Below are 55111 nucleotides of genomic sequence, written 5' to 3' on the forward strand. Positions count from 1 at the left end.
GGTCGATCCCTGAAAGCGGTGGCAGAACGGCTGCGTATCTTCGTGTGCGGATGGAAAGCCTACTTCCGGCTGGCGCAAACATCTCGGGTCTGGCAAAGGCTGGACGAATGGATGCGTCACCGTTTGAGGGCTATCCAGCTCAAGCAATGGAAGCACAGCAGGACTATCTTCCGGGAACTGACGGTTCGGGGGGCAAAACCCGATGTGGCCCTACAGGTGGCGGCAAACGCCCGCCGCTGGTGGCGCAACAGCGGCAAGCTCATCAACGCCGTTCTCACCATCAGATGGGCCGACCAACTCGGAATGCCCAGACTCGCATAACCTCAATCCCTCGAACCGCCCGGTGCGGACCCGCATGCCGGGTGGTGTGGCAGGGGAGCGATCAAATATGATCGCCCCCTATGCCGATTTCGCGCCGCTACTTCTCCAGCGTCGCCACGACCTCGACGTGCGATGTCCACAGGAACTGGTCGATCGGGGTCACACCGGTGATGCGATAGCCACCCTCGACGAGCAGGGCGAGATCCCGGGCGAGCGTCACCGGATTGCAGCTGACGGCGGCGATTTTCTTGACCGTCGAGCGCGCGAGTTCCTTGCACTGAAACTCGGCGCCGGCGCGCGGCGGATCGAAGACCACGGCGTCGTAGACCTTCAGCTCGGATGTCATCAGCGGCCGGCGGAAGAGGTCTCGCCTTTCGACGCTGACCGGCTTCAGACCCTGCGTGTTGCGAGCAGCGTGATCGAGCGCCGCCAGCGGCTTGTCCTCGCTCTCGACCGCATGAACCCGGCCGACGCGGGCAAGGCGAAGCGAGAAGGTGCCGGCGCCTGCGAAAAGATCGGCGATGCGTTTCGCCTTGCCGACATGCGCCAGAACCAATTCCGCCATTGCGTCTTCCGCCTGCTTGGTCGCCTGCGTGAAGCTGCCGGGCGGCGGAACGACATTGACGCCGCCGAAATCGACGATCGGCTTCGATGGTTCGACGAGGATTTCGTCGTTGAGCGAGACGCGGGCGATGCCGCGAAGGGAAAGCACCGTCTCGATCGCCTTGCGGCGCTGCTGATCCGAGAGTTTCTTGATGCCGTCGACCGCGAGATCAAGACCCGACAGGGTCTCCAACACGGTGATGCGGAACGCTTCGGCGCTATTGGCAAGTGCTGCACCAATCGCCTTGATCGCCGGCAGCCTGGCCATGATGCCCGCCGACGAGATGGGACATTCCTCGATGGCGACGATGTGGTGGCTTTCGGCCTGATTGAAGCCGATAAGCATGTCCTTCTCGGTCCGCCGTGCGGCGAAGACGACACGCCGCCGTTCGCCGGGATGAGCGACGACGAGGTCGGCAACGTCAGCCGTCAGTCCCTTCGATTTCAGCGCGTCGACGACAAGCTGACGCTTGAAGCTGCGATAGGCAGGATCGTTCATGTGCTGGAGGCTGCAGCCGCCGCAGGTGCCGTTCACTCCGTCCGGTCCGAAATGCCGGCAAGGAGGAGCCTGGCGATCGGCCGATGGATCGGAGATCGACATCACCGTGCCGTGGTTCTTGACGCGCGCGATGGCGACGGTTTCGCCGGGCAGGGTGAAGGGCACATAGACCGGCCCGCCATCCGCGTGCACGATGCCATCGCCCTGGGCGCCCAGCTTTTCGATCGTAACAGTTTGCGTGCTCACGGCTTTGTCCCTGCGAGTAGAAATTCCTGATTACCGTCGCCGCCGGCAATGGGTGAGGGGATGAGGCCAAGGCTCTTCCAGCCCATATCCTCGACGAACCAGCGCTCGAGTTCGGCCGCGACATCGGGCGCCGATGACGGGTCCTTGAGAAGCCCCCCCTTGCCGATCGCCTCGCGCCCGGCCTCGAACTGCGGCTTGACGAGGAGAGCCGCGCAAGCCCCAGCTTCCGCGATCTCAAGAGCAGGGGCAAGCGCCAGCTTCAGCGAGATGAAGGAGACGTCCGACACGATAAAGGTGAGCGGATGGCCGATATTCTCCGCCGTCAGGTTGCGGGCGTTGAGGCCTTCGATGTTCGTCACGCGGGGATCACTCGAGATGCGCGGATGCATCTGGCCATGGCCGACGTCGATCGCGGTGACATGGGTTGCCCCTTGGGCCAGCAGCACTTCGGTGAAGCCACCGGTTGATGCGCCGACATCGAGACAGTGATGTCCTGACGGGTCGAGCTTGAAGTGATCGAGCGCTGCGGCGAGCTTCAGCGCCGCACGGGACACATAGTCCTGCGCCGGATCGTCGATTTCGATTGGGGCATCCTCGCCAAACAGCGCACCTGCTTTCGTCACGATCTTGCCTCCGACCTTCACGGTGCCGCGTTGCACCGCATCCCGCGCTCGGGAACGGCTGGCGAAAAGACCAAGGCTGACGAGCAACTGGTCGAGGCGTTGTGTGTTTTGATCGGACATCGGCTGTCCATGACCGGCAAAGCCGTTAGTTGCAAGCCTTTTGTTGGAGAGGCGTCGCTGGCAGCCGGATGGCAGCGGTTCATCGACACTTCCGTCGGCCTTTCGCCAAACAAAAAAGACGGCCCCGTCTCCAGGGCCGTCTCCATCTAACGCGATGAGATTGAACTATCCGGCAGCGCCGACGCCAAATGCGGCGGGCCGGCCAAGCGCCTTGAACACGGTCGAAACGATGCCCGCGCGATCGAGGCCGGCATGGGCGTTCATCACTTCCGGCTTTGCCTGTTCCACCCAGATATCGGGCATGACAAGCGAGCGGATCTTCAGGCCATTGTCGAGCAGGCCGTCCATGGCCAGGAACTGCATGACTTGGCTGCCGAAGCCGCCGACCGCTCCCTCTTCGACGGTGATCAGGATTTCGTGGTGGCGTGCCAACTGGCGGATCAGATCATGATCCAGCGGCTTGGCGAATCGCGCATCGGCAACCGTCGTCGAAAGCCCGGCTGCGTCAAGGTCCTCGGCAGCAAGCAGACAGTCAGCGAGGCGGGTGCCGAACGAGAGCAGCGCCACTTTCGCGCCTTCCTTGACGACGCGGCCCTTGCCGATCTGCAGGATTTCACCACGGACGGGCATTTCTATGCCGACGCCTTCGCCGCGCGGATATCGGAAGGAGATCGGACCGGCATCATAGGCTGCCGCCGTTCGCACCATATGCTTCAGCTCAGCCTCATCGGCGGCCGCCATCACCACGAAGCCGGGGAGGGTGGCGAGGAACGTCGTATCGAACGAGCCTGCATGCGTCGGGCCGTCGGCGCCGACGAAACCGGCGCGATCGATCGGGAAGCGAACCGGAAGGCCCTGGATCGCGACGTCGTGCACCACCTGGTCATAGGCGCGCTGCAGGAACGTCGAGTAAAGCGCGGCAAACGGCTTGAAGCCCTCGGCGGCTAGACCGGCGGCAAATGTCACCGCATGCTGCTCGGCAATCCCGACATCGAAACATCGCGACGGGAAGACGCTTGCGAGCTTGTCAAGGCCAGTCCCGTTCGGCATGGCGGCGGTAATGCCGACGATCTTGTCGTCGTGCTCCGCTTCCTGCACCAGCGCTTCGGCGAATACGCTCGTGTAGCTCGGCGCATTCGGCTTCACCTTCGCCTGCGCGCCGGTGATGACGTCGAACTTGTTGACGCCGTGATACTTGTCGGCTGCCGCCTCGGCGGGCGCGTAGCCCTTGCCCTTCTGCGTCACCACATGGATCAGCACGGGGCCGTTGGCATTGTCGCGCACATTGCGCAACACCGGCAGCAGGTGCTCGAACGAGTGACCGTCGATCGGCCCGATATGATAGAAACCCATCTCCTCGAACATTGTCCCCCCGGTCACATAGCCCCGGGCATGCTCCACGGCGCGAGTGATGGCGCGGTCGACATTCTTGCCGAGATAGGCCGTCAGCTTCTTGCCGAAATCGCGGAAGCCCATGTAGGTGCGGCCGGAAGCAAGGCGCGCGAGATAGGCGCTCATCGCGCCGGTCGGCGGCGCAATCGACATGTCGTTGTCGTTGAGGATGACGATCAGGCGGGCGTCGAGCGCGCCAGCATTGTTCAATGCTTCGTAGGCCATGCCGGCCGACAACGCGCCGTCGCCGATCACGGCAATCACCCGGCGGTCGGTCTTGTCGAGGTCGGAGGCAACCGCCATGCCGAGGCCGGCGGAGATGGACGTGGAGGAGTGAGCAGCACCGAAGGGATCGTATTCGCTTTCCGCGCGGCGCGTGAAACCGGAGAGGCCGCCTTCTTGGCGCAACGTCCGGATACGGTCACGGCGACCGGTGAGGATCTTGTGCGGATAGCACTGGTGCCCGACGTCGAAGATCAGCCGATCTTCAGGCGTGTTGAAGACGCTGTGGATCGCAATCGTCAGTTCCACCACGCCGAGTCCTGCACCGAGATGACCGCCGGTGCGCGACACCGCATCGATCATTTCATCGCGAACCTCGCGCGCAAGCTGCGGCAGGTCGCGATCGTCAAGCTTTCGGAGGTCGGCCGGATAGGGAACCTTATCCAGCAGCGGCGTCTTCGGCGATTGTGTCACGGGCGGGCGCTCTTTCTTGTCTTTCTTGGGCAGGATGCCTTTAAGCCATAAATTGCGGTGAAAAAAGTCGATTTCAAGAATGGCCGAAACTCCTTTCTAAAGGAGATCAGCCTTCCGGCAAAGGTATGAATTCTTCTTCGTCCCCCGGTACGATGTCGAACTTGCCGGTCCGCCACTCTTCCTTGGCCTTTTCGATGCGCTCTTTCGACGAGGAAACGAAGTTCCACCAGATATACCGCTTCGAGTTCAGCGCCGCTCCGCCGAACAGCATCAGGTGACAGCCCTCTCTGCCAGCTTCGAGAGTGATCGCATCGCCGGGGCGGAAGACGAGCAGCTGATCGGCTGCAAACCTATCGCCCGATATCACGACTTCGCCTGACAGTACGTATGCCGCCCGCTCCTCGTGTCCCGCCGCGAAGGGAAACTTCACACCCGGTTCAAGGCTGATATCGGCATAGAGCGTGTCGGAAAACACCTTCACCGGTGAAGACATCCCCTCGAACGATCCGATGACGACACGCCCGCGCACGCCGCGTTCGTCGATCACAGGCATGTCGCTCTTTTCGGTATGCGCAAAGGAGGGATCGATCTCCTCCCTGTCATCCGGCAGTGCGAGCCAGGTCTGCAGGCCCGACATCAGCAGCGGATGGCCGCGCAAATTATCGGGCGTGCGCTCCGAATGGACGATGCCGCGCCCTGCCGTCATCAGGTTGATGTCCCCGGGGCGAATGACCTTCTCGGTGCCGAGGCTGTCCCGATGCCGGATCTCGCCGTCGAAGAGATAGGTCACCGTCGAAAGCCCGATATGCGGATGCGGCCGCACATCCAGCGCCTCGTTCGGCTTCAGGATCGCCGGCCCCATGCGGTCGAAGAAGATGAACGGCCCTACCAGCCGCCGCTGCCGCGTCGGCAGCGCTCGCCGCACCTCGAAGCCGCCAATATCGCTGGTGCGGGGGATTATGAGGTTCTCGATCGCATCGCAGGCGAAAGCATCGCCGGGCAGGGGATCTTTACCGGGGAAAAAGGACATCAAAGCGTCTCCGATGAGCGTTGTGCCTAGGCTAGACCGATTACCGATGGCGGACTAGGAAAACTTGATCGCCAGGAGGCGACGCTCTGTTCATCACGACGACGATTTCGGCAAAACTCTTGCTTATGCCCCGTCCAGCGGCTCGACGCCCTGCGGCCTGCCAGATCGGTCAAGGCGGATCTTTTCGATGCGGTTTTCGGCGGCCGAAAGCAGCGTTTCGCAGTGCTTCTTCAGCGCTTCGCCGCGCTCGTAGATCTCGATGGATTCGTCCAGCGCCACGTCGCCGCGTTCGAGCCGGGCCACGATGCTTTCGAGCTCGGCAACCGCCTTCTCGAAGGAAAGACCGGAAACGTCCGGCTTGGCGCTGTCAGTCATACTCAACCCTTCATCATTCTAAGAATATGCAGGCCAGCCGACTCGGCGAGGCCTTCGAGATCATAGCCGCCTTCCAGCAGGCTGACGACCCGGTTTGCGGCACTTTTGTCGGCGACCTCGAGCAACCGCCCGGTTGCCCAGTCGAAATCCTCGCCGACGAGATTGATCTGCGCCAAGGGATCGCGGTGATGCGCATCGAAGCCGGCGGAGATGATGATCAGGTCTGGGCGAAAATCAACGAGCGCAGGCAACACCCGTGATTTGAACGCTTCGCGGAAGTGATCGCTGCCGACATTCGGAGACAGCGGCGCGTTGACGATGGTACCGTGCTTGCCGCTTTCCTCCTTCGCGCCGGTGCCGGGGTAAAGCGGCATCTGGTGCGTCGAGCAGAAGAGCACGGAGGGATCGTCCCAGAAGATGTCCTGCGTGCCGTTGCCGTGATGCACGTCCCAGTCGACGATCGCCACACGCTCCGCACCGTGCGCTTTCTGGGCATGGCGGGCGGCGATCGCGGCATTGTTGAAGAAGCAGAAGCCCATTGCCGTTGATTTTTCGGCATGATGGCCCGGCGGGCGGGCCGCAACGAAGACGTTATCGGCCTTGCCGGTAAACACATCATCGACCGCGGCCATCGCGCCGCCGATCCCCGTCAGTGCCGCTTCGAAGCTCTTTCGGCTGGCGTAAGTATCGGCCTCGAGCTGATTGATCTCGCCATCCTCTTCGGGCACCTGGCGCAGCACTGACAGCAGGTGCTCTTCGGGATGGGCGAGCAGAACGGCTTCTTCGGCGGCCTGCGGTGCGCGCTTGCGGTCAAGACCTGCGAAGTTCGGATGTTCCAGCGCCACGTTGATCGCCCGCAGACGGTCGGACCGTTCGGGATGGCCGGCGGGCGTGACGTGTTCCAGGAAGATCGGGTGCTCGTAAAGGCGGGTGCTCATGGTGTCACTCTATCTTTCCGTCCCGTCATGATCCACAGCAGATGGGGCTCGGCGCGGCAATTTCAACAACCGCGCGCCTTGGTCATGGGGCCAGTCCTGCGTTTACTTCGTCCGGCCCCGCGGCTAGTCTTTAGGGAGGGGAGAATTGGCAGAAAGATCAATGAACGAGGTCACGCGTACCGTTGAGATGAATGTGCCGTTCCGCGACGTCGACATGAACGGCCAGGTTTTCTTGGGCTCCTACATTTCCTATGCCGAGTCGGTGCTGGCGACCTTCTGGTCGTCGAGGCCGCAACTGGCGAATGAGCCGCTTTATATCGCCAGCAAGGTGACCTGTATCCTCCATCGGCCGCTGCATTACGATGAGCGGGTCGTGTTCACGGCGTCGGTCGACAAGATCGGCATGCGTTCGGTCGGCTTCATCATTTCGGCCGATATCGGCGACGAGCGCTCCGCCGAGGTCGAAATTATCTGGCAGGCGCGCTCGCGCGACGATCGTTCGCCAGTCCCGCTTCCCGAAGACACGCGTGACTGGCTTTATGGTTTCGTCGATTAGCTGCGCACCGGCAGGAGGGGATAGCCGACCATGACCGCGCGGCCGACAAGTGCCGCAACGAAGGCCTTGACGACGTCGCCGGGGATAAATGCCATTGAGCCGAGGAACGCCTTGGAGAGGCCAAGCTGGGCGGCGAACGCCAGATAGACGATGCCGCAGGCGTAGAGAACCACGATGCCGCCGATCATCGCGGCGAAGAAGAAGCCGACCGTCTGCACCAACGCAGACTGTTCGGATTTGACCAGCCGTTCGCTGAGATAACCGGTGACGAAGGCTGCCAGCACCCAGCCGATGAGAAAGCCGGTGGTCGGTGCGGCAAAGGCAGCAAGTCCGCCACGACCGCCGGAAAGCACAGGAAGGCCGATCGCGACAAGCACGAGAACGATCAGGACCGCGATCGTGCCGCGGCGCGCGCCGAGCACGACACCCGCCATCATGACGCCGAGCGACTGCGCCGTAATCGGCACCGGTATGAAGCCGAGCGTGATCGGCGGCAGAATGCCGAGCGCGACGATGATGGCCGCAAAGAGGGCGGAGAGAACGAGGTCGCGAGTGCTCATGCAGGGCTCCTGTTAGCGAGTTCTCAATTGACATGCCGCCGAACGCCGCGCGCGTCAATTGCCGCAGCAATGTTATCCGCATCCCTCAGCGTCAGAATGATCAATGGCACGAGCACGGTTGTCGGCCGCACCTTGATACCGCGCGCCGCGTGCGCCTCGCGGATGGCACGATAACGATCGAGAATCTCGGGAACAAAGCGGACGACGAGCCCGACAGCCAGCCCGACATCGTCGGCCCGAAGAAGTCCGAGCCGCTCCAGTGGCCTGGACAGCAGGGTAATTTCGTCGATGAATTGCGCAATAGCAGTTGTTGCAGTCACGGCAGCGGCAAACAGCATCAATGCCGTGAGACGGAGCAGGGCGACGACGGCGATATGCCAGGGATTGAAGGCCAGGCTGAACAACGCCACGATGAGGATCGTCAGGAAGACCGGCTTCAGTCGCGCAAGCGCGGATCGCGCCGGAAGGCCGATGCTGAAGTAGATCCCGGCCGTCGCGAGCACTCCAAGGGCAAGCAACAGGAAGTTCGCCGTAAGGAAGAGCATGACGCCGAGGGCCGCAAGAACAAGCAGCTTGGCACGGGCCGAAACCCGATGCATGGCGCTGTTGCCTTCGACGAAAAGCGACTTCATCGGCTTGCGATCTCCCTGTAGCGGCGGATCGCCTCTCCGGCCGGCGCGTCGGCGACGAGAATGCCCTCATGGAAAACCAGTACGCGCTCGTAATCCGCGACCAATTCCAGATCGTGGCTGATGACGATCGCGCTCTCCGGAAGGCTTTCCACCAGCCTTTGCACGAGGCTGCGGTTTTTGAGGTCCAGCTGATTGGTCGGCTCGTCCAGGATGAGAATATCGGGCCCGGTTGCGAGCACGGAGCAAAGGGCGGCAAGTTGCAGCTCTCCGCCCGAGAGCTCGTGCGCTCGGCGGTCGGCAAGACGGGCCGCGCTGAAACGCTGCAGGACCGCCTCCACCTTCGCCGTAATTTCCGCCGGCTTGTAGCCGCGGCACTTCAGACCGAAGGCGATGTCGTCGCGCACGACCGGCAGGATGATCTGGTTTTGCGGCGACTGGAAGATGAAACCGACATCGGTGAGAACGGCCTTGGCGTCGGCCGTGTCGCGACCGTTGACGATCACCCGCCCGATGCTCGGCTTGGTCAGGCCGTTGATGAGGCGCGCAAAGGTCGTCTTGCCCGAGCCGTTGAGGCCGATGATGCCGATGCGCTTTTCTGTGAGCTGCAGCGTCACGGGCGCCAGCGCTACGCGCGCACCATAGCTGACCCCTGCGCCTTCGAAACGGATATCCACCTGGTCCCTCGTGAATTGAGAGGCCGTTCTATAACGAATTTCGCGCTTTGAAAGCTCAAAATCTCGCAATGAATGCCGGCCGCTCCTACCTGATGATCGTCCTAACTTAACGGGTGGCTAGGAACATTTTCCGTTCTATGATGTGCACATGACGAATCTCATTTCGAATTCCGATGCCCGCCGCATATTCCTCGCCAAGCAAGGCCTGAGCGCGCCGCCGAACAAGGCGCTGACGAAGGCCGGCCTGCTGGAGCTCATCCACGAACTCGGCTTCGTGCAGGTGGACAGCATCCAGACGGTGGAGCGAGCCCATCACCAGATCCTGTTTTCCCGCAACCAGACTTACAAACGCGAGCATCTGACGGCGCTACTGGAGAAGGACGGCTCGCTCTTCGAGCACTGGACGCACGACGCCTCGATCCTGCCGAGCGCCTTCTTCCGATACTGGAAACACAAGTTCCGCCACGAGGAAGAGGTAATCGGCGAGCGCTGGCGAAAATGGCAGGGGGAGGGGTTCGAACACGCCTTCGACGAGACATTTGAGCGCGTCACTCGTGACGGCGCCATCATGGCGCGCGAGATCAAGGCGGACGGGCATGTTTCCGGCGGCTGGTGGAATTGGCATCCCAACAAGACGGCGCTGGAATATTTCTGGCGCACCGGCAAGTTCGCCATCGCCGGACGCTCGAACTTCCAGAAAATCTATGATCTCGTCGAACGCGTCATTCCGCCTGAGTTTCACGAGCCGGAAGTCACCTACGAGGAGTTTGTCGACTGGGCCTGCCGCAGCGCGCTGACCCGACTGGGCTTTGCCACGCATGGCGAAATCGCCGCCTTCTGGGATCTGTTGTCGCCCGATGAAGCGAAAGCCTGGGTCAACGCGCATCGCGACGAGTTGATCGAAGTCCTGATCGAGCCGGCGCTTGGCGGAAAGCCGCGCCCCTCCTGGGCCGTCCCCGACCTGCTTACGAGCATGCAGGACTATCCCGGCGCACCGCCGCGCGTGCGCGTGCTCAGCCCCTTCGATCCGATGATCCGCGACCGCAATCGCACCGAACGGCTCTTCGGTTTCTTCTATCGCATCGAGGTTTTCGTGCCCGAGCCGAAGCGGGAATACGGATACTATGTCTTCCCGCTGCTTGAAGGCGACAAGCTGATCGGCCGCATCGACATGAAGGCCGATCGCAAAGGCGGAAGCCTCGACGTCAAGCGTCTGTGGCTGGAACCGGGCGTACGCCCGTCGGCCGGGCGGATCGAAAAGCTTCTCGCCGAACTTGACCGACTGGCCAAATTCACTGGCGTTGAACAGGTCGTCCTAATGGATGGTTGGCAAGGCTGAGCGGCGCTCATCGATAGTCTATATTTTAGGAAATTGCGTCGTAATGACAAAGAATTAATGTTGATGCGCGCTTTACCATGCTTGTCTTGAACTCTTTAAGAGCCGCCTGCGTAGGATGGCTGCATGAAAACACGAGCCATCAAATTCGCCGCATTGGCGGCACTGAACAGCCTTCGCCGTGAAGTGAGGGCCTTACTGCGCAAGCGGCGCGATGCGCGCGCCGCCACGATCGTCACACGGGCCGGACGGCAGGCGAAGATGGAGCCGTTGGCAGTGAAGTCAACGCTGATCGATGCGGTCTATTTCAGCCAGGAGGATGGCCGGCTTCGCGTCTGTCTGAGCAACGGCGAAGAGCGGCAGTTCGAGGGCGTGGCGGAAGCCGAGGTCATCGCGATGGTCACCGCCCAATCGCCGGGAAAGTACTATATCGAGAACGTCAGCGGTCGCTTCAAGCGCATCGCCGCCTGAGCGTGAAGCAGGCGGCCGCCTCTATCGCATCGAGGTTTTCGTGCCGAGCCGAAGCGGGCATGCGGCTACTATGTCTTCCCGCTGCTTGAAGGCGACAAGCTGATCGGCCGCATCGACATGAAAGCAGATGGCAGAGGCGGGAGCCTCGACGTCAAGCGCCTATGGCTGGAGCCGGGCGTGCGCCCCTCGACCGGTCGCCTGGACCGGCTCGACGCCGAGTTGCAACGCATCGCGCGGTTCTCCGGCGTCGAGAAGGTCGCCTATCTCGACGGATGGCGGGCTTAGTAGATCTCTGTCTTCGAAATCTTGATGCCGAAGCCTTCGAGACCGACATAGTGCCGCTCGCGGCTCGTCAGGAGCCGGATCGACGATACGCCGAGGTCCTTGAGGATCTGTGCGCCGAGACCGATTTCCAGCCACTCGCTGTCGCGCACCTGTGCCTCGACGTGTGCCTCGCGTCCCTGGCTGCGTGCCTTGCGACCACTGTCCGAATGACCGACGCCGACGGAGCCTTCCCGCAGGTAGACGATGATCCCGCGACCTTCCTCGGCAATCTTCTTCATGTAGTGGTCGACGGGACGGCGCTTGCCGAAAAGGTCCTCGGCGACATTCTCAGGGTGCAGGCGCACCGGAATGTCGATGCCGTCGCGGATGTCGCCGAAAACGACGGCGAGGTGCTGCATCGTATCCCAAGGCAGCGAATAGGTATGCGCCTTGGCCTTGCCGAAGGGTGTTTCGATGTCGAAGCTCTGGCCGAGTTCGATCAGCGTTTCCTTGCGCTGGCGGTAAGCGATCAGGTCGGCAACGGACACCAGCTTCAGGCTATGCGTTTCAGCGAATTCGACGACCTGCTGCCCGCGCGTGACGGTCCCGTCATCGTTAACGAGTTCGCAGATCACGCCGATCGGCGGAAGGCCGGCGAGCTTGCAGAGATCGACAGCAGCTTCCGTGTGGCCCGAGCGCATAAGCACTCCGCCTTCCCGCGCAACGAGCGGGAAGATGTGACCCGGGCGCACGAAGTCGGCGGCGCCGACATTGGGATTGGCGAGGTTGCGAACGGTCAGCGTCCGGTCGTCGGCGGAAATGCCGGTCGTCGTGCCGTGCTTGAAATCGACAGAAACGGTGAACGCCGTCGTGTGCGCCGAGTCGTTTTCGGCAACCATCGCATTCAGGTTGAGCCGGCGGGCCTCCTCCTTCGGCATCGGTGTGCAGACGATGCCGGAGGTGTGACGGACGATGAACGCCATCTTCTCCGCGGTACAGTGAACGGCCGCGACGATCAGGTCGCCTTCGTTCTCGCGGTCGTTGTCATCCATCACCACGACGATTTCGCCGGCCTCGAAGGCCCGGATCGCATCGACGACGCGCTTCTGATCGTAAGGCATGTCTGTATTTCCTATTTCAGTCGGCCGGTCTGGCCGCGGTCACGGAGGTAATGGTCGGCGATGGCGCAGGCGACCATCGCCTCGCCGATCGGCACGGCGCGGATGCCGACGCACGGATCATGCCGTCCCTTGGTGCGGATATTAACATTGTTGCCGTCGGCATCGATCGACTGGCGCTCGGTCAGGATCGACGAGGTTGGCTTGATGGCGAAGCGCGCGATAACCGGCTGGCCAGTCGAAATGCCGCCGAGGATGCCGCCCGCCTTGTTCGACAGGAACAAGGGCTTGCCGTCATTGCCCATGCGCATCTCGTCGGCGTTTTCCTCGCCGGTAATCTCGGCGGCTTCGAAGCCGTTGCCAATCTCGACACCCTTGACGGCATTGATCGACATCAGCAGCGAGGCGATGTCCTGGTCAAGCTTGCCATAGATGGGGGCGCCGAGGCCCGCCGGCACGCCTTCGGCCACGACTTCGACGACGGCGCCGATCGAGGAGCCGTTCTTGCGGATACCGTCGAGATATTCTTCCCAGACGGGAACGATCGCGGCATCAGGTGCAAAGAACGGATTCTGGTCGACCTGGTCCCAATCCCAGTTCTGGCGGTTGATCTTGTGCTTGCCGATCTGCACCAAGGCGCCGCGCACCTTGACCTCAGGCACAACAAGACGGGCAATGCCGCCAGCCGCCACGCGCGCCGCCGTTTCGCGGGCCGAGGAACGGCCGCCGCCGCGATAGTCGCGGATGCCGTATTTCACATCGTAGGTGTAGTCGGCATGGCCGGGCCGATATTGCCGTGAGATCTCACCGTAATCCTTGGAACGCTGGTCGGTGTTCTCGATCATCATCGAGATCGGCGTACCGGTCGAAATCATCGTCTCGCCGTCGGCGTCCAGCATGACCCCGGACAGAATCTTGACCAGATCGGCCTCGCGACGCTGCGTTACAAAGCGCGACTGGCCGGGCTTTCGCTTGTCGAGCCAGACCTGAATATCCTCGAGCTTGAAGCGCAGACCGGGGGGGCAGCCGTCAACGACGCAGCCGAGCGCCGGGCCGTGGCTTTCGCCCCAGGTGGTTACGCGGAAGAGATGACCGAATGTATTGTGCGACATGTGTCCCGACCGGATCACGCCAACCGATCGTCACCGGCGGCGTCCTTCATCTGAAAATGCGCGACACTCATAGGCCAAAAAAACGCGGCGGCAAAAGCCTTTCTTTGCTCCAAATCGCCAACGAAAGGAAATGGTGTTTCCGCGGATTGTGAACGATGGCCTCAGGAGGCGATGCGCCAGGAGCTTTCGATTGCCATCTCCGTGAAATCCTCGAAGGACAGCGGGCGGGAGAAGGCATAGCCCTGCAGGAGGTCACAGCCGAGTTCGTCAAGGAGGGTGGCATGCGCTGCCGTTTCGACGCCCTCGGCCACCGTTTCGACGCCGAGCGAGCGGGCGATGTCGATGATCGAGCTGACCAGCGCGCGCTCCTGCGGCGAATTCATGATCGGCTGAACCAGCTGCCGGTCGATCTTCAGCCGCTTCGGCTTCAGCTTGAGGAGGCTGACAATCGACGTGTGACCCGTTCCGAAATCGTCGATTTCGATGTCGACCCCGAGCGTCTTGATCCGCTCGAGGTTATGCGCGGCTACATCCTCGCTTTCGTCGAGGAAGATCGACTCGACCAGTTCAAAGGAGAGTTCGCCGGGGCGGATCTGCAGGCCACTCAGCGATTCTGCGAGCATTTCGTCATGCAGCCGTCGCGCTGAAACGTTGACCGAAATCTTCGGAATGGTCACACCCCGTGCCGCCCAACGCATCTTGTCCTTCAGCGCGGTGTCGAGCACGATGCGGTCGAGCGTCTGGACGACGTTGATCTCGTCGGCGACCTTCAGGAACTTGTCCGGCGTCAACAATCCGCGGGAAGGATGCTGCCAGCGAACCAGGGCTTCGACGCCGGTGAGTTGCATCGTGCGCGCCGAGAACTGCGGCTGATACCAGGCGATAAACTCGCCGTTCTCGATGCCGGCAAGGATCTCGTCGGCCAGGCGCTTGTTGTTGATGATGTCGGCCTGGAGATTGTGATTGAAGAACTCGTAGCGGTTCCGGCCCTGGCTCTTGGCGCGGTAAAGGGCGATGTCGGCATTGATCAGCACCTTGCGTGCATCGACGTGCACGCCATTGGCGAGCGCGATGCCGATGGAGACGCCGCAGCGGCAGGCAAAGCCCTCGAAGTCGATCGGCTGGCGCATCTGCTCGATGATCCGGCCTGCAAGGGCAGACATATCCGTATCGCTGGCGTTGTGCGCCAGGATCACGAACTCATCGCCGCCGATACGCGCCACGAGGTCGTCTTGGCGTAGGTTCCTCGACAGTACCCGCGATGCATGGATCAGCATTGCGTCGCCTGCGGCATGGCCAAGCGTGTCGTTGATCTCCTTGAACCTGTCGAGGTCGATGTGGAGGATGGCGAATTTCTGCCGCTCGCTCCGCCCGTCGAGGGTCAGCCTTTCAAGCGCGATATCAAGCTTGCGGCGGTTGGCAAGCGCCGTCAGCGGGTCGTGCAGCGAATTGTGCTCGATGCGGTTCTTGGCGATCTCGAGTTCGATGTTCTTGGCGATCGCCTCGTCCTTGGCGGCCTTGAGCTGCACCGTCATCAGCGCATCCTCGGTGATGTCGAAGGCAACGCCGATAATCTTCAGTTTGCCGCCTGAGGTCTTATGCACCTTGCCAGTGGAGCGGACGTAACGCATCGCGCCGTCCTCGACGGGAACCCGACAGATCAGGGTATGAGTGTCACCAAGGTGCTTGAAATGACGCGCGCTTTCGCGAGCCAGTGCCTGGTCCTCCGGCAGAATGCAGGAAAGCCAGACCGGTTCGGTCATGAAGCCGACCCTTGGCTTCAGGCCATAGAGCTCGTGCATCCGGTCGTCCCAGATCGAGCCTTCATCACCGAGCGTCGCCTCCCATATCCCGCACTGATAGGTGTCGAGGGCCAGGTCCAGCTTACCTGAGAGTTCGGCGAGTTCAGCCTCGCGCCGCGACAGTTCGTCCAGCGCCATCTCCAGTTCGGCATTCTTGACGTCGCTGACATCCTTTGCCTTACGCAGGGTTTCGGCCGCTTCCGCGTCGGTGGTGACGTCCCAGACGATCCCGACCGTTTTGTCGTCGCCGGCCGCGTCCGTGTAGAAGGAGCCGATCGACCGCAGGTGTCGGACGCTGCCGTCCTCGGCGATGACGCGGTATTGTGTCTCGTAGGCTGAACCGGCGACGTGGTAGTTGAAGAAATGGACCTCCGCGAGGTGCCGGTCTTCGGCAACGATCGCGGCAAGCCAGTCTTCCAGCGAGTGACTGCCATCTTCTGCCGGCTTCCCGTGGAGCGCTGCGGCCCGGGCATCCCAGAAGAGCGTTTCGCCGTGGTCGTGCAGCTCCCATATGCCGATGTTCGACGACTCCAATGCCAGATTGAGGCGCTGCGACAGCTTGAGCAGCGTAGCTTCGCGCACCTTGAGTTGGACGATGTTGCGGTTTCGCTCGCCGAGCAGCAAGGTCGCGAAGAAGACTGGGACGATGGTGATGCAGCCTGCGGCAGCGATAATCAGCCGAAGCGTCGACTGGTTTTCCGGAATCGCGTTCCAACCGGTCTTCGGAGCCGCGGCAATTTCCCAGCGCCCGCCGGCAAAGGCGATCTTTCGCGTCATCGGCCGCTTGTCACGCAAATCCGGTGAGCCGAAAAAGGGTAGGGCCGAGTCCGCAAGAGCGAGGTCGCGAACCGCAATCGAGAGATGGTCGAGGTGCGGATATTTCTCCTGATTCTCACTGTTGTGCGCGGGCTTCAATCCGGTGTTCTGATAGAACATGTTCGCGTCGATCATAACCTCGACTGCGCCCCAGATACGGCGTTGCCCATTCTCCTTCACGAAGACGGGAAAGAAGATTCCGAAAGCTTCCTTGCCGTCGCTGGCGGCAATCGGTCCATAGAAACGCGCCTGCTCGGCGCTGGCGCGCGTCACCGCTTGACGGGCGAGGAGGACCTCGCGGACATCCTTGCCGATGCGACCTTTACCCGCTTGCGAGGGAAAGACATTGCCGACGATAAAGTTCGGCGCGATGGCGATATCCAGGAAGTGGGGATTCTGGATGAGCAGCCAGTTGATCTGCCGCTCCATCTCCTCGGCATTTACGCTGGAATTGACCGCAACCATGTTGGCCAAGTCGCGTACGACGGTAATGTCCATGTTGGTCTGCGCGCTGATGCGCGCACGAATCAGACTCACCTCGTTTTCCGTCCGGATCGTCAGTTCGCGCAGATGAGCGGCAGTATTGGCGCGGTCGAGCCCAAAGCCGACGATCACGACGACAATAGCAACGAGGCCGGAGACTAGGAGGGCAAGGCGTGTATTCCTGAAGACGCGCCGCAACGTGTTGCTGTCTTTGTGGCGGAATAGCAAAACCCAGTCTCCCATGTTCGAGGGAGACTTTAGATAGGGGCGGTTAATTTACGATTTCCCGGAAATCCTCTTTGCCAGAAAGGCGGACATACGGGGAAAATAATTAACGAATGCATGCGGTTATTGTTAAAGTACTATTCATTAATTGGACGCGGAAGATCATTCTTCCGGGCAAATTTCGCCATATTCGGGGGGTTATCTGTGCGCAGTTGGGTTATCGAGTCGCGTTTTCGAGGGAAGTCCGCCATGCGCTTCGTAGTAGCTACGCTTTTGGCCACAGCGAGTTTCTTGTCGCCGATCGGCGGATTTGCTGAAAGCGCGGACGTCGAGGCGACGATCAAGAAGGTCGATATGACCAATCTCAGCCTCACTCTGGATGACGGAAAAACCTACCAAGCGCCGGAAGAGTTCAATTTCGAGGGGCTGAAGGCGGGCGTCAAGGTTATCGTCTTCTATACCGAGGTCGACGGCAAGCGCGTCATCAACGATCTCGATGTCGTTCAGTAATCGGAACTAGATCCAGCCGATCGACCCGTTGTCCCGATCAATCTTAAGGATCCGGTCCTGCGGAATCTCGCCCTCTGCCGCTTCGTCCTTCGGTAAGGCCGCAATGGTCCTGAAAAGACTGCGTATGACGCCGCCATGAGTCACGCAAACCGTAGGCTTGTCGACGGAATTCAACCAGGACGCCACGCGCCAGGACATGATTTCGTAGCTCTCCGCGTCGTCTCCTGGCGGAATGAAATCCCATTTGTTGAGATTACGCTCGGTGATGCGGTCCCGGGCCGTTGCCTTTAATTCCTTGATCGTGAAACCTTCCCAAGCGCCGAAGGAAACCTCCACTAGGCGCTCGTCGGTTCGATAATCTTTCGACGGAAGACCCATCGCCTCGCGCATGATCTCCATCGTGGCGCGGGTTCGCGCGAGCGGGCTCGCGACGAAGTCAAAGGGGATTGCCTCGACTTTCAGGATTTCTGCGAGGTCGATACCATTCTGCCACGCCTGCGCTCTGCCGATGGCATTGAGCGGGATGTCCTTCTGCCCTTGCAGGCGGCGTTCGGCGTTCCAGTCTGTCTGGCCGTGTCTGACGACGTAGATAAGCAATGATCGGCTCCGTTTACGGCACGCAACCCCTCAATCGCTGTCGCGAAGAAGGGGTCGCGAGCACGACGCAGCAAAGGAGTGCGATCAGTCCTTTATGACGGAAATGTCCGGTGCGTCTACCGCCTTCATGCCGACGACGTGATAGCCGCTGTCGGCATGGTGGACTTCGCCGGTGACCGAGCGAGAAAGATCCGAAAGCAGATATAGGCCGACATCGCCGACCTCTTCGATCGTCACCGTCCGACGCAGCGGCGCATTGTATTCGTTCCACTTCAGAATGTAGCGGAAGTCGCCGATGCCGGAAGCTGCAAGCGTCTTGATCGGGCCGGCGGAGACGGCGTTGACGCGAATGTTCTTCGGTCCGAGGTCGACCGCCAGGTACTTCACGCTGGCTTCCAGCGCCGCCTTGGCAACGCCCATTACGTTGTAGTTCGGCATGACCTTCTCGGCGCCGTAATAGGTCAGAGTCAGCATGGAGCCGCCATCCGTCATCAGCCTCTCGGCGCGACGCGCCACCGAGGTGAAGGAATAGACGGAGATCTGCATGGTCTTGGCGAAGTTGTCGGCCGAGGTATCGACATAGCGGCCGGTCAACTCGTCCTTGTCCGAAAAGCCGATCGCGTGAACGATGAAGTCGATCTTGCCCCACAGCTTTTCGACGTGGTCGAAGACGGCATCGATGGTCGACTCGTCGCTGACATCGCAATGTCCGGCAAGAACGCCGTTTACCTCTGCAACCAGGGGCTCGACGCGCTTCTTCAGTGCATCACCCTGGTAGGTAAATGCGATTTCGCCGCCCTGTGCATGAATAGCCTTGGCAATACCCCACGCAATCGAACGATTGTTGGCAACGCCCATGATGACGCCGCGCTTGCCTGACATGAGGCCTGTTGCCTGAGCCATATTTTGCCCCCTAAGAAATTCTGATAGGTCCTGCCTATGGCATAGGCTGCTAATCGGTTCAAGATTAGTAGCAATCATCAACTGTTAGGGATCGTAACAAAGGGTGCGCTTGTCACCTAAATTTCACAGAAACAGCCCGTTCTTCATGCTTCGCATCAGATCGGTGACTTTGTCGTCAGGTTTTTCCCACAACATAATGCGCAGTTCGACGACGAGATCTCCCTTGCCGCCATCTGCGTTCGCAAGTCCCTGACCGGAAATTCGGATCGTCTTGTCGGAGCCAGACCAGGCGGGAACCGTGACGTTGATCGGCCCGCGAGGGCCCTCGATGCGCGCATCGGTTCCGAGCACGGCATTTTCGATCGTCACCGGCAGCACGGTGTGCAGGTCGAAGCCACTGACGGTAAACCGCTCATCGGGCGCAATGTGGATATTGATGACCGCATCGCCCCGCTGCATGCCGGTCAGCTTGTGGCCTTGGCCCTTGAGACGTACCTGGTGGCCTTCCGTCGTACCGGCGGCCAGCGCAAATCCGGCCTCCCGGCCTTCGCCGAGATCGACCGTCAGCCAGCTGCCCTTGATGAGATCGTCGATGCTCACGGTCTTCGTTGCGAACTGGTCGGGCACCTTTTCAGGTGCCTGCTGCGTCCCGCTGCCGGTGAAGCGACGCACCAGGGAAGTCAGCAAGCTGAGTGGCTGCATGATCGCAGAGGCCTGAGCGGCCGCGTCCTCGGCAGCCTGCTGCTCAGCCTCGGCCTTGCCGGCCTCCGGCTGTTTGTCTGCGATCGCGGCCTCCGGTTCCGGCCGCCTCGCGGCACCAGCGCTAAAACCCTGGTCGCGACCACCACCGGCTGCGGCGCGTGCCTGCGTGCCGAAGATACGTTCGATCATTTCTTCTGCCGGTTCGGCAGCACCCGTCTTCTGCTGGTTGGCGGCATCGGCCGCGGTCTTCTGGGCGGCGGCGCGCGCGAGTTCTTCCATCACGCGCTCGGCATTGGCTTGCGCTGCCTTGGCACGCATGGCAGCTTCGCGAGCCGCCTGGCGCTGTTGCATGATCGTGTTCTCATTGGCTTTGGCTTCCGCCATGCGCGCGGCATTGTCGAAGAGGCTCCGCTTCTTCGGATCCTTCAACGTCTCATAGGCGCGGCCAATCTCGGCAAAGCGGGCGCTCGCCGTCGGATCACCCTGATTGTGGTCCGGGTGAACCGCCTTGGCCATGTGGCGCCAGGCTGCCTTGATCTCGTCCTGCCCCGCGTCCCGCTTGACGCCCAAAATCTTATAAGGATCGCGCATGTCCCCAAACCGCCGGTGTTCCGATGCGGTGTGCCTGTCCCTTGCCCTAGCACCCCGAAGCCTCTGACTTGGCGCTCGGCCTCATCCCCAGGGAAGCAGCCGTGCGCACGTCAGGCGGATTGTGAGTAGAAGTTGCTAATCAGTTCTTAGCCCGCGTGGCGGACAACTCGCTTTTGCGCCGAATGGTTAGCCTTTTGCTAAACATCATGAGAGGACGGAACCGCGCGCGTTAAGCACGCAACGCGCGGCACTCAGCTTTCCGGCTGGAAACTCATCAGTTGCCAGTTGCCGCCGCCGACCAGGCAGGTCTTGCCGTAAAATTTCGCGATGCCGACATAGGAGTGCCGCGTCGTGCGGAACTGGCGGCAAACCTGGCCGGAATCCGTGTTCTCGACGATCGTGTCGATGACGCCGGCGCTGCCGGTCGAGGCATTCGCCCAGGGGAGGGGGCGTCCCTCCAACCTTTGGATATCGGCCGAGGTCACGGCGTTGCCGACGGTCATTTCGTCGGAAATCGAGTCGCTCGTCGGCGCTGGCTGTGGCACGGTGCCAGTCGCAACCGACCGATCGACCTTCGAGCTGCTGAAGAGGTCCAATCCGCTGGAGACGCAGGCGGAGAGGGAGAGCACCGCCGTACCGACAACGCAGAGGTCCGCGCTGCGACGCAGCAGACCCTTTGTATGGCGATCTGACTTTGCTATGACTTCCACCCTGCGTCCTGTCCAGTAGCTAAAAGCTGGGCAAACTTCGAATAAACCCGGGGCATTTGAGCTAATATGTCGGCAAATGAGTTAACAAGCGGTGACTTCACCGAGCGATACGAACCCTTCGATCTTTTCTCGGAGTGGCTGAAAGAGGCAGAAGCTTCCGAGATCAATGACCCGAATGCGGTAGCGCTTGCGACGGTCGACGAGGACGGCCTTCCCAACGTCCGCATGGTACTCCTTAAGGGATTCGATCACGACGGCTTTGTCTTCTACACGAATTTCGAGAGCCAGAAAGGCCAGGAAATTCTCGGACAGAAGAAGGCGGCCATGTGTTTCCACTGGAAAACGCTGCGCCGCCAGGTTCGGTTGCGCGGGCCTGTCGAAGCTGTGACGGACGAAGAAGCAGACGCTTACTTCAAGACGCGCGCCCGCGGCAGCCGGATTGGCGCCTGGGCGTCGAAGCAGTCGCGGCCGCTGGAGAGCCGGTTCGCGCTTGAGAAAGCTGTTGCCGAATACACCGCCCGCTACGCGATCGGCGAGATCCCGCGTCCTGCGCATTGGTCGGGCTTTCGGATCCGGCCGGTGTCGATCGAGTTCTGGAAGGACCAGAAGTTCCGCCTGCATGATCGTATCGAGTTTCGCCGGGCTTCGCCGGAAGGCGATTGGACGAAGGTTCGCATGTATCCGTGAAGCGTTCAGCTCCTGTTTGGCGCAAACCGAAACGGAATACCGGAGGCAAGGCCGGACACGTACCGCACCTTTTGATAGAGACCGTTGATCGAAAGCCTCGGCAGATAGGTCATGTTGTTGAGCGAGCGCTTCGTGACGACACCCGCCTGTGTCGTCACCGCGAGGTCGAAACCGACTTCGCGCGCGATCTGTGCCTGTCTCTGGGTTACGGCCTCGCGCGTGCCATAAGGGTAGGCGAAGGAGCCCGGCCGGTGTCCGGTGATCGCTGCAACGTAGTCGCGGGACACCTCCATCTCGTCGCGAACCTCCTGATCGGAGAGGCGTGAGATCGCCCGGTGGCTGATTGTATGGGCGCCGAGTGAGGCGAGGGGGCTCGCCTCAAGCAGATTGAATTCCGCCGGTGTCATGACGAGATCGTCGACGATTTCGTCCGGATCGATCTCGTGCTTTCGCGCCATCAGGTCGATGGCCGCGACGGCGGCGCGTTCGTCATGTCGATGAAGATGGCTGGCGATGCGCGCGAAAGCGCGGCCCTTTGCTTCGGTCGTCGTGATGTCAAGCATCTCGTGGCCACTACCGAAATCGAAGCCGAGCCTCTCCTCTCTCCGCAGAAGCGCTGCCAGCGTCTCCCACCAGATCGTATGCGTGCGTTCGGCGAGGCCCTTGGCGACGAATACCGTGAAAGGCGCATCGTACTTTTCGAAGATGGGCAGGGCGTAGACGAGATTGTTGCGGTAGCCGTCATCGAGCGTGAAGGCGGCAAAGGGCTGGCTGGACCCGGTTTGCGAAAGCAGCGCTGGAATCTCGTGGAGCGCCACGAAACGATAGCCGTCGCTCATCAGGCGATCGAGAACGAGATCGAGGAATACCGGCGTGATTTCCAGGTGCGCGTTCGGCGCGAAAGCGGTTTCCTCGCGTGGACGGACATGATGGAGCGTGCAGATGGCCCCAAGTCCGCGCGCGCCGCGCATCACGCCTGCTGCGCGCAGGAGGTTGGCCGTCTCAAGACCGCCTGCAATCGCAATCTGCTTTGCAAGCCCTTTGATACTCGCCGCCATCTCAACTGCTCGCTGGTTTCTGGAGCCGCGAAACTAGCAAGCCTGCGGTTAAGTGTTGCTGAATGAAGATTTTTGAGTGTCCTCTTTACGGGATTTTCACTATGAAAGGTAAAACTTGACAAAAATGGTACCGGTTGCCGCAAAGTCGCGCCATATCGGCGACTGCTGTAGTGGAACGGGACAAATCCGAATGGCGCCGGCTATTCGTTCATTGAGGGGAAATTTCATGAAGAAGCTGTTGGCCGCGATTATGACAGCGACGCTCGTCGTTGCGGCGCCGTTGACCGCGATGGCAGGCAGCGCCTCCCTGATCCTGGATGCCCGAACCGGCAAGGTGCTCAGTGCCGAGAACGCCGATGTGCTGAATCATCCCGCGTCGCTGACGAAGATGATGACCATTTATATGGCCTTCGAGGCGATCAAGCGCGGCAAGATCAGCTGGAACACTCCGCTTGTCATGTCGAGATACGCCGCCTCGCGGCCGCCGACAAAGCTCGGCGTTCGCGCGGGCGATTCCATCACCGTTCAAGAAGCAATCCTCGGCATGATCACCAAGTCGGCCAACGATGCTGCCGCAGCCATGGCCGAGAAGCTCGGCGGTTCCGAAGCCAACTTTGCAGCCATGATGACGCAGAAGGCGCGGCAGCTCGGCATGCGCCGTACGGCCTTCTACAATGCCTCCGGCCTTCCGGATGGTCGGCAGGTCACTACGGCGCGGGACATGTCCACGCTTGCCGTGGCGCTGATGCGGAATTTCCCGAGCGAATACCGCCTGTTCTCGACGGCGAGCTTCACGTTCCGTGGGCGCACGATCCGCGGCCACAACAATCTGATGTACCGCTACCAGGGCATGGACGGCATCAAGACGGGTTATACCAACGCGTCTGGCTTCAATCTGGTCAGCGCTGTCAAGGATGGCGACCGCCGGGTCGTCGGCGTCGTGCTCGGTGGCCGCACTGCCCGCAGCCGCGACGCCAAAATGGCCGGTCTGCTCGACAAGTTTCTTGGCCGCTCGGCGGGCGGCAACCTCGTCGCGAGCACCAACTCGCGCCAGACAGTCGAAGTTGCTTCGGCTGCCGCTGATGCCGATCTGCCGATCCCGGGAACTGCGCCGCGCACCAATGATCTCGCGCCGAAGGCGCTCGGCTTTCTGAGCGATACGACTGTACCGTTGGAGCGCCCGTTCGCCGCCGCCGAACCCGCCAATGCCGGCAAGATCGCCGCCAAGTCCGCAGGCGCGCCGTCGGCATCCGGCGACTGGCAGATCCAGATCTCGGCTGCATCGAGCGACGATGCCGCCCGTGCCCTTCTGGCCCAGGCCAAGGCCGAAGGTGGTGCGGCACTGAAGGCCGCATCGCCTTATACCGAGGCTGTCGGCAATGGCGCGAACAAGGTCTATCGCGCTCGCTTTATCGGCTTTCAGAGCCGCGAGGCCGCTACATCTGCCTGCGACGCGCTGAAGCAGCGTTCCTACGACTGCATGCTGTTGCCCGATCACGGCTGATCCATCTCGACTTTCCGACAGAATCAGGGTTCTCCTTTGTAAACAAAAGGAGAACATGATGCTGAGTGATCTCGCCGAAAAGTTCGAGCGTGCGTCGCGGAACTACGCCGATGCCAACGGCATCGAGCGCGACGCCGACTGGTTTCTGCTGAAGCTTCAGGAGGAAATCGGCGAGCTTACCCAGGCTTGGAACCGTGTCAGCGGGAGAGGGCGCAAAAAGGGCAGGTCGGATGAGGAGCTACGGCTGGACCTTGCCGACGAGGCGGCCGATGTCCTCGGCCACATCCTTCTTTTCGCGCACAGGAACGATCTGGATCTCTCAGCGGCAATCAAGCGCAAATGGCTCTTCCGGCCAGAGCAGCGCTAGGCTGCAGTGATCCTGCGCCGATAGAATTTGCTGTCCACGGCCATCAGTGGGAACGATGGCGGAAGCTCACTTTTCGAAACTTCGGCGAATCCATTCTTCTCGTAGAACCGGTGGGCGGCGAGGAATTTGTCCGTGGTCCCAAGGAAGATGTCTTTGATCCCCTGAGCCTCCGCATGGTCAACCAACCCGGCAAGAAGACGGGCTGCGACTCCATGTTCGCGACCGCGCACATCGGCAGCAACAAACATCTTGCGCAGCGCCGTCTGGCTGTTGCCGATGTCCTTCAGCCCGATCGTGCCGACGATCTGGCCATTGCGCACCGCCACCCAGAACTGACCTTTTCCGGATTGATAGAAATCAGGAATGGCGGCGAGATCAGGCTGGTCGTCGGCTGTGATCGCGATGCCGAATTCCTCGCGCTGGATCGGCAGGATCACCGCGAAAACATCATCGATATCGGAGGCAACGAAAGGTCTGATTTCGATTTCGCTCATCGCCGCTGCTCGTTCTAGACTAGGCTTTCGTGCCGCCGACGGTGATCTGATCCATCCTGAGGTGCGGCTGGCCGACACCAACCGGAACCCATTGCCCAGCCTTGCCGCAATTGCCGATCCCGGTGTCGAGCTTCATGTCATTGCCGACCATTGAAACACGCTTCATGGCGTCCGGCCCGTTGCCGATCAGCATCGCGCCCTTGATCGGGGCGCCAATCTTGCCGTTGTCGATCAGGTAGGCCTCCGTGCAGCCGAACACGAACTTGCCCGATGTGATATCCACCTGGCCGCCGCCGAACGAAACCGCGTAAATGCCCCTCTTGACGGAGGAAATGATTTCCTCCGGCGTCTTGTCGCCACCCAGCATGTAGGTGTTGGTCATGCGGGGCATTGGAACGTGGGCATAGCCCTGCCGACGGCCGTTGCCCGTCGGTGTCATGCCCATCAGGCGGGCGTTCTGTCGGTCCTGCATGTACCCGACCAGCTTGCCGTTTTCGATCAGCACGTTGTAGCCGGACGGCGTGCCCTCGTCATCGATGGTGATCGAGCCGCGGCGGTTGTCGATCGTACCGTCGTCAACGACTGTGACGCCGGGCGCCGCAACCATCTGGCCGAGGAGACCGGCAAAGGCCGACGTCTTTTTCCGGTTGAAATCCCCTTCGAGACCGTGGCCTACCGCTTCGTGCAACATGACACCCGGCCAGCCGGAACCAAGCACGACGTCCATGGTGCCGGCGGGCGCCTCGATCGCCTCCAGGTTCACCAGCGCTTGCCGCAAGGCTTCGTCGGCGCCGTATTGCCAGTTGTCCTCGGCGATGAAATCGCCAAAACCGATGCGGCCGCCGCTGCCGTAGGAACCGCTCTCCTGGCGGTCGCCTTCGCCTGCAATGACCGAGATGTTGATACGCGTCATCGGCCGGATATCGCGAACGCGGTGACCATCGGCGCGCAGAATATCGACAACCTGCCAGCTGGCGGCGATCGATGCGGTCACCTGGCGCACCTTGGCGTCCTTGCCGCGCAGATAGGCGTCGATGTCCTGTAACACCTTGACCTTCTCTTCGAAGGTCGGCGTGCCGATCGGGTTCTCGTCGGAATAGAGCTTCTTGTTGGTCCGCTGGGGAGCCGCCGCATAGCTGCCCGCATGACCGCGGGTGACGGCGCCAACCGCATCGGCGGCGCGCTTCAGGGCCGCGACGGAGAGGTCGCCCGCATGCGCATAGCCGACCGCTTCGCCGGCAACTGCGCGCAGGCCGAAGCCTTGCTCGGTGTTGAAGCTGCCGCCCTTGAGGCGTCCGTTATCGAACATCAGCGATTCCGCCTGGGAATGTTCGATGTAGAGCTCCCCATCATCAGCGCCGGAAAGCGCCTCGGCAACAAGCGAGCGCATCTTCGCTTCGTCGGCATCGAAAAGCGTCAGGAGATCCGTATTCATATCTTTATGCTCCGCTGAAGCAGGAATGCTATCAGCCGATGTAGGTTCGGTGGACGGTTCGAGCAAGCCCCGAAGGCGAGACGATCAGGGGAGGGCGTCGTAGCCTTCAGCGAAACCCTTGAGGTCGACAGGAATGCCGATCCCCTCTTCCGGCGTCTGGAAGACGATGAAGGTGGCGCTCGCGCCGCTGCGGAAGGTCTTCAGCAGCTCGTCCTCGAGAACGACCTCAGCGTAGCAGCCATCGGCGAAGCAACGTACGAAATAGGCGCGGCCGATATCCTTGCCGTCGACGTTAAGGCCGAGGCCGTTCGGCAGCAGGACGCCGAGCGGGGCGAGGACGCGCAGGATTTTTGACTTGCGGTCGGCGGTCTTCAGCACCACGACGGAGAGACCGACCTCAGGCCGATCCTCGGCTATGACGTTCTGCATCAAGGCGCACTGCTCGGTCGAGGCGCCGGCCGGCTTGTCGCAGACGACCGACCATGCGCCGTGGTTCGACTTTACGGTGCCGGGTGCCTGCGGCTGCGTCTGGCCGGGCGTTGCCTGTGTGGCGGGAGCTTGGGGCGCGGGCTGTGCCGGCGCGGGCTGCTGCTGGGCGAAAGCGGGAGCAGTCGCTGCGGCCGCAATGCACGCTGTCAGCACGAACGGCCGTGCGAGGGAACGGAAACCCATGAAAACCTCTGCAATTCGAATCAGTGCCGCTAAATTGGGGCGCGCCACCAAAAATGAAAAGCCCCACCCGCTGAAAAGCCGGGGACTACGGCGGAAATGGGACGTTTATCCGAGAATGTTGGCGTAGTCGGGCGCTGCACAAGCTTTATTTCGTCGGTGATAGCGAAAAGATGGAATGTTTCTTTATGCTTGGATCAAGCTGTTTGAATGCGAAAATGCCGCACGAACAAACGCTTTGGGCGGTTGCGATCAATGACAAACTGTGGTTTGAAGCGCTGAGATGGCAAGGATTCTGTGCGCGATTTTGCACGGACCAGCGCTCGAGGGAGATATTAAGGTGATTAAGAAGGCTTCTGCAGCTCTGACCGCGCTGGTCTGTCTGCTTTTTGCTTCCGGCAGTTATGCCGACCAGCCGCAGCCGTGGCAGGCAACATTGCAGCCGGCAGCCACGCCGATCATGCGAGACATTCATTGGTTTGAGCAATATACCCTGTGGTTTATCGTTCCGATCACGCTTTTCGTGTTGGTCCTTCTTATTGTCGTCTGTCTGAAGTTCCGCTCCGGTGCCAATCCGGTGCCTTCCAAAACGAGCCACAATACGCTGATCGAAGTCGCATGGACCGTGGGACCGGTTCTCGTGCTTCTTTTCCTCGCGGTGCCTTCGTTTAACCTTTTGACCGCCCAGCTGACTTTGCCGGAAAATCCGGATGTCACCATCAAGGCGACGGCCACCCAGTGGCAGTGGAACTATGAATATGAAGGCTCGGGCGAAACCCCGGTCGCTTTCGACTCCTATCTTCTGAAGGATCAGGACCGCGCCGCTGCCGGCAAGGAAGACAAGTCGCGTTATCCGCGCCTCCTGGCCGTGGACAATGAGCTGGTCCTGCCTGTCAACAAGACCGTCCGTGTTCTCGTGACGGCTGCTCCCACCGACGTCATTCACGCTTTTGCAATGCCGTCTTTCGGCGTCAAGATCGACGCCGTACCGGGTCGCCTGAACGAAACCTGGTTCCGTGCCGAGCGGGAAGGCCTGTTCTACGGCCAGTGCTCCGAACTCTGCGGCAAGGACCATGCGTTCATGCCGATCGCTATCCACGTCGTTTCCGAGGACAAGTACAAGCAGTGGCTCGCCGGTGCTGCTACTGATCTGCCTGGGGCGTACAAGACACTCATGGCCGCAACCGATGGTCCCGCAAAGACCGTCGACGTTGCCGAAAACGTCGCACAGTAAGGGAAGAGGGAACGGGACATGGCTGGACCTTCCGCACACGATCATTCGCATGATCACGGTCATGGCGCACACGCCCATGACGACCATCACGATCACTCGCACAAGCCGAGCTTCATCAATCGCTGGTTCTTTTCGACGAACCACAAGGATATCGGCACGCTTTACCTGATCTTCGCGATCATGGCCGGCATCGTCGGCGGCGCGCTCTCCGTTGCCATGCGCATGGAGCTGCAGGAGCCGGGCATCCAGATCTTCCACGGTCTGGCATCGATGGTTTACGGCTATGAAGGCGACGCCGCCATCGACGGCGCCAAGCAGATGTTCAACATGTTCACCACAGCGCACGCGCTGATCATGATCTTCTTCATGGTCATGCCGGCGATGATCGGTGGCTTCGCCAACTGGATGGTGCCGATCATGATCGGTGCGCCTGACATGGCGTTCCCGCGTTTGAACAACATCTCCTTCTGGCTGATCGTTCCGGCCTTCCTTCTGCTGGTCATGTCGATGTTCGTCGAAGGTCCGGCGGGCGCTTACGGCGCAGGCGGCGGCTGGACGATGTATCCGCCGCTGTCGAGCTCCGGCACGCCGGGTCCGGCTGTCGACCTTGCGATCTTCGCGCTCCACATTGCCGGTGCGTCCTCGATCCTCGGTGCGATTAACTTCATCACCACGATCCTGAACATGCGCGCTCCGGGCATGACGCTTCACAAGATGCCGCTCTTTGCCTGGTCGGTTCTGATCACCGCCTTCCTGCTTCTGCTGTCGCTCCCGGTTCTTGCCGGCGCCATCACCATGATGCTGACCGACCGCAATTTCGGTACGTCCTTCTTCGTGCCGGAAGGCGGTGGCGACCCTATCCTCTACCAGCACCTGTTCTGGTTCTTCGGTCACCCCGAAGTATACATCCTGATCCTGCCCGGCTTCGGCATCGTCAGCCACATCATCTCGACCTTCTCGCGCAAGCCGATCTTCGGCTACCTCGGCATGGCCTACGCCATGGTCGCGATCGGTGCCGTCGGCTTCGTCGTCTGGGCGCACCACATGTATACGGTCGGCCTGTCGCTCGACGCGCAGCGCTACTTCGTGTTCGCAACGATGGTCATCGCCGTTCCGACGGGCGTGAAGATCTTCTCCTGGATCGCGACGATGTGGGGTGGCTCGATCAGCTTCCGCACGCCGATGGTCTGGGCGATCGGCTTCATCTTCCTGTTCACCGTCGGTGGCGTGACGGGCGTCCAGCTCGCCAATGCCGGTCTCGACCGCTCCCTGCATGACACCTATTACGTCGTGGCTCACTTCCACTACGTTCTGTCGCTTGGCGCCGTCTTCGCCATCTTCGCTGCTTGGTACTACTGGTTCCCGAAGATGACCGGCTACATGTACAACGAGTTCATTGGCACGCTGCACTTCTGGGTCATGTTCATCGGCGTCAACCTGGTGTTCTTCCCGCAGCACTTCCTTGGCCTCGCGGGCATGCCGCGCCGCTACATCGACTACCCGGATGCGTTTGCCGGCTGGAACTATGTTTCCTCGATCGGTTCCTACATCTCGGCCGTCGGCGTGCTGATCTTCCTCGTCGGTGTCTTCGAAGCCTTCGCCAGGAAGCGCGTTGCCGGTGACAATCCGTGGGGTGAAGGCGCAACGACGCTCGAATGGCAGCTGTCTTCGCCGCCGCCGTATCACCAGTGGGAACAGCTCCCGCGCATCAAGTAAGATGCGAGAAATCGCGACCGCCGCGTGTTACAGTGCGGCGGTCGGCTTACAAGTTTGCAGGACAATAGAATGACAGTTATCGGCAATCGCAAAGCTCTTGCACACGACGGCGAGTTCCGCCTGTCGGAGGCGAGCGCGCGCGATTATTTTGAGCTTCTGAAGCCGCGCGTCATGTCGCTCGTGGTCTTCACGGCATTTGCCGGTCTCGTTCTGGCACCGGGGCACATCAATCCGGTTCTCGGTCTCATTGCCATCCTGTGCATCGCCATTGGCGCAGGCGCTTCAGGCGCGCTCAACATGTGGTACGACGCCGATATCGATGCGATCATGACCCGCACAGCAAAGCGTCCGATACCGGCCGGTCGTGTCGCTCCGCGCGAGGCGCTGGCATTCGGCTTGGTGCTTTCCTGTTTTTCGGTGGTTATCCTGGGGCTCGCCGTCAATTGGCTCGCAGCCTCGATCCTCGCCTTCACGATTTTCTTCTACGCCGTGATTTATACGATGTGGCTGAAGCGCTCGACGCCGCAGAACATCGTTATCGGCGGTGCCGCCGGCGCCTTTCCGCCGATGATCGGCTGGGCCTGCGTGACGGGTACCGTCACGATCGAAAGCTTCGTGCTCTTCATGATCATCTTCCTCTGGACGCCAGCCCATTTCTGGGCGCTGGCTCTGTTCAAGATGAAGGATTATGAGGCCGTCGGTGTTCCGATGCTGCCCAATGTCTCGGGTGAGCGCACCACCAAGCATCAGATTGTTGCCTATGCCGTGCTGACGGCGGTGTGCGGCGTGCTGCCGACTGTCCTAGGCTTTGCGAGCCTCGGCTACGGCCTGGTTGCCGCAGTCCTGGGCGCAATCTTCATCTACTGTTCCATCGCCGTCTGGCGGATGCCGGACGGCGATGAGAAGATGATCCCGGCCAAGAAGCTCTTCGGCTACTCAATCCTGTATCTTTTCGCAATTTTCTCCGCCCTGATGTTCGACCGGCTGGCGGCCGTGCTCGTTTCGCATGCGGGAGGCATTTTCTGATGGACGTCGTCAAGCTTACGGAAGCGCAACGCAAGTCGCGCCGCAATCGCAACGTCGCTCTTGGCCTGGTTCTGGCCGGCCTTGTCGTACTCTTCTACGCGGTCACGATCGTGAAGTTCACATCGGGGCACATGTAAGATGAGCGAGATGCAGAGCACGCCGAGGAAACAGCGCAACAATGGCGCCGTCGTTTTCATGTGCCTTGCCTTCGTCGTCGGCATGGGCGCTGCGAGCTATGCGGCTGTTCCGCTCTATCGGATGTTCTGCCAGCTTACTGGTTACAACGGCACGACACAGCGCGTCGAGCAGGCCTCCAGCGTGATTCTCGACCGCAAGATGCGCGTCACCTTCGACGCCAACATTGCGCCGGGTCTCGACTGGGAGTTCAAGCCGGTCCAGCGCGAGGTCAACCCGCGCATCGGCGAAACCGTTCAGGTGAATTTCACCGCGGTGAACAAGTCGAACGAGCCACAGCGCGGCCAGGCGGTGTTCAACGTCACCCCCGGCGAAGCTGGCGTCTATTTCAACAAGGTGCAGTGCTTCTGCTTCAACGAGACTGTGTTGAGGCCGGGCGAAAAGCTTGAAATGCCGGTCGTATTTTACATTGACCCTGACATTACCAAGGCCGTGGAATCGAAAGATATCCACACTGTTACCTTGTCCTATACGTTCTACCCTAAAGAGGGTCCGAAGCCGGTGGCTTCGAATGAGGGTGGAACGGTAAAGCTTGAAAAGAAACTTTGATTGAGGTTCGTGTCCGGCGATGCCGGAGCGGAGAGGAAGAGATCCGGGGATAGCTTACATGGCTGATGCGCATCAGAAACATCACGACTACCACATCATCGATCCGAGCCCGTGGCCGCTGCTGGCTTCGATCGGCGCGTTGATCATCACCTTCGGCGGCGTTGGCTTCATGCGCTACCTCAACGGTGGCTCGCTGCATCTCTTCGGCGTCGAATGGGCGCATCCGTGGCTGTTCTTCATCGGCCTCGCGCTCATCCTCTACGTCATGTTCGGCTGGTGGTCGGACACGGTGAAGGAAGCGAATGAGGGCGCTCATACGCGCGTCGTCTCGCTGCACCTTCGCTACGGCATGATCATGTTCATCGCTTCCGAAGTGATGTTCTTCGTCGCCTGGTTCTGGGCCTACTTCGACGCCAGCCTGTTCCCGAATGAAGCGATCCAGGCCTCGCGCGTTGCCTTCACCGGTGGCCAGTGGCCGCCGAAGGGCATCGAAGTCCTCGACCCCTGGCACCTGCCGATCTACAACACCGTCATCCTGCTGCTGTCGGGCACGACCGTCACCTGGGCGCATCACGCGCTGCTGCATAACGACCGCAGGGGCCTGATCCAGGGCCTGACGCTGACCGTTCTGCTCGGTGTCCTATTCTCGAGCGTGCAGGCCTACGAATACGCGCACGCTCCGTTCGCCTTCAAGAACTCGATCTACGGCGCGACCTTCTTCATGGCGACCGGTTTCCACGGCTTCCACGTTCTGGTCGGAACGATCTTCCTGCTGGTCTGCCTGCTGCGCGCGATCCGCGGCGACTTCACGCCGAAGCAGCATTTCGGCTTCGAAGCGGCGGCCTGGTACTGGCACTTCGTTGACGTCGTCTGGCTCTTCCTGTTCTTCTGCATCTACGTCTGGGGCGGCTGGGGCGCTCCGTTGGCGGCAGGCTGAGCGGGCTGTCTGGAATTTGAATAGGGCGGGTGCCACGGCACCCGCCCTATTCGTTTTGGGGATTAGCGCATGGCGGCGATGCGCTCGAACGCGGAGGGTTCCGGAATGCCGAGGTCCAGGCGTTGCCGGATCGCCTCGGCGCATTCGAAAGGCGTCAATACAGAGGTATCGACCTCCAGGTCGTAGATGCCGGGGATATGCACCTGCTCCTGCCAGAGCTGGACCGGATGGGGGACGGCGTCGTGTTCGTCGGCGCGCACATACAGCGTATGCCGTCCGGGCGCAGGAATGTTTCGCCTTTTCATGATGACCTTGATTGGACATTTGACGCCGACGAAAAGCACCGGCAATCCCTCAAGCCGACGCGCGCAATCGGAAAGAATACCGAGCGGCCGAGAGTAGCTGTCGTGATGACCGAGGTCAGCCACCACATTGAGCCCGAGGCCGGCATGGATTGCAATCGACTCGTAAAGCGCAGCATAGAAGAACGGCACCATCTCCTCGAGGTCGGGACGTTCCCCACCCGGGCGGAGCCCGATGCCCGGCAGATAGCGTTCCGGGGTCATGTCGTTGTAGGTGTCGACGCCGAGGTTCATCCAGGGACCGTCGAAGTGCTCCTGGATCGTGTTGGCGATCGACGATTTTCCACTGCGCGGGGCGCCGTTCAGAATGACGATCTGTCCGGCCGAGCTGTCGTATGTCATCAGTTTTCTTCTTCTGTTTGGCGCGAATCGCTGAGGCGAAAGAGCGCAGGTATTTCCTTTCCCTCTGCGAATACTTTATGGGTGAGTTAAGGCAGACGCACAGGTTGGCCATAGGCAATTGGAAGGATGGCATGAACGAGGACAGCGCGCATTTTCCACCGGTCGATCCGGTGAAGACAGGCATCAGGGGATGCTGCCCGCGCTGCGGCCAGGGGAAGCTCTTTGATGGCCTGCTCGCGCTGAAGCCCCGCTGCTCGGCCTGTGGTCTGGACTACGCCTTTGCCGATGCTGGCGATGGCCCCGCCGTGTTCGTCATTTTGATCGTCGGCTTCATTATCATCGGCTCGGTGTTGTGGCTGGAAGTCAACTACGCGCCGCCGATCTGGCTGCACATTATGCTGTTCGGCCCCCTGACCGTCATTCTCTCCCTGCTTGCCCTTCGCTGGTGCAAGGGGATTCTGATCGCGATGCAGTATCGCCACAACGCCAGCGAGGGGCGCATTTCCCGTGACTGAATTTCATGTTTCGGCGTCACGCCGAAAGCGACCGGTCCTCACCGGCATCGCGGTGGTCATTGCGCTTGCCATCCTCCTCTCGCTCGGCACCTGGCAGGTCGAACGGCTGCACTGGAAGGAAAAGCTGTTGGCCAATATCACCGAGCGCCGGCAGGCGTCGCCGGCATCGCTTGCTGATATCGAACGAATGGCCGCGACGGGCGAGGATATCGACTATCGCCACATCACGGTCAGCGGCGAATACGTCAACAGCAAGGAGCGGCACTTCTTTGCGACCTGGCATGGCCAGACGGGTTTCTATGTCTACACCCCGCTGCAGTTTGCCGATCGCCGCTATCTCTTCGTCAACAGAGGTTTCGTTCCTTACGACAACAAGGAGCCGGAAATGCGGATGCAGGGCCAGCTCACCGATCAGCAAACGGTGACCGGCCTTGCTCGTGCAAAACTTCCGGGCAAGCCGTCCTGGGTGGTGCCTGATAATGATGTCGCCAAGAATATCTTCTACTGGAAGGACCTCGACGTGATGGCGTCGAGCGTCGGGCTCGACAAGGCCGAGGTGGTTCCGTTCTTCGTGGATGCGGACGATACCCCCAATCCGAAGGGGCTGCCGATCGGCGGGGTCACCGATGTCGATCTGCCCAACAACCATCTGCAATATGCCTTCACATGGTTTGGGCTTGCGGCAACGCTTGTCATCATCGTCGTAGTCGCGCGTTTCCGTAAGCGGGGTCCCGCGCAATAGTATCGCTTCAATTCTTGCCTATATTGGGCTAGAGAGCCCTATCCCTACGAACCGGAACAGACATGAATATTGCGGCGAAACCTCCCTTGACGATCAGGCTCTGCGGACCGCGCGGCTTTTGCGCAGGCGTCGACCGTGCCATCCAGATTGTCGTGCTGGCGCTGAAATCCTACGGTGCGCCTGTTTATGTCCGCCACGAGATCGTCCACAATCGCTATGTGGTCGAAGGCCTGGAAGCCAAGGGTGCCGTCTTCGTCGAGGAGCTCGACGAGATCCCGGAAGAGCACCGCGCTCAGCCGGTCGTCTTCTCCGCGCATGGCGTGCCAAAATCCGTGCCGGAGGATGCAAGCGCCCGCAACCTCTTCTATCTCGACGCCACATGCCCGCTGGTCTCCAAGGTGCACAAGCAGGCGATGCGCCACAACAAGCTCGGTCGCCATGTCGTTCTGATCGGCCACGCGGGCCACCCGGAAGTGATCGGCACGATGGGCCAACTGCCGGAGGGCACGGTCTCTCTCATCGAGACGGTCGAGGACGCCGACGTCTATCAGCCCGCCGATCCCGACAATCTCGGCTACGTGACGCAGACGACCCTGTCTGTGGACGATACGGCCGGCGTGATCGCGCGCCTGCAGGAACGTTTCCCCAATCTGACCGCACCGGCGGCCGACTCGATCTGTTACGCCACGACCAACCGGCAGGAAGTGGTGAAGCAGGCAGCCCCCGGCTGCGATCTCTTCATCATCGTTGGAGCGCCGAATTCCTCGAACTCCAAGCGGCTCGTCGAGGTGGCTCTGCGGGCAGGGGCCAAGAAATCGCTCCTTGTGCAACGCGCCTCGGAACTGGATTGGGACGAGATCGGCCCGATCTCCACGCTTGGTCTGTCAGCCGGTGCATCGGCGCCCGAGGTGATCGTCAACGAGATCATCGAGGCCTTCCGCGCGCGCTTCGACGCCAAGGTCGAGCTTGCCGAGACGGTTCAGGAAAACGAGCATTTCCTCGTCAACCGCGAACTGCGCAGCATAGAGCTGACGCATGAGGATATGGCGTGGGTGAACGGGTGAGCCGCAATCCCGGTTAGGGGAGCAGTCGTCGAGGGGACGATTGCGGTGGCTGCCAACGCTCTGCGGGGCGCTGGCGTTCGATTGATCAAGCTTTCGTGGGACGTAAATTGGCAGTCTATACCGATATTTCCGAAGACGATTTGAAGTGGTTCCTGACGGAGTACGACACCGGAACGCTGCTCTCCTACAAGGGGATCGCGGAAGGCGTCGAGAACTCGAACTTCCTGCTGCACACCACCAAGGATCCGTTGATCCTCACCCTTTACGAGAAGCGCGTCGAGAAGAACGATCTGCCGTTCTTTCTGGGGCTGATGCAGCATCTGGCCGCTCGCGGTCTGTCCTGCCCGCTGCCGTTGCCGCGAAAGGACGGGGCCTTGCTTGGTACGCTGTCCGATCGCCCGGCGGCGCTGATCTCGTTCCTGGAAGGCATGTGGCTGCGCAAGCCGGAAGCCAAGCATTGCCGCGAGGTCGGCAAGGCGCTGGCAATGATGCACGTCGCTGGCGACGGCTTCGAGTTGAAGCGGCCCAATGCGCTGTCGGTCGATGGCTGGAAGGTACTCTGGGAGAAGTCCGAGGCTCGCGCCGACGAGGTGGAGAAGGGGCTGCAGAACGAGATCCGCACGGAGCTCGATTTTCTCGCGGCCCACTGGCCGAAGGACCTGCCTGACGGTGTCATCCATGCGGATCTTTTCCCCGACAACGTCTTCTTCCTCGGCGACGAGCTATCGGGCCTGATCGATTTCTATTTCGCCTGCAACGACCTCTTGGCCTACGACGTCTCGATTATCCTGAACGCCTGGTGCTTCGAGAAGGATGGCGCCTACAACATCACCAAGGGCATGGCGATGCTGGAAGGCTACCAGAGCGTCCGACCGCTCAGCGATGCCGAACTGGCAGCACTACCGATCCTTTCGCGCGGTTCGGCATTGCGCTTCTTCCTGACGCGCCTCTACGACTGGCTGACGACGCCGGAGGGGGCGCTGGTCACCAAGAAGGACCCGCTCGAATATCTGCGCAAGTTGCGCTTCCACCGGCAGATCGCCAACGCCGCGGAATACGGACTCTCGGCATGAAGCACGTCGATATCTACACCGACGGCGCCTGCTCCGGAAATCCCGGCCCCGGCGGCTGGGGCGCGGTGCTGCGCTATGGCGAAGTCGAAAAGGAACTGTCGGGCGGTGAGGCGGAGACGACCAACAACCGCATGGAGCTGCTGGCCGCCATCTCGGCGCTGACGGCGCTGAAGAGCGCGTGTGAGGTCGACCTCCACACCGACAGCAAATACGTAATGGACGGCATCTCCAAGTGGATCTTCGGCTGGAAGAAAAACGGCTGGAAGACCGCCGACAAGAAGCCGGTAAAGAACGGCGAACTTTGGCAGGCGCTAGACGCCGCCAACCAGCGCCACAAGGTCAAGTGGCACTGGGTCAAGGGCCACGCCGGCCATCCGGAAAACGAGCGCGCCGACGAGCTCGCCCGCAAGGGCATGGAGCCGTTCAAGAAGCGCTAGACTTGGTGCTCGGAATGGTGCGGAAACAAGGACATCGCGCGTTTCCCTGAATCTGCAAGGAAACGTTTGGCGTAGATCGGGGAGGGGTGTGATGCGGATTGTCTCGCTGAATGCATGGGGCGGAAAGCTGCATGCGCCGCTCATTCCCTACCTCGCCGAGATCGACGCCGATGTTCTCTGCCTGCAGGAAATCACGCGCTCGGTAACCGTTTCCAGTGACTGGCTGGTCTACCGCGACCGCAGTCATATCCTGCCGCAACGCGCCAATCTGTTTGCCGAGATCAAGGCGATCCTTCCCGCCCATGATGCCCTCTACGCGCCGACCGCAAGGGGCGAACTTTTCGAAGGCGAGACCTCTGTCGTGTCGGAATTCGGGCTTGCAACCTTCGTGCGCCAATCGCATCCGGTCATTGGCCAGGCGATGGACTTCGTACACGGCGACTTCTCGAGCGATGGCTATGGCGCACACCCCCGCGCGTGCAACGCGCAGTGCCTTCGCCTGTTCGATTATCGCGCCAATCGTCCGATTACCATCGCCCAACTGCATGGCCTACGCGACCTTGCCGGCAAGGGCGACACGCCAGCGCGTCGCGGCCAGGCGGATGTCTTGGTCGCTCTCATCCGCCGCATATGGCGCGAGGGCGAGCCGCTCGTCGTCTGCGGCGACTTCAATGTGCTTCCTGACAGCCTCATGTTCGACGCGCTTGCCGAACTCGGTCTCACCGACCTCGTGACCTCGCGCGGCCATAAGGATACTCGAACCTCGCACTACACCAAGGAAGGCCGCTACGCCGACTACATGTTGGTCACGGCAAATGTTGACGTCGTGGGGTTCGACGTCGTTGAACAGCCCGAGGTGTCCGACCATCGGGCTCTCTTGCTGGATATCGCGTAGGAATTTTGGGGTGGCGCAACGGATGCGGAATGCACCCGCTGCGCCGAGCCTCGGGAGGCTTGTTGATTACGCCGCCTTGGCGACTTCGCCGTGCGGGTCGAGCACGAACTTCATCGCAGCACCATGGTCGAAGCTTTCGTAGCCCTGTACCGCATCTTCAAGCGGGATGACTTTGGCGTTGACGATATCGGCGATCGGCAACCGGTCATGCAGGATCGCCTGCATGAGCTGGCGGTTATACTTCAGCACCGGCGTCTGGCCCGTATGGAAGGACTGCGCCTTTGCCCAGCCGAGGCCGAAGCGGAGCGACAGGTTGCCGTGCTTGGCGGCGTTGTCGACGGCGCCCGGATCTTCGGTCACGTAGAGGCCGGGAATGCCGATCGAGCCGGCCGCGCGGGTGATTTCCATCATCTGGTTCAGAACGATCGCCGGTTGCTCGCCGCCCGAATGCCCGCGTGCCTCGAAGCCGACGGCGTCGATGGCGCTGTCCACTTCGTTAGTGCCGGTCACCTGCGCGATCATGTCGCCGAGCCGGTCGCTCTTCGACAGGTCGATCGGCTCGAAGCCGACCTTGGCGGCATGGGCAAGGCGATCCTTGTTGAAGTCGCCGATCATCACGACGGCAGCCCCGAGGATGCGGGCGGATGCAGCCGCCGCAAGCCCGACCGGACCGGCGCCGGCGACATAGACGGTGGATCCGACGCCGACACCGGCGCGCACCGCACCGTGGAAACCGGTCGGCAGGATGTCGGAGAGCATGGTCAGATCGCGGATCTTTTCCATCGCGCGGTCGCGGTTCGGGAATTTCAAGAGATTGAAATCGGCATACGGAATGGTCACGTAGCGGGCCTGCCCGCCGATCCAGCCGCCCATGTCGACGTAGCCGTAGGCGCCGCCGGCGCGCGACGGGTTGACCGTCAGGCAGACGCCCGTGTCCTGCGATTTGCAGCAGCGGCAGCGGCCGCAGGCGACGTTGAACGGAACGGAGACGAGATCACCGATCTGCAGCATCTCGACATCGACACCCTTCTCGATCACCTCGCCGGTGATTTCGTGGCCGAGAACAAGGCCCGGCATCGCGGTAGTGCGGCCGCGAACCATATGCTGGTCCGATCCGCAGATGTTGGTGGAGATCACTTTCAGGATGACACCGTGCTCGATCTTGCGGCCATCGGGTGCCTCAAGTTTCGGATCGTCGATGTCGTGGATTTCGACCTTGCCGGGCCGCATGTAGACGACGCCTCGGTTCTTGCTCATTTCCATCTCCTCCGTTGAAAATGCTGCCTCGTGCGGGGCTCCTCTTCCCCGCGCACTGGATACCGACAGATTAGACGAGAATGTAGGATGCGCCGTTCCGTTTACGACGGTTTAGGGCGTCGAATTGGTCACGTCTCGCACGCCGGTCTTGCCGTGGCCATTCAGATGGGGATCTCTGCAAAACGGCACATCCTTGTCACTTGCCCCCGCGACGTTTCTCCTTATGCTCGCCTGAAAACGGATCCGGGAGGTCACCACATGATCCTGCACTGCGTGCTGATGCGGCTTAAGGCTGCCATGACAGGGGAAGAGAAGCAGTCCTTGTTTGACGCGATCGTCGCATTGAAGCAGGTGATCCCCGGCATCATCGACATCAAGTATGGCCCGAATGTCTCGCCCGAGGGGCTACATGCGGGCTACGTCGATGGTTTTGCCGTCACCTTTGAAAGCGCGGAAGCGCGCGACGTCTACCTCGTGCATCCCGAGCACGTCGGCGTCGGCGAGCGCATCGTGTCCTCGACCGACGGCGGCTTGGGCGGCCTGATCGTCTTCGATCTCAACTATTGAGGCCGGGCCGCGCCTTGGCGCGACCCAGCCGTCGCCGTCAGCTAGCTTTCGCCATCGCCGCCACGAGCTGGTCGACGTTGTAACGCAACATCTTCTCGTAGGTCGGAGCCGGCCCCTTGGTGTCGGAAAGAGACTCGACGTAAAGCTCGCCGCCGGGCTCTGCCCCCGTCGCCTTCGCGATCTGCCTGACGAGGCGCGGATCGTTGGAATTCTCGATGAAGTACGTCTTCACGTGCTCGGCCTTGATCTGCTCGATCAGCTTGGCGACATCGGCGGCGGAGGCTTCGCTCTCTGTCGAGACGCCGACCGGAGCGAGGAACTGCACGCCATATTCACGGCCGAAATAACCGAAGGCGTCGTGGCTGGTCAGGACCTTGCGATGGTCCTCAGGGATTTTGGCAAGCTCCGAGTGCGCGTAGGCATCGAGCGCATCAAGCTTCTTCAAATAGACTTCGGCGTTGGTCTTGAACGCCGCAGCATCGGCCGGCGCGGCCTTCGCAAGCGCCCCTTCGATGTTGGCGACCCAGACCTTGACGTTGACCGGGCTGTTCCAGACATGCGGGTCGGTGACCGTCTGCCCATCCTCTTCCATGGTGCGGAACTTGATCCCTTCCGAGACGACGACCGGTTTGCCCTTGTAGCCCGAGGCGCTGATCAGGCGGTCCATCCAACCCTCCAGACCGTCACCGCTGACGAAGGCAACCTGTGCAGCGTTGAGGTTCTTCGCGTCGCTTGGTGATGGTTCAAACTCATGGGGGTCGCCGTTCGGGCCGACGAGGCTTGTGACCGTGACGCGGTCGCCGCCGATCTGGCGGACGACGTCGGCAAGCACGGTGAACGATGCGACCACCTTGAGGGTTGCGGCAGAAGCCGACGTCGTCGAAAGCGCGACGAGTGCGGGAAGCATCATTGAGAAAAGCAGTCTGCGGGAAATCATTGGGGGTCTCCGGTTGTCAGCCCTTCAGATGCGGGCGAGGAAGATACCGCCGGGCAAGGCCCGACGGGGCAAGGAAGATCGAAATGGCGTAAAGCAGCGCCGCCGTCATGATGATCGTCGGTCCGGAGGCGAGTTCGAGATGGTAGGAGGCGATGAGCCCGAGATAGCCGGAGGCTGTGGCACTCGCCGCCGCGATTGCCATCATCGACGGGAGGCTAGGCGACCAGAGCTGAGCGATAGCGGCCGGCAGCATCATAAGGCCGACCGCCATCAACGTTCCCAGGGCCAGGAAGCTCGCGACCAGATTGAGTACGACCAGCAGCAGGAAGATAAAGTGATAGATCGGTCCGCGTCCGCCGATGGCTCGGAGAAAGCCGGGATCGAAGCATTCCGCGACCAGCGGCCGGTAGATGATCGCAAGCGTTGCCAGCGTCGCCGTGCTGATCGCGCCGATCTCGTAAAGGGCGGATGCATCGATCGCGAGGATGGTGCCGAAGAGAACGTGCAACAGGTCGATATTCGAACCGCGCAGCGAAACGATGAGCACGCCGAGCGCCAGCGAGGAGAGGTAGAAGCTGGCGAAGCTCGCATCCTCCTGTAAGGAGGTCGCGCGGCTGACCATGCCCGACAAAAGTGCAACTGAAAGCCCGGCAACGAGCCCGCCCAATCCCATTGCCGTAAGCGAGAGCGAACCGGCAATAAGATAGCCGATGGCGGCGCCGGGGAGAACGGCATGGCTCATGGCATCGCCGACGAGGCTCATTCGCCGCAGCATCAGGAACACACCGATCGGCCCGGAGCCAAGCCCCAGGCACAGGCAGGCGACGAGCGCGCGGCGCATGAAGCCATAATCCGCGAAGGGCGCGAGGAGGAGATCGTAGGCGGTCATCTGGCGGGCTCGCAAATGCCGGCGCTCTCGTCCCATCGCTCGGCCATCGCCCGCGCTTTGCGAAGGTTCGCCTCGGACATGACATCCGCCGTTGCGCCCCAGCCGATGACGTCGCGCGCAAGCAGGAGTGTCTGCGGAAAGTGGGCGCGGACCTGCGCGAAATCGTGAAGGACAGCAAGCACCGTTCGGCCTTCGCCATGCCAGTTGGCAACGATATCCAGAAGATCCCGCGTGGTGCGGCCATCGATAGCCGTGAACGGCTCGTCGAGAAGGATGACATTCGCATCCTGCAGCAGCAGCCTTGCAAAGAGCACGCGCTGAAACTGGCCAGCCGACAGCGATCCGATGCCGCGCCGTTCGAAGCCTCCCAGCCCAACTGCCTCCAGTGCGTCGTGCGCTTTCTGCCACTCCGCTGATGCAATGTGCCCTAAGGCCCCAGACTGTCGCCAGGCTCCCAGCAGAACCGTGTCGAGTACCGAGATAGGAAAGCGGCGGTTGATGTTGGCTGCCTGTGGCAGATAGCCGAAATCCGTGCTCTTCAGCCGGTGCCTTATCATGCCGGAGGAGGGACGGAGTTCTCCGATAATCGCCTTCAGCAGGCTCGATTTGCCGGCTCCGTTTGGGCCGGCGATCGCCGTCAGGCTTCCGGCCGCGATGGTTCCGGTCACATGATGCACGGCTGGATGCCGCTGATAGGCGACCGTCAGATCTTCAAGCTCGATCGCAATGGCGCTCATGGCAGCAGCGTCGCCCAATGGATTGCCGCCCAGAGCGGGATGCCGATCAAGGCAACATAGAAGACGCGACGGCCGGCAGAGAGCGCCATCAGGCCTGAAGAATGTCGAAGCTCCCAAAAAGTCATAGCAACACCAAAATGTAATAACATTACAGTTATGTTATAACAAATGAGGCAAAAAAGTGGCGTGCTGTGAACTTTGACGACGAAACACAAAAGCGGCCGCATGGGCCGCTTTCAGTTTGGGTGAGGCTCGAAGCCTTACAGCTGTTCCAGCATCCTGGCGGCGCCGGAAACCGTAGCCTGACCTGGGCTTTCTTCGACGTTCAGTGATTTCACGACGCCGTCTTCGACGAGCATCGAGTAACGCTTCGAGCGAACGCCGAGACCGCCTGCCGAGAGATCGGTGTCGAGGCCAAGCGCCTTGGTAAAGCCCGCGTCCCAGTCGGCGAGGAAGTGGATCTTGCCCATGCCGCCGGAAGACTGGGCCCAGGCACCCATCACGTGCCAATCGTTGACGGCGACGACGGCGATGTCATCGACGCCTTTGGAAAGGATGGTGTCGCGGTTCTCGAGATAACCCGGCAGGTGGTTCAGCGAGCAGGTGGGCGTGAACGCACCGGGGACCGCAAAGAGAACAACGCGCTTGCCGTTGAAAAGCTGCTCCGTCGAAATTTCGACCGGGCCATCCGACGTCTTTTCCTTGAAAGTGGCCGCAGGAAGCTTGTCGCCGATTGCGATGGTCATGGACGTCTCCTTGTCATATGGCGGCACTAATGCCGCGATTTTGGCGCGACTATAGAACGCGATCACTCAAAGGCAAGCGGTGTCTCGATGGCGCGCGAGCCGTCGATGACAAGAGCACTCCATGTCTTTCCGCTGAGGTCATATGCCTTGGGAAGCTTGTCCACGGACAGCGTCGTCGTGAAGTTGCGACCGTCGCGATGGGTTGCCGTCTGTTTGGTAAAGACGCGCCCGCTCGGGCCTGTGACGATCACCTCAGGCGCGCTCTCGCCACTCTCCGGCAGGGTAATGCTGAGGGAAAGTTGCTTCATGTCGGCCGACAGCGCGTGGTCGTCGACTTTGAATGCGGAGGAGGCGGCTTGTGGCAAGGCTGCCTCGGCATCCCTGAGAATAGCCTCTTCGGCCGGCCGCGACTGGGCCAATGGTTTAAAGGTCAGCGATAGCTCTGCCTGGAAGGGGATGCAGATTTCCTCGCAGATGCCGATAAAGGCGTTTGCCTTGAGCTCATGAAGAGCAGGGTCTTTCGCCGTCAGTTGCAGCGGGAAGGTGACAGGCGCGTCGTAGGCAACCTCATCGATCTTGTCGGCGACAATGTGCTTTGGGACGGGGTAGCTCATCTTGTCGAGCGACACGCCTTCGGAGGAGAGAGTGACTTGAGGCGGGATGCCGCTGTTGCCCGGTTCGCGCCAATAGGTGATCCAGCCTGGCTTCGGCTCGATCTGCAATCCGGCGCGAATATTTCCGTTTGCATCGGGCGGAAGCGCGATCAGGCGCATCCGACCGCCCTCGTTGTCGGCCCAGGCGCTCATCTCCGCCCTGGCGGGCTGAGAAAACTGCAGCACGGCGACGAACAGGCACAGGGCGGAACCGCATTGGCGGATGGTGAGTGAAATAGTCTGCATGGATCAATGATGTATTGAAAATCCCTATGCTCGGCTAGAACTCGCGTACATTTAAGTTTTCATTTTCAGTTGATTGATCCGTGACATTGGCTCATGCTCATGGTGTCGGGGCCTAGCGCGGTCTGGCAGAAGGAGGAGTGATGTCCTTGGCGACCGTGAAAAACAAAAGAGAACGCGGCTTCTTCGATGGCCAGTTTCTCATTGCCATGCCGGGCATGGAGGATCGCAATTTCGCCCGCACGGTGATCTACATCTGCGCCCATTCGGATGCCGGCGCGATGGGGTTCGTGATCAACCGCCCGCAAGAGCTGACCTTTACTGACGTTCTCCTGCATCTCGAAATGATCAAGGACGAAGAAGCTATCCTCCTTCCTCAGCATGATTGCCCGATCCAGACGGGTGGGCCCGTGGAAAGCGGCCGCGGCTTCGTGCTGCACTCCGATGACTATCTCTGCGAATCCAGCATTCCCGTCAGTGACGATATCTGCATGACGGCAACGCTCGACATCATCCGCGCCATTTCCAATGGCAAGGGACCGAAGCGGGCGACCATGCTGCTCGGCTATGCCGGCTGGGGTGCGGGACAGCTGGAAGCCGAAGTCGGCAACAATGGCTGGCTCACATGCGCGGCGAATGAGGAGCTGATCTTCGATCGCAGCCTCGACGACAAGTACGAGCGAGCACTGGCCGCAATGGGTATCAATGCCGCCATGCTTTCAGCCGAAGCCGGCCACGCCTGATCGGCGGAACGATCTGCAAAAAAAGCGCGTTCTCTGCTGGCGCGGGCAATAAGGCCCAGTCAGGAGAAGCAGGTTGATGGAAACCACGAACCGGAAATTGCCCGCCGTCCATGTTGCACGATGGGTTTTTGATCCCTATCCCGAGGGAGGCGCGCGTTGAGGCTCTTTGTATGTGACAACTGCGAACAGGTTGTTCATTTCGACAATCGCCAGTGTGTTCGGTGCGGTCATCGCCTTGGCTTCGTGTCGAATAGTCTGCGCATGCATGCAGTTCAGCAGCAGGACGGCGATGTCTGGCAATACGTGGCTCAGCCGGATCTGGTGCGCTTCTGTGCCAATGCCGGCCTCGACGTCTGCAACTGGCTGGTGGAGGACGGAGACGCGGGGGATTACTGCGTCGCCTGCCGGCATAACAGGCTTGTGCCGAATTCAGCGACGCAGGATGGCGTCGATCGGTGGCGCCGCATCAGCCAGGCACAGCGGCACCTCTTCTACTCCCTCTTGCGTTGGCGGCTGCCGCACCCGGACCGCACGCAGGATCCCGTAGGCGGCCTGGTTTTCGACTTCCTCGAAGACACCGTCAAGGAAGACGGCAGCGTCGTGCCAGCGATGACGGGACACGAGGAGGGCCTTATCGCAATTCGGGCCGCCGAGGCCGACGACGTCACGCGCGAACAGGCTCGCACCTCGATGAACGAACCTTACCGGACGCTGCTCGGTCATTTCCGCCACGAGACGGGTCATTTCATCTGGAACCGCCTCGTGCGCGATAGGAACGCCTTCGATGGATTCCGAGCGGTGTTCGGCGATGAGCGCAAAGACTACAGCGAAGCCCTTGCACGGCACTACGCGAATGGCGCTCCGCCCGGCTGGCAAGAGAGTTTCGTCAGTGCTTATGCCAGCGTTCATCCCTGGGAGGACTTCGCTGAGTGTTTTGCTCATTACCTTCACATTGTCGATACCTTGGAGACCGCTCGCGCCTTCGGCGTTGCAATTGATCCCCGCGGTCACGAAGAGATGGCGGCCGAGGTGGATTTCGACCCCTACAGGGCAGCAAGTGCCGATCAGCTTGTCGACGAGTGGGTGCCGCTCAGCGTTGCGATCAACTCGATACAGCGCAGCATGGGACAGCCCGATTCCTATCCGTTCGTGCTCTCAGCGCCGGTGGTCACCAAGCTTGAATACATGCATCAGCTGATAGCGGGAGCCGCTGCGCCGCAATAGGGAGCGGCATAGCTTGGGTCGCGGGTCGGCTAGGCGCGCTTCGTCAGCGGGAACCGCTCCTTCAGCAGCCGCAAGACGGACTCCGATGCCATCGGCGGTCCGAACAGATAGCTTTGCCCGAAGGTGCAGCCCATCTTGGCGAGTTCCATCGCATCCTCGTTGGACTCGATCCCCTCGGCAACGACCTTCATATCCAGTTCGCGCGCCATGGCGATCACGGAGCGAATCACGGTCGCCTTCTTGTCGCTAGTGTCGCACACCATCGTCTTGTCGAGCTTGATCGTGTCGAACGGGAAGCGCGTCAGATAGGCAAGCGACGAATAGCCGGATCCGAAATCATCCAGAGCAAGGCCAAGGCCCATTTCGCGCAGCTTCTCGAGAACGAGGCGCGCCTGTTCCGGGTTCTCCATGACCATGGATTCCGTCAGCTCGAGTTTCAGGCGTGACGGATCGCAATGGGTCTTCGCCAGCACCGAGCGCACATCGTCGAAAAGCTCGTTGTTAAGCAGCTGCGCACTGGAGAGGTTGATCGAGACGAAGATCGGCAGTTCGCCCGTCTGGTTCTCCCAGCCCATCAGGTCGTTCGTCGCCTGCTCCAGCGCAAAGCGGCCGAGCATGTCGATAATGTCGGATGCCTCCGCGATCGGTATGAACTCCGAAGGCGGAATGCCGCCGCGTTTCGGATGCTCCCATCGCATCAAAGCTTCGAAGCCGGCGATCTCCACGTCTTCAAGCCCTGCGATCGGCTGGTAGACCATCGACAGTTCCTTGCGCTCGATGGCGCGGCGCAGGTCGGATTCGAGCTGCAGCCGGTCGGCGCCGAAATCGCGGAAGGCGGGCTGGAACGGCTCGACGCGATTGCCGCCGGCGCGCTTTGCCCGGTACATCGCGAGCTCCGCGTCGCTGAGCATACCCGCAGCACTTTCCTGCTGATCGACGAAGGAGGCCAGCCCGATCGACGCCGTCAGGATGATCTCGCGATTGGAGAAGTTGATCGGCACCATGATCGCCTTGCTGATCGCATCGGCAAAATCGGCCACCTTCGTCGGATCGCGTTCGGACGTCAGGATGAGACCGAACTGATCGCCGGAGAGGCGCGCGAGCGTATCCTGCGGCTTGAGGAGGCGGCGCAGGCGGCGCGTGAGCGCGATCAGGATATTGTCGCCGGCGGCGATCCCGAGCGTATCGTTCACCAGCTTATAGCGGTCGATATCGATCACCATCACCGTCGGGCGCAGCGTCTCGCCACCGGGCGCCAATGCCAGCACGGCCTGCAGGCGATCGAGGAACAGCTGGCGGTTCGGCAAGCCGGTCAGGTTGTCGTGCAGTGCGTCGTGGAGCAGCCGCTCGACGGAGTTCTTCTGTTCGGTGACGTCGATTATGGTGCCTACGCAGCGGATGATCTCACCGTTCGAGCCAAGCACAGGCCGCGCGCGGATGAGAAGCCAGTGGAAATGACCGTCTTCCGCGCGGATGCGGAACTCGTGGTTTAGTCGCCCGCGGCGATGTTCAAGGAGCACATCAAGCGTCGCGCGGAAGCGGTCGCGATCGTCGGGATGCAGCCGCGGCAGCCAATTGCGCGCGGCGCCATGCATAGCGCCGGGCGGGAGGCCGAGCTTGACGGAGACATCGGGTATCGTGACGATACGATCGCGCGCCACATCCCAGTCCCAAACCGTATCACCCGAGCCCGTTAGAGCCAGCGATTGACGCTCGAGATCGGAAAACAGCCCTTGCTGGAACGCGCCGCCAGCAAAGGCGTGCTGCATCACGGTAAAGCCGATCAGCAGGACGATGAGAACAAGGCCGCCGCCGAGTGCGGGCTGGATGATGTCGTTATCGAGCCGGCCGGTAATCGTCAGCCATGCACCGAAGATCCAGACAAGGATCAAGGCCCAGGCCGGGACCAGCAGGATCGCGCGGTCATAGCGGTTGAGCCCGAGGTAGACGATCAGCAGAAGGCCCAACGTCGCGGTCAGCGCGAAGGAGAGGCGCGCGATGCCTGCGGCAATTGCCGGGTCGTAGATCGCGACGCCGAAAAGCAACGCCAGGCCGAGCACCCAGGCGAGCGTCACGTAGCCGAGGTGCGTGTGCCACCGGTTGAGGTTGAGATAGGTGAACAGAAAGATGACGAAGCTGGAGGCAAGGGCGACTTCCGCACAGGCGCGCCATATTCGCTGGTCGGTCGACGCAATGCTGATCAGTTTACCGAGAAAGCCGAAGTCGACGCAAATGTAGCCGAGGACGGCCCAGGCGAGTGCCGCGGTTGCCGGCAGCATCGACGTGCCCTTGACGACGAAAAGGATAGTCAGGAACACCGCCAGTAGGCCGGCAATGCCGAGCACGATGCCGCGATAGAGCGTGAACGCGTTGATCGTGTCCTTGTAGGCGTCGGGTTCCCAGAGGTAGATCTGCGGCAGCTCCGGCGTCGTCAGCTCAGCAACGAAGGTGATGACGGCGCCGGGGTTGAGCGTGATGCGAAACACGTCCGCCTCGTCGCTCGGCTGCCGGTCGAGCGCAAAGCCTTCGCTCGGCGTAATGGCGATAACGCGCTGCGAACCGAGGTCCGGCCAGAAAAGCTTGGAATTCACGAGGCGGAAGTGGGGGGCCACGATCACGCGCTCAAGCTGCTCGTCGGAGACGTTGGCAAGCGCGAAGACGGCCCAGTCGCCCTGGTGGTTGTCGGAGCTGGCACGTACCTCAATACGGCGACGGATACCGTCGGCACCGGCAGCGGTCGAGACCTGAAAGGCTTCGCCCTGGTTGGCGTAGATCTCCGTCGTGGCAGTCAGGTCGAGTGCCGTGTCGTCGCGGGAAATCTTGACCGGTTCGGCGGCCTGAACGTGGCCAGCCACTAGCAGGATGGCTGACAGCAAGAGAGCTGCGATCACCGCGATCGATCGCCTGGCCGGTGATGAGAGCAGCATGCGGTTGTTGGTCATCGGCTGTCGGTTATCCTGCCTTTATCCGTGTCGGTGGCGAGCAATGAGAACATTACATGGTCGTGCCAATGACCGTTGATTTTCAAGTATCCGCGCAGATAGCCTTCCCGCTGAAACCCGGCTTTTTCAAGCAGGCGGATGCTCCGAGCATTGTCTGGAATACAGGCTGCTTCGATACGGTGCAACTCAAGCCCTGCGAAGATGTAGGGTATAACCAATTGAAGTGCGGCGAACATATGACCCTGACCGGCATAAGCCTCGCCCATCCAGTAGCCGATCATGCAGCTTTGTGCCGCCCCGCGCCTGATGTAGCCGATCGTGATGCCGCCGAGCAGCGTCATGCCCTGTTTGTGAAACAGAAGGAGCGGAATGGCCTGGCCGGAAGCGTACTCCTGCTTGCCGCGGATGACACGGGCGCGATAGGAGCCCTCCGTCAGCTCGTCGCGGCGCCATGTCGGCTCCCACGGTTCCAAGAACTGCCGGCTCGCCGCCCGCAGCTTGTGCCACTGGTTGAAATCCTGGTAGCGCGGCAGGCGCAGCACATAGTGCTCGTTCTCGAGCTCGACCCAATCCGGCTGCCGCGACAGAAACCGAAAAACCGATTTTGGCATCGATCACTCCCGGCAGGATGGATCTGGGATCAGACGAGGGCTTGCTTGCCCTGGTGATCGGGCGAGGAAAGAGACGCTGTAATATCCTCCATCGGGGCCAGATGTTCGAGCGGTCCAATGGCCGAGAGCGTCGGCACGGTATCGAAGAACAGGCGTCCCGCAAGATCCGTAAGGCGCTCGACCGTGATCCCCTCGAGGCGTTCCATCATCTCCTGGTTGGAGATGGGGCGGCCGTAGAGCATCATCTGCCTTGCGATCTGGCCGGCGCGGGCGGCGGGGCTTTCCTGGCCCATCAGCAGCTGGGCGCGGATCTGGGCGCGGGCGCGTTCGATTTCCTTCTGTTCGATCGTCGCCGCCGACTTGTGTAGTTCGTTAATGATAACAGGCACCAGCTCCGGCAGGTTCTCGCCACCGGTGGCGGCATGGATGCCGAAGATCCCGGTATCGGAGAAACCCCAGTGGAAGGCGTAGATGGAATAGCAGAGGCCGCGGATCTCGCGCACCTCCTGGAACAGCCGGGATGACATGCCGCCGCCGAGGATGTTGGCGAGGATCTGCGAACAGTAGAAGTCGCGGGCGTGATAGGCCTTGCCTTCGAAGCCGAGCAGGATCTGCGCATCCATCAGGTCGCGCGTCTCGCGGATATTGCCGCCGATGTATTTTGCAGGCTCCATGACGGGCGTCGCCGATGGCGAGGTGGGAAGGCTCGCGAAGCGCTCCTCGACCATGCGAGCGAACTCGTCGTGCCGGACGGCGCCGGTCGCAACGACGAACATCCGGTCGGTCGTGTAATTGCGGCTGAGATAGCCGCGGATCTGCTGCGGCGTGAACGACACCACGGTCTGCGGCGTGCCGAGGATCGCCCGGCCGAGGGTCTGGTCGCGATAGGCGGTCTCGGAAAACTTGTCGAAAACGACGTCGTCAGGCGTGTCGTTTGCCGCGTTGATTTCCTGCAGGATGACCTGTTTCTCACGCTCGAGTTCTTCCTCCTCGAAGGCGGACTCCGTCAGGATATCGGCCAGAATGTCGACAGCGAGCGGGACATGATCCTTAAGCACGCGGGCATAGTAGGAGGTCGTTTCGGTGGATGTTGCGGCATTGACCTCGCCGCCGACATCCTCGATTTCTTCAGCGATTTCGCGCGCGCTGCGGCGTGCCGTGCCCTTGAAGGCCATGTGCTCGAGCAGGTGAGCGATGCCATGCTCGTCTGTCGTCTCGTTGCGCGATCCTGATTTGATCCAAACTCCCAGCGCAACGCTTTCCAGATGCGGCATGGTCTGTGTGACTACTGTCAGCCCGGATTTGAGCCGGGTGCACTCAACTGTCATTGGCTATCTTTCTGCGCCTGCGTTACTTAGGCCCGAGTATGCTCGCCGATGAAGGTCTCAATGGCTTTGAGCTCAGGCTTCACAATCTGAAAGCGCTCCTCCTTGTGCATCAGATCAGCAAGCCACGTCGGAAGCGCGGGGTCAATACCGGAGGCCGATTTTACGGCGGCGGGGAATTTTGCCGGGTGTGCGGTGGCAAGCGTCACCATCGGCGCGTTCGGCTTCTCGTGTTTACCTGCAACGAAGACGCCGATTGCCGAATGCGGATCGAGAAGATAGCCGGTGTCGGCATGGGTTTTCTTGATCGTCAGGGCGACCTGCTTTTCGCTGGCGCGCCCGGCGCGGAAGTCCTTTTTGATGAAGGCGAGGGCGTCCTTTGCAATCTCGAAGCCGTTGGACTGCTTGAGGCTGTTCATCGCCGCGCGAACCTTCGATGCGTCGCGATCATAGGCCTCGAACAGCAGCCGCTCGAAGTTCGAGGAGATCTGGATGTCCATCGACGGCGAAGTCGTCGCTTTCACGGTTTTCATCTCGTAGCGGCCGGTCTTGAGCGAGCGGTCGAGGATATCATTCTCGTTGGTGGCGACCACCAGCTTGCCGATCGGCAGGCCCATGCGCTTGGCGCAGTAACCGGCAAAGATGTCGCCGAAATTGCCCGTCGGCACGGTAAACGAAATCTTACGGTCCGGTCCGCCAAGCGCGATCGACGTCGTGAAGTAGTAGACGATCTGGGCCATGATGCGGGCCCAGTTGATCGAGTTGACGCCGGAGAGTTTAACGCGGTCGCGGAAAGGTGCATCGTTGAACATTGCTTTGACGAGGTTCTGGCAGTCGTCGAAATTGCCTTCGACGGCAAGCGCGTGAACGTTGGAGGCCGTGGAGGTCGTCATCTGGCGCTGCTGCACCGGCGAGACCTTGCCGTTCGGGAAGAGGATGAATATGTCGGTGCGTACGCGACCGGCAAATGCGTCGATCGCCGCGCCGCCAGTGTCGCCGGAGGTGGCGCCGACAATGGTCGCGCGCTCGCCACGCTTCTCCAGGGCATGGTCCATCAGCCGGGCAAGCAGCTGCATCGCGACATCCTTGAACGCCAGCGTCGTGCCGTGGAACAGCTCCATGACGAAGCTGTTCGGGCCGGTCTGGACGAGCGGGGCGATCGCAGGGTGACGGAAGGTACCATAAGCCTCGTCGATCATGGAGCGGAACGTCTCGTCGGGAATCTCGCCGTTGGTGAAAGGCGAAAGGATCGTAAAGGCGACCTCCTGGTAGCTCTTGCCCCGAAGCGCGCGGATTTCCTTTTTCGTGAAATGCGGCCACTTACGCGGCACGTAGAGACCGCCGTCGCGCGCCAGGCCGGCCAGCAAAGCATCACAAAAACCGAGGGGAGGGGCTTCGCCGCGGGTCGAGATATAATCCACTGTCGTCATCCTTGATGTGCCGGCCGGAGGAAATCCGGGTTGGAGGGGAAGTCTGCCTGTCGCCGCATCTCGCTTGCCCTGCCGGCGGTGGCCCGCGATCCCGAAATGTGCATCAAAACGGTTCTTACCCAATCGATTTTTGTTTGCGCCGCTGATATAGACCATCGCAAACTGTCACGAAAGGCCTGCCATCAAGTGATTGGGCCTGCCAAAAAACTTTGTGAAGAGGGTGGAATAATCGTGCTTGGCAAGGTCTCGCGTCTCATCGTTTCGGCTTCTTTTGCGGCAATTCTTGCCGGCTGCAACTCGCTCGGTGTGGGCGGGGGAGACAGCGCAACAGCACCGGCCCAGCCGAATGGCAATGCGCAGATCATGCCGATGGCGCCGGCCAATCCCTCGTCCAATAACGCATCGATCGGCACCGCCAAGACCGCGTCGGGCAACACTGCCCCTGTCGTCCAGGGAGCATGCCCGCAGATCTTCATGAAGGACAAGGACGCGATCTTCCGCACCTATGCCGGCGGCGCCAAGACCGGCGATGCGGACAAACTCGCCTTCCAGGCATCGATCGGTGACTATACGCGCCAGTGCAGCCTGAACGATGCAAACCTGACGATGACTGTTGTCGCCCAGCTTCGGGTTCTCGCCGGCCCGAACGGTTCGCCCGGTAAGGTCACGCTCCCGGTTCGCATCACGGTCTTTGACGGCGAGGATGCGCTTTATTCCGAAGTAACGAATTTCCCGGTCGAGGTCGGCTCCGGAGCCACCCAGGCGCTGTTCCGCAAGGACGGTATCAAGCTTCCGGTCGGTTCCGGCTCAATGGTGCGCGTGAACATCGGTTTCGACCAGGGGCCGGTTTCGACGAAAAAGAAGAAGGCCTGAGGAACGTTTCCGTATCGCTAAGCTGATCGGCGCGGGGAGAGCAGATCGCTTGAAAATCGGCATCGTATTGAATCCGGCGTCGGGTCGACGTGGAAAGAAGCTGTTCTGGTCGGCGCTGCGGCGCGCCATAGAGGCGAGATTTACCAATCTCAGCCTGCGTGAAACCAAGGGGCACGGCGATGCCGAACGGTTCGGGCGCGAACTGGCGGATGACGGCGCCGATCTGGTGATCGCCGTCGGTGGCGACGGGACGATCGGCGAAGTGGCCGGCGGCATTTTGAAGTCGCATCGGCCGGGCACGGCCTTCTCCTTTATTGCAACCGGCACCGGATGCGACTTCGCCCGCAATTTTCCGTTGTCACGCGATCCTGCTACGATCGCCAACCGCCTGACCTCTCCAACGGTACGGCAGATCGATGCCGGATTGCTCACCTGCGACGACGAGGATGGGGACACCGTCAGCCGCCACTTCGCCAACATCGCGAGCTTCGGCGTTTCCGGTCACATCGTGCAGGCAGTCAACGAGGCGCCCAAGGGCAGGCGTCTGCCGGGACCGATGGTCTTCTTCTTCCACAGCCTGCTTCAAATCCTGCGTTACACGCCACGCGACATCCGTCTCAGGCTGGACGGCGAGGATATCTATGAAGGGCCGATCACCGCGGTTGCCGTTGCCAACGGCGCATGGTTCGGCGGCGGCATGAAGGTCGCTCCGGATGCCGATGTTGCCGATGGCCTGTTCGACGTAATCATCATCCGCGGCGCCGGCAGGCTGAAGGTCCTGACGCTGATGAACAGCATCTACAGCGGCGGTCATCTGAAAAGCCCGCTCGTCAGCATCCATCGCGCAAGGCTCGTCGAGGCTTGGCCGATCGGCAGGGAGCCGGTGCCGATCGACAGCGACGGCGAAGCCCCTGGGCAGCTTCCGGCGCGCTTCGAGATTATGGTCGGTGCGCTAAGCCTGAAAATCTAGCAATTGCAGGATAACAAAGGGACGATCGGCAAGGCCGTGGCTCTCATGCGACGTTCAACCCTTCCAGGCGTGCTTGAATCATCGCCCCGAGATTGGTTTCGTGAAACGTCTCGTAGAATGCCACCGCTTCCGGCGACATGTCGGCCGGGATGGCCACGAAATCCTGAAGTCGAAGGCTCACCAATTTTCCCAATTCCGGGTCTGCGAGTTCAGTCGCGCTTAGGTTTTCGACCCGGGCCGCCAGTGCTCGGAAATAAGACAGGTTGTCGTCAACAGTGGACGGCGAGATCGTCCCTCCATGTGCGGGGATGACGAACTTGGGGTGCAAGTCGCGGATCCGTTCGAGCGATGAACAGATCAGCCGAAGGTCGTCGGAGCTTTTACTCCAGACCTCCGGAATGGGCGTCTCGACGGCGTCGACAGCCAGGCAGACACGGATCTCCGGAATCCAGATGGCAACATGGTCAGGCGTGTGCCCCGGTGTGTGGATGAGCTCCAGAGTGAGGTCGCCGCCATGAAGGGCCATCGAATCTGAAAAGGTGATATCGGGCGCGATGAGTTCGACGTTTCGGAACCGCGGCTCCTCACGCATCTTCTCGTCCAGAACTTGACAGCAGGAAGTGTCGCTCAGACGTGCACGCGCAGCCGTGTGGGCAATGATCGGGGCCTTGCCGGCAATCGCGGCGTTGCCCCAGAAGTGATCCCAGTCCATGTGGGAATTGACAACGATGAGAGGACGAGCGCGCATGTCGTCGTCA

At 61.1% G+C, this 55111-nt stretch carries 58 protein-coding genes and 1 pseudogene (1 of these 59 cut by a window edge); 26 read left to right on the forward strand and 33 right to left on the reverse strand.

What is annotated here, in order from left to right:
• The coding region (locus C934_RS32405; protein ID WP_018858963.1) for a group II intron maturase-specific domain-containing protein at positions 1–321 on the forward strand (321 nt) is incomplete at its 5' end.
• Positions 322–418: 97 nt separating this feature from the next.
• Here C934_RS32405 and C934_RS0123120 read toward each other — a convergent pair.
• The 6 genes from C934_RS0123120 to C934_RS0123150 all read right to left on the reverse strand — a co-directional run bounded on the left by C934_RS0123120 (position 419) and on the right by C934_RS0123150 (position 6843).
• Positions 419–1669 (reverse strand): class I SAM-dependent RNA methyltransferase, encoded by a 1251-nt coding sequence (locus C934_RS0123120; RefSeq protein ID WP_018858964.1) that lies wholly within the window; start codon positions 1667–1669, stop codon positions 419–421.
• Positions 1666–2412 (reverse strand): TlyA family RNA methyltransferase, encoded by a 747-nt coding sequence (locus C934_RS0123125; protein WP_018858965.1) that lies wholly within the window; start codon positions 2410–2412, stop codon positions 1666–1668. Before C934_RS0123125 ends, C934_RS0123120 begins: the two co-directional genes overlap by 4 nt.
• Before the next feature lie 165 nt (positions 2413–2577).
• Positions 2578–4500: a 1-deoxy-D-xylulose-5-phosphate synthase gene (gene dxs / locus C934_RS0123135; protein ID WP_018858967.1), complete on the reverse strand. Its 1923-nt coding sequence runs from the start codon at positions 4498–4500 to the stop codon at positions 2578–2580.
• A 106-nt stretch (positions 4501–4606) separates the two neighbouring features.
• Positions 4607–5530, reverse strand: coding sequence for a pirin family protein (locus C934_RS0123140; protein ID WP_018858968.1), 924 nt, complete (start codon positions 5528–5530; stop codon positions 4607–4609).
• A 123-nt stretch (positions 5531–5653) separates the two neighbouring features.
• The gene (locus C934_RS0123145; RefSeq protein WP_018858969.1) at positions 5654–5905 is read right to left on the reverse strand and encodes an exodeoxyribonuclease VII small subunit; all 252 of its coding nucleotides are present in this window, start codon (positions 5903–5905) and stop codon (positions 5654–5656) included.
• Positions 5906–5907: 2 nt separating this feature from the next.
• Positions 5908–6843 (reverse strand): histone deacetylase family protein, encoded by a 936-nt coding sequence (locus C934_RS0123150; protein WP_018858970.1) that lies wholly within the window; start codon positions 6841–6843, stop codon positions 5908–5910.
• 160 nt (positions 6844–7003) lie between these two features.
• On the opposite strand from C934_RS0123150, the gene C934_RS0123155 reads away from it, so the two are divergent.
• The gene (locus C934_RS0123155) at positions 7004–7399 is read left to right on the forward strand and encodes an acyl-CoA thioesterase (protein WP_018858971.1); all 396 of its coding nucleotides are present in this window, start codon (positions 7004–7006) and stop codon (positions 7397–7399) included.
• Here the strand turns inward: C934_RS0123155 and C934_RS0123160 are convergent.
• Genes C934_RS0123160 through C934_RS0123170 form a run of 3 tightly spaced genes read right to left on the reverse strand, consistent with a single transcriptional unit; the run spans position 7396 to position 9265 of the window.
• The gene (locus C934_RS0123160) at positions 7396–7959 is read right to left on the reverse strand and encodes a biotin transporter BioY (protein WP_018858972.1); all 564 of its coding nucleotides are present in this window, start codon (positions 7957–7959) and stop codon (positions 7396–7398) included. The two genes, C934_RS0123155 and C934_RS0123160, sit on opposite strands and share 4 nt — an antisense overlap.
• A gap of 23 nt (positions 7960–7982) precedes the next feature.
• Complete coding sequence (locus C934_RS0123165; protein WP_018858973.1) at positions 7983–8591, reverse strand: energy-coupling factor transporter transmembrane component T family protein; 609 nt, start codon at positions 8589–8591, stop codon at positions 7983–7985.
• The gene (locus tag C934_RS0123170) at positions 8588–9265 is read right to left on the reverse strand and encodes an energy-coupling factor ABC transporter ATP-binding protein (protein WP_018858974.1); all 678 of its coding nucleotides are present in this window, start codon (positions 9263–9265) and stop codon (positions 8588–8590) included. Before C934_RS0123170 ends, C934_RS0123165 begins: the two co-directional genes overlap by 4 nt.
• A 148-nt stretch (positions 9266–9413) precedes the next feature.
• Between C934_RS0123170 and C934_RS0123175 the strand changes: the two genes are divergently transcribed.
• The 3 genes and pseudogenes from C934_RS0123175 to C934_RS33985 form a co-directional block, all read left to right on the forward strand.
• Entirely contained in the window at positions 9414–10604 is a 1191-nt protein-coding gene (locus C934_RS0123175; RefSeq protein ID WP_018858975.1) for a winged helix-turn-helix domain-containing protein, read from the forward strand.
• Positions 10605–10727: 123 nt separating this feature from the next.
• A complete protein-coding gene (locus C934_RS36490; RefSeq protein ID WP_018858976.1) occupies positions 10728–11072 on the forward strand; it encodes a KTSC domain-containing protein in 345 nt (114 codons plus the stop codon).
• Between the two features lie 13 nt (positions 11073–11085).
• Positions 11086–11357, forward strand: a pseudogene (locus C934_RS33985) (DNA glycosylase AlkZ-like family protein); the annotation flags it as partial.
• On the opposite strand, the gene ribB reads toward C934_RS33985, so the two are convergent.
• From ribB to C934_RS0123200, 3 genes are all read right to left on the reverse strand, one after another.
• Positions 11354–12457, reverse strand: coding sequence for a 3,4-dihydroxy-2-butanone-4-phosphate synthase (gene ribB / locus C934_RS0123190; RefSeq protein ID WP_018858978.1), 1104 nt, complete (start codon positions 12455–12457; stop codon positions 11354–11356). The pseudogene C934_RS33985 and the gene ribB overlap by 4 nt on opposite strands.
• An 11-nt stretch (positions 12458–12468) precedes the next feature.
• Positions 12469–13566, reverse strand: a complete 1098-nt coding sequence (gene aroC, locus C934_RS0123195) for a chorismate synthase (protein WP_018858979.1) — start codon at positions 13564–13566, stop codon at positions 12469–12471.
• Positions 13567–13727: 161 nt separating this feature from the next.
• Positions 13728–16895 carry a bifunctional diguanylate cyclase/phosphodiesterase gene (locus C934_RS0123200; protein ID WP_018858980.1) on the reverse strand — a complete coding sequence of 1056 codons (3168 nt, stop codon included), beginning with the start codon at positions 16893–16895 and terminating at the stop codon, positions 13728–13730.
• A 246-nt stretch (positions 16896–17141) separates the two neighbouring features.
• Here C934_RS0123200 and C934_RS0123205 point away from each other — a divergent pair, with 246 nt between their 5' ends.
• A complete protein-coding gene (locus C934_RS0123205) occupies positions 17142–17402 on the forward strand; it encodes a DUF1344 domain-containing protein (protein WP_018858981.1) in 261 nt (86 codons plus the stop codon).
• A gap of 6 nt (positions 17403–17408) precedes the next feature.
• On the opposite strand, the gene C934_RS0123210 is transcribed toward C934_RS0123205, so the two are convergent.
• From C934_RS0123210 to C934_RS0123225, 4 genes are all read right to left on the reverse strand, one after another.
• Positions 17409–17999, reverse strand: coding sequence for a histidine phosphatase family protein (locus C934_RS0123210; RefSeq protein WP_018858982.1), 591 nt, complete (start codon positions 17997–17999; stop codon positions 17409–17411).
• 84 nt (positions 18000–18083) lie between these two features.
• Positions 18084–18902 carry an enoyl-ACP reductase FabI gene (gene fabI, locus C934_RS0123215; protein WP_025661091.1) on the reverse strand — a complete coding sequence of 273 codons (819 nt, stop codon included), beginning with the start codon at positions 18900–18902 and terminating at the stop codon, positions 18084–18086.
• A gap of 123 nt (positions 18903–19025) precedes the next feature.
• Positions 19026–20195: a DnaJ C-terminal domain-containing protein gene (locus C934_RS0123220; RefSeq protein WP_018858984.1), complete on the reverse strand. Its 1170-nt coding sequence runs from the start codon at positions 20193–20195 to the stop codon at positions 19026–19028.
• Positions 20196–20446: 251 nt separating this feature from the next.
• Positions 20447–20905: an RT0821/Lpp0805 family surface protein gene (locus C934_RS0123225; RefSeq protein ID WP_018858985.1), complete on the reverse strand. Its 459-nt coding sequence runs from the start codon at positions 20903–20905 to the stop codon at positions 20447–20449.
• A gap of 66 nt (positions 20906–20971) precedes the next feature.
• Between C934_RS0123225 and pdxH the strand changes: the two genes are divergently transcribed.
• Positions 20972–21592, forward strand: a complete 621-nt coding sequence (gene pdxH / locus C934_RS0123230) for a pyridoxamine 5'-phosphate oxidase (RefSeq protein WP_018858986.1) — start codon at positions 20972–20974, stop codon at positions 21590–21592.
• A 5-nt stretch (positions 21593–21597) separates the two neighbouring features.
• Here pdxH and C934_RS0123235 read toward each other — a convergent pair whose 3' ends face one another.
• Positions 21598–22650, reverse strand: a complete 1053-nt coding sequence (locus C934_RS0123235; RefSeq protein ID WP_018858987.1) for a polysaccharide deacetylase family protein — start codon at positions 22648–22650, stop codon at positions 21598–21600.
• Between the two features lie 226 nt (positions 22651–22876).
• Between C934_RS0123235 and C934_RS0123240 the strand changes: the two genes are divergently transcribed.
• Together C934_RS0123240 and C934_RS0123245 are read left to right on the forward strand one after the other, a co-directional pair.
• On the forward strand, positions 22877–24154 hold the full coding sequence (locus C934_RS0123240; protein ID WP_018858988.1) for a D-alanyl-D-alanine carboxypeptidase family protein: 1278 nt from the start codon (positions 22877–22879) through the stop codon (positions 24152–24154).
• A gap of 58 nt (positions 24155–24212) precedes the next feature.
• Positions 24213–24521, forward strand: coding sequence for a pyrophosphatase (locus C934_RS0123245; protein ID WP_018858989.1), 309 nt, complete (start codon positions 24213–24215; stop codon positions 24519–24521).
• Here the strand turns inward: C934_RS0123245 and C934_RS0123250 are convergent.
• The 3 genes from C934_RS0123250 to C934_RS0123260 all read right to left on the reverse strand — a co-directional run bounded on the left by C934_RS0123250 (position 24518) and on the right by C934_RS0123260 (position 27122).
• Positions 24518–25015, reverse strand: coding sequence for a GNAT family N-acetyltransferase (locus C934_RS0123250; protein WP_018858990.1), 498 nt, complete (start codon positions 25013–25015; stop codon positions 24518–24520). The genes C934_RS0123245 and C934_RS0123250 overlap by 4 nt on opposite strands.
• A 19-nt stretch (positions 25016–25034) precedes the next feature.
• Positions 25035–26450: a metalloprotease TldD gene (gene tldD / locus C934_RS0123255; protein ID WP_018858991.1), complete on the reverse strand. Its 1416-nt coding sequence runs from the start codon at positions 26448–26450 to the stop codon at positions 25035–25037.
• An 84-nt stretch (positions 26451–26534) separates the two neighbouring features.
• Positions 26535–27122 carry an invasion associated locus B family protein gene (locus C934_RS0123260; RefSeq protein WP_007793136.1) on the reverse strand — a complete coding sequence of 196 codons (588 nt, stop codon included), beginning with the start codon at positions 27120–27122 and terminating at the stop codon, positions 26535–26537.
• A 337-nt stretch (positions 27123–27459) separates the two neighbouring features.
• Here C934_RS0123260 and coxB point away from each other — a divergent pair, with 337 nt between their 5' ends.
• The 6 genes from coxB to C934_RS0123290 all read left to right on the forward strand — a co-directional run bounded on the left by coxB (position 27460) and on the right by C934_RS0123290 (position 32776).
• Positions 27460–28353 carry a cytochrome c oxidase subunit II gene (gene coxB, locus C934_RS0123265; RefSeq protein ID WP_025661096.1) on the forward strand — a complete coding sequence of 298 codons (894 nt, stop codon included), beginning with the start codon at positions 27460–27462 and terminating at the stop codon, positions 28351–28353.
• A gap of 18 nt (positions 28354–28371) precedes the next feature.
• Entirely contained in the window at positions 28372–30069 is a 1698-nt protein-coding gene (ctaD, locus tag C934_RS0123270; RefSeq protein ID WP_018858993.1) for a cytochrome c oxidase subunit I, read from the forward strand.
• A gap of 69 nt (positions 30070–30138) precedes the next feature.
• On the forward strand, positions 30139–31095 hold the full coding sequence (locus C934_RS0123275; RefSeq protein WP_018858994.1) for a heme o synthase: 957 nt from the start codon (positions 30139–30141) through the stop codon (positions 31093–31095).
• A complete protein-coding gene (locus tag C934_RS35255; RefSeq protein WP_018858995.1) occupies positions 31095–31232 on the forward strand; it encodes a hypothetical protein in 138 nt (45 codons plus the stop codon). The genes C934_RS0123275 and C934_RS35255 overlap by 1 nt, the downstream gene beginning before the upstream one ends.
• 1 nt (position 31233) lies before the next feature.
• Positions 31234–31839 carry a cytochrome c oxidase assembly protein gene (locus tag C934_RS0123285; RefSeq protein ID WP_018858996.1) on the forward strand — a complete coding sequence of 202 codons (606 nt, stop codon included), beginning with the start codon at positions 31234–31236 and terminating at the stop codon, positions 31837–31839.
• 58 nt (positions 31840–31897) lie between these two features.
• Positions 31898–32776: a cytochrome c oxidase subunit 3 gene (locus tag C934_RS0123290; RefSeq protein WP_018858997.1), complete on the forward strand. Its 879-nt coding sequence runs from the start codon at positions 31898–31900 to the stop codon at positions 32774–32776.
• Between the two features lie 62 nt (positions 32777–32838).
• On the opposite strand, the gene C934_RS0123295 is transcribed toward C934_RS0123290, so the two are convergent.
• Positions 32839–33480: a chloramphenicol phosphotransferase CPT family protein gene (locus tag C934_RS0123295; protein ID WP_018858998.1), complete on the reverse strand. Its 642-nt coding sequence runs from the start codon at positions 33478–33480 to the stop codon at positions 32839–32841.
• A gap of 131 nt (positions 33481–33611) precedes the next feature.
• Here C934_RS0123295 and C934_RS0123300 point away from each other — a divergent pair, with 131 nt between their 5' ends.
• The 6 genes from C934_RS0123300 (at position 33612) to C934_RS0123325 (ending at position 38206) form a co-directional block, all read left to right on the forward strand.
• The gene (locus C934_RS0123300) at positions 33612–33995 is read left to right on the forward strand and encodes a DUF983 domain-containing protein (RefSeq protein WP_018858999.1); all 384 of its coding nucleotides are present in this window, start codon (positions 33612–33614) and stop codon (positions 33993–33995) included.
• The gene (locus tag C934_RS0123305) at positions 33988–34737 is read left to right on the forward strand and encodes an SURF1 family protein (RefSeq protein WP_018859000.1); all 750 of its coding nucleotides are present in this window, start codon (positions 33988–33990) and stop codon (positions 34735–34737) included. Before C934_RS0123300 ends, C934_RS0123305 begins: the two co-directional genes overlap by 8 nt.
• Before the next feature lie 62 nt (positions 34738–34799).
• Positions 34800–35801: a 4-hydroxy-3-methylbut-2-enyl diphosphate reductase gene (gene ispH, locus C934_RS0123310; protein ID WP_018859001.1), complete on the forward strand. Its 1002-nt coding sequence runs from the start codon at positions 34800–34802 to the stop codon at positions 35799–35801.
• A 107-nt stretch (positions 35802–35908) separates the two neighbouring features.
• The gene (locus tag C934_RS0123315) at positions 35909–36874 is read left to right on the forward strand and encodes a homoserine kinase (protein WP_018859002.1); all 966 of its coding nucleotides are present in this window, start codon (positions 35909–35911) and stop codon (positions 36872–36874) included.
• Entirely contained in the window at positions 36871–37311 is a 441-nt protein-coding gene (rnhA, locus tag C934_RS0123320; protein ID WP_018859003.1) for a ribonuclease HI, read from the forward strand. The genes C934_RS0123315 and rnhA overlap by 4 nt, the downstream gene beginning before the upstream one ends.
• Before the next feature lie 91 nt (positions 37312–37402).
• On the forward strand, positions 37403–38206 hold the full coding sequence (locus C934_RS0123325; RefSeq protein ID WP_018859004.1) for an endonuclease/exonuclease/phosphatase family protein: 804 nt from the start codon (positions 37403–37405) through the stop codon (positions 38204–38206).
• 66 nt (positions 38207–38272) lie between these two features.
• On the opposite strand, the gene fdhA is transcribed toward C934_RS0123325, so the two are convergent.
• Entirely contained in the window at positions 38273–39463 is a 1191-nt protein-coding gene (gene fdhA, locus C934_RS0123330) for a formaldehyde dehydrogenase, glutathione-independent (protein WP_018859005.1), read from the reverse strand.
• A gap of 258 nt (positions 39464–39721) precedes the next feature.
• Between fdhA and C934_RS0123335 the strand changes: the two genes are divergently transcribed.
• A complete protein-coding gene (locus tag C934_RS0123335) occupies positions 39722–40030 on the forward strand; it encodes a Dabb family protein (protein WP_018859006.1) in 309 nt (102 codons plus the stop codon).
• A gap of 37 nt (positions 40031–40067) precedes the next feature.
• On the opposite strand, the gene C934_RS0123340 is transcribed toward C934_RS0123335, so the two are convergent.
• The 6 genes from C934_RS0123340 to C934_RS0123365 all read right to left on the reverse strand — a co-directional run bounded on the left by C934_RS0123340 (position 40068) and on the right by C934_RS0123365 (position 44238).
• A complete protein-coding gene (locus C934_RS0123340; RefSeq protein ID WP_018859007.1) occupies positions 40068–40967 on the reverse strand; it encodes a metal ABC transporter substrate-binding protein in 900 nt (299 codons plus the stop codon).
• A gap of 16 nt (positions 40968–40983) precedes the next feature.
• On the reverse strand, positions 40984–41856 hold the full coding sequence (locus C934_RS0123345; RefSeq protein WP_018859008.1) for a metal ABC transporter permease: 873 nt from the start codon (positions 41854–41856) through the stop codon (positions 40984–40986).
• Positions 41853–42593 carry a metal ABC transporter ATP-binding protein gene (locus C934_RS0123350; RefSeq protein ID WP_018859009.1) on the reverse strand — a complete coding sequence of 247 codons (741 nt, stop codon included), beginning with the start codon at positions 42591–42593 and terminating at the stop codon, positions 41853–41855. Before C934_RS0123350 ends, C934_RS0123345 begins: the two co-directional genes overlap by 4 nt.
• Positions 42590–42718 (reverse strand): hypothetical protein, encoded by a 129-nt coding sequence (locus tag C934_RS36225; protein WP_272481253.1) that lies wholly within the window; start codon positions 42716–42718, stop codon positions 42590–42592. The genes C934_RS0123350 and C934_RS36225 overlap by 4 nt, the downstream gene beginning before the upstream one ends.
• A 135-nt stretch (positions 42719–42853) precedes the next feature.
• Positions 42854–43339 carry a peroxiredoxin gene (locus tag C934_RS0123360; RefSeq protein ID WP_018859011.1) on the reverse strand — a complete coding sequence of 162 codons (486 nt, stop codon included), beginning with the start codon at positions 43337–43339 and terminating at the stop codon, positions 42854–42856.
• 62 nt (positions 43340–43401) lie between these two features.
• Complete coding sequence (locus C934_RS0123365; RefSeq protein WP_018859012.1) at positions 43402–44238, reverse strand: protein-disulfide reductase DsbD domain-containing protein; 837 nt, start codon at positions 44236–44238, stop codon at positions 43402–43404.
• Positions 44239–44378: 140 nt separating this feature from the next.
• On the opposite strand from C934_RS0123365, the gene C934_RS0123370 reads away from it, so the two are divergent.
• Together C934_RS0123370 and C934_RS0123375 are read left to right on the forward strand one after the other, a co-directional pair.
• Positions 44379–44978, forward strand: a complete 600-nt coding sequence (locus tag C934_RS0123370; RefSeq protein ID WP_018859013.1) for a YqgE/AlgH family protein — start codon at positions 44379–44381, stop codon at positions 44976–44978.
• Positions 44979–45134: 156 nt separating this feature from the next.
• A complete protein-coding gene (locus C934_RS0123375; RefSeq protein ID WP_026372015.1) occupies positions 45135–46202 on the forward strand; it encodes a zinc-binding metallopeptidase family protein in 1068 nt (355 codons plus the stop codon).
• Between the two features lie 29 nt (positions 46203–46231).
• On the opposite strand, the gene C934_RS0123380 is transcribed toward C934_RS0123375, so the two are convergent.
• From C934_RS0123380 to thrC, 4 genes are read right to left on the reverse strand one after another with little or no spacing between them, the layout of a single operon-like run.
• A complete protein-coding gene (locus C934_RS0123380; RefSeq protein ID WP_018859015.1) occupies positions 46232–49144 on the reverse strand; it encodes an EAL domain-containing protein in 2913 nt (970 codons plus the stop codon).
• Complete coding sequence (locus tag C934_RS0123385; protein ID WP_018859016.1) at positions 49141–49755, reverse strand: GNAT family N-acetyltransferase; 615 nt, start codon at positions 49753–49755, stop codon at positions 49141–49143. Before C934_RS0123385 ends, C934_RS0123380 begins: the two co-directional genes overlap by 4 nt.
• Positions 49756–49784: 29 nt before the next feature.
• Entirely contained in the window at positions 49785–51083 is a 1299-nt protein-coding gene (locus C934_RS0123390; protein WP_025661111.1) for a M16 family metallopeptidase, read from the reverse strand.
• A gap of 26 nt (positions 51084–51109) precedes the next feature.
• Positions 51110–52501, reverse strand: a complete 1392-nt coding sequence (thrC, locus tag C934_RS0123395) for a threonine synthase (RefSeq protein WP_018859018.1) — start codon at positions 52499–52501, stop codon at positions 51110–51112.
• A 237-nt stretch (positions 52502–52738) separates the two neighbouring features.
• On the opposite strand from thrC, the gene C934_RS0123400 reads away from it, so the two are divergent.
• Together C934_RS0123400 and C934_RS0123405 are read left to right on the forward strand one after the other, a co-directional pair.
• Positions 52739–53383, forward strand: a complete 645-nt coding sequence (locus C934_RS0123400) for a hypothetical protein (RefSeq protein ID WP_025661113.1) — start codon at positions 52739–52741, stop codon at positions 53381–53383.
• Between the two features lie 49 nt (positions 53384–53432).
• Positions 53433–54353: a diacylglycerol/lipid kinase family protein gene (locus C934_RS0123405; protein ID WP_018859020.1), complete on the forward strand. Its 921-nt coding sequence runs from the start codon at positions 53433–53435 to the stop codon at positions 54351–54353.
• Positions 54354–54396: 43 nt separating this feature from the next.
• Here the strand turns inward: C934_RS0123405 and C934_RS0123410 are convergent, their stop codons facing one another.
• Positions 54397–55111, reverse strand: partial view of an MBL fold metallo-hydrolase gene (locus tag C934_RS0123410; RefSeq protein ID WP_018859021.1) — the 3' portion only. It continues 167 nt past the right edge of the window; only the last 715 of its 882 coding nucleotides appear in the window; its start codon lies beyond the right edge, outside the window — the gene reads right to left on this strand; the stop codon is at positions 54397–54399.

The organism is Rhizobium sp. 42MFCr.1 (assembly GCF_000377185.1).
Classification (GTDB): domain Bacteria; phylum Pseudomonadota; class Alphaproteobacteria; order Rhizobiales; family Rhizobiaceae; genus Rhizobium; species Rhizobium altiplani.

What these genes read in the sequence shown, in the direction of transcription:
- C934_RS0123125 (WP_018858965.1), bottom strand. Translation starts at nt 2,412, where the DNA reads ATGTCCGATCAAAACACACAACGCCTCGACCAGTTGCTCGTCAGCCTT.
- C934_RS0123140 (WP_018858968.1), bottom strand. Translation starts at nt 5,530, where the DNA reads ATGTCCTTTTTCCCCGGTAAAGATCCCCTGCCCGGCGATGCTTTCGCC.
- C934_RS0123145 (WP_018858969.1), bottom strand. Translation starts at nt 5,905, where the DNA reads ATGACTGACAGCGCCAAGCCGGACGTTTCCGGTCTTTCCTTCGAGAAG.
- C934_RS0123150 (WP_018858970.1), bottom strand. Translation starts at nt 6,843, where the DNA reads ATGAGCACCCGCCTTTACGAGCACCCGATCTTCCTGGAACACGTCACG.
- C934_RS0123155 (WP_018858971.1), top strand. Translation starts at nt 7,004, where the DNA reads ATGAACGAGGTCACGCGTACCGTTGAGATGAATGTGCCGTTCCGCGAC.
- C934_RS0123160 (WP_018858972.1), bottom strand. Translation starts at nt 7,959, where the DNA reads ATGAGCACTCGCGACCTCGTTCTCTCCGCCCTCTTTGCGGCCATCATC.
- C934_RS0123165 (WP_018858973.1), bottom strand. Translation starts at nt 8,591, where the DNA reads ATGAAGTCGCTTTTCGTCGAAGGCAACAGCGCCATGCATCGGGTTTCG.
- C934_RS0123175 (WP_018858975.1), top strand. Translation starts at nt 9,414, where the DNA reads ATGACGAATCTCATTTCGAATTCCGATGCCCGCCGCATATTCCTCGCC.
- C934_RS36490 (WP_018858976.1), top strand. Translation starts at nt 10,728, where the DNA reads ATGAAAACACGAGCCATCAAATTCGCCGCATTGGCGGCACTGAACAGC.
- ribB (WP_018858978.1), bottom strand. Translation starts at nt 12,457, where the DNA reads ATGCCTTACGATCAGAAGCGCGTCGTCGATGCGATCCGGGCCTTCGAG.
- aroC (WP_018858979.1), bottom strand. Translation starts at nt 13,566, where the DNA reads ATGTCGCACAATACATTCGGTCATCTCTTCCGCGTAACCACCTGGGGC.
- C934_RS0123205 (WP_018858981.1), top strand. Translation starts at nt 17,142, where the DNA reads ATGCGCTTCGTAGTAGCTACGCTTTTGGCCACAGCGAGTTTCTTGTCG.
- fabI (WP_025661091.1), bottom strand. Translation starts at nt 18,902, where the DNA reads ATGGCTCAGGCAACAGGCCTCATGTCAGGCAAGCGCGGCGTCATCATG.
- C934_RS0123220 (WP_018858984.1), bottom strand. Translation starts at nt 20,195, where the DNA reads ATGCGCGATCCTTATAAGATTTTGGGCGTCAAGCGGGACGCGGGGCAG.
- pdxH (WP_018858986.1), top strand. Translation starts at nt 20,972, where the DNA reads ATGTCGGCAAATGAGTTAACAAGCGGTGACTTCACCGAGCGATACGAA.
- C934_RS0123235 (WP_018858987.1), bottom strand. Translation starts at nt 22,650, where the DNA reads ATGGCGGCGAGTATCAAAGGGCTTGCAAAGCAGATTGCGATTGCAGGC.
- C934_RS0123240 (WP_018858988.1), top strand. Translation starts at nt 22,877, where the DNA reads ATGAAGAAGCTGTTGGCCGCGATTATGACAGCGACGCTCGTCGTTGCG.
- C934_RS0123245 (WP_018858989.1), top strand. Translation starts at nt 24,213, where the DNA reads ATGCTGAGTGATCTCGCCGAAAAGTTCGAGCGTGCGTCGCGGAACTAC.
- C934_RS0123250 (WP_018858990.1), bottom strand. Translation starts at nt 25,015, where the DNA reads ATGAGCGAAATCGAAATCAGACCTTTCGTTGCCTCCGATATCGATGAT.
- tldD (WP_018858991.1), bottom strand. Translation starts at nt 26,450, where the DNA reads ATGAATACGGATCTCCTGACGCTTTTCGATGCCGACGAAGCGAAGATG.
- C934_RS0123260 (WP_007793136.1), bottom strand. Translation starts at nt 27,122, where the DNA reads ATGGGTTTCCGTTCCCTCGCACGGCCGTTCGTGCTGACAGCGTGCATT.
- ctaD (WP_018858993.1), top strand. Translation starts at nt 28,372, where the DNA reads ATGGCTGGACCTTCCGCACACGATCATTCGCATGATCACGGTCATGGC.
- C934_RS0123275 (WP_018858994.1), top strand. Translation starts at nt 30,139, where the DNA reads ATGACAGTTATCGGCAATCGCAAAGCTCTTGCACACGACGGCGAGTTC.
- C934_RS35255 (WP_018858995.1), top strand. Translation starts at nt 31,095, where the DNA reads ATGGACGTCGTCAAGCTTACGGAAGCGCAACGCAAGTCGCGCCGCAAT.
- C934_RS0123285 (WP_018858996.1), top strand. Translation starts at nt 31,234, where the DNA reads ATGAGCGAGATGCAGAGCACGCCGAGGAAACAGCGCAACAATGGCGCC.
- C934_RS0123290 (WP_018858997.1), top strand. Translation starts at nt 31,898, where the DNA reads ATGGCTGATGCGCATCAGAAACATCACGACTACCACATCATCGATCCG.
- C934_RS0123295 (WP_018858998.1), bottom strand. Translation starts at nt 33,480, where the DNA reads ATGACATACGACAGCTCGGCCGGACAGATCGTCATTCTGAACGGCGCC.
- C934_RS0123300 (WP_018858999.1), top strand. Translation starts at nt 33,612, where the DNA reads ATGAACGAGGACAGCGCGCATTTTCCACCGGTCGATCCGGTGAAGACA.
- ispH (WP_018859001.1), top strand. Translation starts at nt 34,800, where the DNA reads ATGAATATTGCGGCGAAACCTCCCTTGACGATCAGGCTCTGCGGACCG.
- rnhA (WP_018859003.1), top strand. Translation starts at nt 36,871, where the DNA reads ATGAAGCACGTCGATATCTACACCGACGGCGCCTGCTCCGGAAATCCC.
- C934_RS0123325 (WP_018859004.1), top strand. Translation starts at nt 37,403, where the DNA reads ATGCGGATTGTCTCGCTGAATGCATGGGGCGGAAAGCTGCATGCGCCG.
- fdhA (WP_018859005.1), bottom strand. Translation starts at nt 39,463, where the DNA reads ATGAGCAAGAACCGAGGCGTCGTCTACATGCGGCCCGGCAAGGTCGAA.
- C934_RS0123335 (WP_018859006.1), top strand. Translation starts at nt 39,722, where the DNA reads ATGATCCTGCACTGCGTGCTGATGCGGCTTAAGGCTGCCATGACAGGG.
- C934_RS0123340 (WP_018859007.1), bottom strand. Translation starts at nt 40,967, where the DNA reads ATGATTTCCCGCAGACTGCTTTTCTCAATGATGCTTCCCGCACTCGTC.
- C934_RS0123345 (WP_018859008.1), bottom strand. Translation starts at nt 41,856, where the DNA reads ATGACCGCCTACGATCTCCTCCTCGCGCCCTTCGCGGATTATGGCTTC.
- C934_RS0123350 (WP_018859009.1), bottom strand. Translation starts at nt 42,593, where the DNA reads ATGAGCGCCATTGCGATCGAGCTTGAAGATCTGACGGTCGCCTATCAG.
- C934_RS36225 (WP_272481253.1), bottom strand. Translation starts at nt 42,718, where the DNA reads ATGACTTTTTGGGAGCTTCGACATTCTTCAGGCCTGATGGCGCTCTCT.
- C934_RS0123360 (WP_018859011.1), bottom strand. Translation starts at nt 43,339, where the DNA reads ATGACCATCGCAATCGGCGACAAGCTTCCTGCGGCCACTTTCAAGGAA.
- C934_RS0123365 (WP_018859012.1), bottom strand. Translation starts at nt 44,238, where the DNA reads ATGCAGACTATTTCACTCACCATCCGCCAATGCGGTTCCGCCCTGTGC.
- C934_RS0123370 (WP_018859013.1), top strand. Translation starts at nt 44,379, where the DNA reads ATGTCCTTGGCGACCGTGAAAAACAAAAGAGAACGCGGCTTCTTCGAT.
- C934_RS0123380 (WP_018859015.1), bottom strand. Translation starts at nt 49,144, where the DNA reads ATGACCAACAACCGCATGCTGCTCTCATCACCGGCCAGGCGATCGATC.
- C934_RS0123385 (WP_018859016.1), bottom strand. Translation starts at nt 49,755, where the DNA reads ATGCCAAAATCGGTTTTTCGGTTTCTGTCGCGGCAGCCGGATTGGGTC.
- C934_RS0123390 (WP_025661111.1), bottom strand. Translation starts at nt 51,083, where the DNA reads ATGACAGTTGAGTGCACCCGGCTCAAATCCGGGCTGACAGTAGTCACA.